General features: G+C 69.9%; 51 protein-coding genes and 1 pseudogene (1 of these 52 running past the window's edge). 47 read left to right on the top strand and 5 right to left on the bottom strand.

All coding sequences use genetic code 11. The features are described 5' to 3' along the window. Together ADL01_RS27470 and ADL01_RS27465 are read right to left on the bottom strand one after the other, a co-directional pair. Nucleotides 1–725, bottom strand: partial view of a hypothetical protein gene (locus ADL01_RS27470; protein WP_053744696.1) — the beginning only. 943 nt of this gene lie to the left of the window's left edge; the window shows 725 of its 1,668 coding nt (coding positions 1–725); the start codon lies at nt 723–725; the stop codon falls past the left edge of the window. Nucleotides 726–944: 219 nt separating this feature from the next. Beyond that, nucleotides 945–3,143, bottom strand: coding sequence for an elongation factor G-like protein EF-G2 (locus ADL01_RS27465; RefSeq protein ID WP_053744695.1), 2,199 nt, complete (start codon nt 3,141–3,143; stop codon nt 945–947). Between the two features lie 284 nt (nt 3,144–3,427). Between ADL01_RS27465 and pgsA the strand changes: the two are divergent. The 15 genes and pseudogenes from pgsA to ADL01_RS27390 all read left to right on the top strand — a co-directional run bounded on the left by pgsA (nt 3,428) and on the right by ADL01_RS27390 (nt 19,103). Further along, nucleotides 3,428–4,173: pseudogene (gene pgsA / locus ADL01_RS27460) on the top strand (phosphatidylinositol phosphate synthase). Beyond that, complete coding sequence (locus ADL01_RS27455) at nt 4,170–5,159, top strand: phosphatidylinositol mannoside acyltransferase (protein WP_053744693.1); 990 nt, start codon at nt 4,170–4,172, stop codon at nt 5,157–5,159. Before pgsA ends, ADL01_RS27455 begins: the two are co-directional and overlap by 4 nt. Next, the gene (locus tag ADL01_RS27450) at nt 5,156–6,322 is read left to right on the top strand and encodes a glycosyltransferase family 4 protein (RefSeq protein ID WP_053744692.1); all 1,167 of its coding nucleotides are present in this window, start codon (nt 5,156–5,158) and stop codon (nt 6,320–6,322) included. The genes ADL01_RS27455 and ADL01_RS27450 overlap by 4 nt, the downstream gene beginning before the upstream one ends. Nucleotides 6,323–6,395: 73 nt before the next feature. After that, nucleotides 6,396–6,941 carry a hypothetical protein gene (locus tag ADL01_RS27445; protein WP_053744691.1) on the top strand — a complete coding sequence of 182 codons (546 nt, stop codon included), beginning with the start codon at nt 6,396–6,398 and terminating at the stop codon, nt 6,939–6,941. A gap of 340 nt (nt 6,942–7,281) precedes the next feature. Continuing rightward, nucleotides 7,282–8,130 (top strand): pyridoxal 5'-phosphate synthase lyase subunit PdxS, encoded by an 849-nt coding sequence (gene pdxS, locus ADL01_RS27440; RefSeq protein WP_203689665.1) that lies wholly within the window; start codon nt 7,282–7,284, stop codon nt 8,128–8,130. A gap of 14 nt (nt 8,131–8,144) precedes the next feature. Then, a complete protein-coding gene (gene pdxT / locus ADL01_RS27435; protein ID WP_053744699.1) occupies nt 8,145–8,777 on the top strand; it encodes a pyridoxal 5'-phosphate synthase glutaminase subunit PdxT in 633 nt (210 codons plus the stop codon). 48 nt (nt 8,778–8,825) lie between these two features. Next, a complete protein-coding gene (locus ADL01_RS27430) occupies nt 8,826–9,578 on the top strand; it encodes a YebC/PmpR family DNA-binding transcriptional regulator (protein ID WP_053744689.1) in 753 nt (250 codons plus the stop codon). Nucleotides 9,579–9,730: 152 nt separating this feature from the next. Then, complete coding sequence (gene ruvC, locus ADL01_RS27425; RefSeq protein ID WP_053744688.1) at nt 9,731–10,369, top strand: crossover junction endodeoxyribonuclease RuvC; 639 nt, start codon at nt 9,731–9,733, stop codon at nt 10,367–10,369. Next, the gene (gene ruvA / locus ADL01_RS27420) at nt 10,366–10,974 is read left to right on the top strand and encodes a Holliday junction branch migration protein RuvA (protein WP_053744687.1); all 609 of its coding nucleotides are present in this window, start codon (nt 10,366–10,368) and stop codon (nt 10,972–10,974) included. The genes ruvC and ruvA overlap by 4 nt, the downstream gene beginning before the upstream one ends. Before the next feature lie 91 nt (nt 10,975–11,065). Then, nucleotides 11,066–12,139, top strand: a complete 1,074-nt coding sequence (gene ruvB, locus ADL01_RS27415; RefSeq protein WP_053744686.1) for a Holliday junction branch migration DNA helicase RuvB — start codon at nt 11,066–11,068, stop codon at nt 12,137–12,139. Between the two features lie 175 nt (nt 12,140–12,314). Further along, nucleotides 12,315–12,818, top strand: coding sequence for a preprotein translocase subunit YajC (gene yajC, locus ADL01_RS27410; protein ID WP_053744685.1), 504 nt, complete (start codon nt 12,315–12,317; stop codon nt 12,816–12,818). Nucleotides 12,819–12,963: 145 nt separating this feature from the next. Further along, nucleotides 12,964–14,727 (top strand): protein translocase subunit SecD, encoded by a 1,764-nt coding sequence (gene secD, locus ADL01_RS27405; protein ID WP_078960783.1) that lies wholly within the window; start codon nt 12,964–12,966, stop codon nt 14,725–14,727. 1 nt (nt 14,728) lies between these two features. After that, complete coding sequence (gene secF, locus ADL01_RS27400; RefSeq protein WP_053744683.1) at nt 14,729–15,835, top strand: protein translocase subunit SecF; 1,107 nt, start codon at nt 14,729–14,731, stop codon at nt 15,833–15,835. After that, the gene (locus tag ADL01_RS27395) at nt 15,832–16,371 is read left to right on the top strand and encodes an adenine phosphoribosyltransferase (protein WP_053744682.1); all 540 of its coding nucleotides are present in this window, start codon (nt 15,832–15,834) and stop codon (nt 16,369–16,371) included. The genes secF and ADL01_RS27395 overlap by 4 nt, the downstream gene beginning before the upstream one ends. 194 nt (nt 16,372–16,565) lie before the next feature. Beyond that, nucleotides 16,566–19,103, top strand: a complete 2,538-nt coding sequence (locus tag ADL01_RS27390) for a RelA/SpoT family protein (RefSeq protein ID WP_053744681.1) — start codon at nt 16,566–16,568, stop codon at nt 19,101–19,103. A 96-nt stretch (nt 19,104–19,199) separates the two neighbouring features. On the opposite strand, the gene ADL01_RS27385 is transcribed toward ADL01_RS27390, so the two are convergent. Then, on the bottom strand, nt 19,200–20,429 hold the full coding sequence (locus ADL01_RS27385) for a DUF349 domain-containing protein (RefSeq protein ID WP_053744680.1): 1,230 nt from the start codon (nt 20,427–20,429) through the stop codon (nt 19,200–19,202). Nucleotides 20,430–20,563: 134 nt separating this feature from the next. Continuing rightward, nucleotides 20,564–21,388, bottom strand: coding sequence for a peptidylprolyl isomerase (locus ADL01_RS27380; protein WP_053744679.1), 825 nt, complete (start codon nt 21,386–21,388; stop codon nt 20,564–20,566). Between the two features lie 178 nt (nt 21,389–21,566). On the opposite strand from ADL01_RS27380, the gene ADL01_RS27375 reads away from it, so the two are divergent. From ADL01_RS27375 to nusB, 18 genes are all read left to right on the top strand, one after another. Continuing rightward, entirely contained in the window at nt 21,567–22,289 is a 723-nt protein-coding gene (locus ADL01_RS27375) for an MBL fold metallo-hydrolase (protein ID WP_053744678.1), read from the top strand. Nucleotides 22,290–22,301: 12 nt separating this feature from the next. Continuing rightward, nucleotides 22,302–23,564 carry a histidine--tRNA ligase gene (gene hisS, locus ADL01_RS27370; protein WP_053744677.1) on the top strand — a complete coding sequence of 421 codons (1,263 nt, stop codon included), beginning with the start codon at nt 22,302–22,304 and terminating at the stop codon, nt 23,562–23,564. Between the two features lie 327 nt (nt 23,565–23,891). Continuing rightward, the gene (locus tag ADL01_RS27365; protein WP_053744676.1) at nt 23,892–24,551 is read left to right on the top strand and encodes a vitamin K epoxide reductase family protein; all 660 of its coding nucleotides are present in this window, start codon (nt 23,892–23,894) and stop codon (nt 24,549–24,551) included. Between the two features lie 44 nt (nt 24,552–24,595). Then, nucleotides 24,596–25,951, top strand: a complete 1,356-nt coding sequence (locus ADL01_RS27360; RefSeq protein ID WP_053744675.1) for a replication-associated recombination protein A — start codon at nt 24,596–24,598, stop codon at nt 25,949–25,951. 299 nt (nt 25,952–26,250) lie between these two features. Next, nucleotides 26,251–26,865: a 30S ribosomal protein S4 gene (gene rpsD / locus ADL01_RS27355; RefSeq protein ID WP_006381762.1), complete on the top strand. Its 615-nt coding sequence runs from the start codon at nt 26,251–26,253 to the stop codon at nt 26,863–26,865. Between the two features lie 250 nt (nt 26,866–27,115). Continuing rightward, nucleotides 27,116–27,562: a DUF948 domain-containing protein gene (locus tag ADL01_RS27350; RefSeq protein WP_053744674.1), complete on the top strand. Its 447-nt coding sequence runs from the start codon at nt 27,116–27,118 to the stop codon at nt 27,560–27,562. An 8-nt stretch (nt 27,563–27,570) separates the two neighbouring features. Next, nucleotides 27,571–27,930: a DUF6167 family protein gene (locus ADL01_RS27345; protein WP_053744673.1), complete on the top strand. Its 360-nt coding sequence runs from the start codon at nt 27,571–27,573 to the stop codon at nt 27,928–27,930. Continuing rightward, on the top strand, nt 27,930–30,602 hold the full coding sequence (alaS, locus tag ADL01_RS27340; RefSeq protein ID WP_053744672.1) for an alanine--tRNA ligase: 2,673 nt from the start codon (nt 27,930–27,932) through the stop codon (nt 30,600–30,602). The genes ADL01_RS27345 and alaS overlap by 1 nt, the downstream gene beginning before the upstream one ends. Further along, entirely contained in the window at nt 30,599–31,084 is a 486-nt protein-coding gene (gene ruvX / locus ADL01_RS27335; RefSeq protein WP_053744671.1) for a Holliday junction resolvase RuvX, read from the top strand. Before alaS ends, ruvX begins: the two co-directional genes overlap by 4 nt. A gap of 125 nt (nt 31,085–31,209) precedes the next feature. Beyond that, entirely contained in the window at nt 31,210–32,982 is a 1,773-nt protein-coding gene (mltG, locus tag ADL01_RS27330) for an endolytic transglycosylase MltG (RefSeq protein WP_053744670.1), read from the top strand. Then, entirely contained in the window at nt 32,963–33,802 is an 840-nt protein-coding gene (locus ADL01_RS27325) for a shikimate dehydrogenase (protein ID WP_053744669.1), read from the top strand. Before mltG ends, ADL01_RS27325 begins: the two co-directional genes overlap by 20 nt. 153 nt (nt 33,803–33,955) lie before the next feature. Beyond that, nucleotides 33,956–35,140, top strand: a complete 1,185-nt coding sequence (gene aroC / locus ADL01_RS27320) for a chorismate synthase (RefSeq protein ID WP_053744668.1) — start codon at nt 33,956–33,958, stop codon at nt 35,138–35,140. 29 nt (nt 35,141–35,169) lie between these two features. Next, a complete protein-coding gene (locus ADL01_RS27315) occupies nt 35,170–35,652 on the top strand; it encodes a shikimate kinase (RefSeq protein ID WP_053744698.1) in 483 nt (160 codons plus the stop codon). Continuing rightward, nucleotides 35,649–36,743 (top strand): 3-dehydroquinate synthase, encoded by a 1,095-nt coding sequence (gene aroB, locus ADL01_RS27310; RefSeq protein WP_053744667.1) that lies wholly within the window; start codon nt 35,649–35,651, stop codon nt 36,741–36,743. Before ADL01_RS27315 ends, aroB begins: the two co-directional genes overlap by 4 nt. 164 nt (nt 36,744–36,907) lie before the next feature. After that, nucleotides 36,908–37,810 carry a Pro-rich N-terminal domain-containing protein gene (locus ADL01_RS27305; protein ID WP_078960781.1) on the top strand — a complete coding sequence of 301 codons (903 nt, stop codon included), beginning with the start codon at nt 36,908–36,910 and terminating at the stop codon, nt 37,808–37,810. Nucleotides 37,811–38,149: 339 nt separating this feature from the next. Beyond that, the gene (locus ADL01_RS27300) at nt 38,150–39,256 is read left to right on the top strand and encodes a M24 family metallopeptidase (protein WP_053744665.1); all 1,107 of its coding nucleotides are present in this window, start codon (nt 38,150–38,152) and stop codon (nt 39,254–39,256) included. Nucleotides 39,257–39,315: 59 nt separating this feature from the next. Continuing rightward, complete coding sequence (gene efp, locus ADL01_RS27295) at nt 39,316–39,882, top strand: elongation factor P (RefSeq protein WP_053744664.1); 567 nt, start codon at nt 39,316–39,318, stop codon at nt 39,880–39,882. 2 nt (nt 39,883–39,884) lie between these two features. Continuing rightward, a complete protein-coding gene (gene nusB, locus ADL01_RS27290) occupies nt 39,885–40,319 on the top strand; it encodes a transcription antitermination factor NusB (protein ID WP_053744663.1) in 435 nt (144 codons plus the stop codon). A gap of 233 nt (nt 40,320–40,552) precedes the next feature. Here nusB and bldD read toward each other — a convergent pair whose 3' ends face one another. Then, complete coding sequence (gene bldD / locus ADL01_RS27285) at nt 40,553–41,053, bottom strand: transcriptional regulator BldD (protein WP_019059743.1); 501 nt, start codon at nt 41,051–41,053, stop codon at nt 40,553–40,555. Between the two features lie 265 nt (nt 41,054–41,318). On the opposite strand from bldD, the gene pyrR reads away from it, so the two are divergent. The 14 genes from pyrR to ADL01_RS27215 form a co-directional block, all read left to right on the top strand. Continuing rightward, a complete protein-coding gene (pyrR, locus tag ADL01_RS27280; RefSeq protein ID WP_053744662.1) occupies nt 41,319–41,900 on the top strand; it encodes a bifunctional pyr operon transcriptional regulator/uracil phosphoribosyltransferase PyrR in 582 nt (193 codons plus the stop codon). A gap of 89 nt (nt 41,901–41,989) precedes the next feature. Beyond that, nucleotides 41,990–42,967 carry an aspartate carbamoyltransferase catalytic subunit gene (locus tag ADL01_RS27275; RefSeq protein ID WP_053744661.1) on the top strand — a complete coding sequence of 326 codons (978 nt, stop codon included), beginning with the start codon at nt 41,990–41,992 and terminating at the stop codon, nt 42,965–42,967. 5 nt (nt 42,968–42,972) lie between these two features. Then, nucleotides 42,973–44,259, top strand: a complete 1,287-nt coding sequence (locus ADL01_RS27270) for a dihydroorotase (protein ID WP_053744660.1) — start codon at nt 42,973–42,975, stop codon at nt 44,257–44,259. Nucleotides 44,260–44,282: 23 nt separating this feature from the next. Further along, the gene (locus tag ADL01_RS27265) at nt 44,283–44,840 is read left to right on the top strand and encodes a hypothetical protein (protein ID WP_053744697.1); all 558 of its coding nucleotides are present in this window, start codon (nt 44,283–44,285) and stop codon (nt 44,838–44,840) included. Continuing rightward, nucleotides 44,837–45,979: a glutamine-hydrolyzing carbamoyl-phosphate synthase small subunit gene (gene carA, locus ADL01_RS27260; protein ID WP_053744659.1), complete on the top strand. Its 1,143-nt coding sequence runs from the start codon at nt 44,837–44,839 to the stop codon at nt 45,977–45,979. The genes ADL01_RS27265 and carA overlap by 4 nt, the downstream gene beginning before the upstream one ends. Next, complete coding sequence (carB, locus tag ADL01_RS27255) at nt 45,972–49,280, top strand: carbamoyl-phosphate synthase large subunit (RefSeq protein ID WP_053744658.1); 3,309 nt, start codon at nt 45,972–45,974, stop codon at nt 49,278–49,280. The genes carA and carB overlap by 8 nt, the downstream gene beginning before the upstream one ends. A gap of 87 nt (nt 49,281–49,367) precedes the next feature. Beyond that, nucleotides 49,368–50,474, top strand: a complete 1,107-nt coding sequence (locus ADL01_RS27250; protein ID WP_053744657.1) for a quinone-dependent dihydroorotate dehydrogenase — start codon at nt 49,368–49,370, stop codon at nt 50,472–50,474. Next, entirely contained in the window at nt 50,471–51,316 is an 846-nt protein-coding gene (gene pyrF / locus ADL01_RS27245; RefSeq protein WP_053744656.1) for an orotidine-5'-phosphate decarboxylase, read from the top strand. The genes ADL01_RS27250 and pyrF overlap by 4 nt, the downstream gene beginning before the upstream one ends. Before the next feature lie 277 nt (nt 51,317–51,593). After that, nucleotides 51,594–51,917: an integration host factor gene (locus ADL01_RS27240; RefSeq protein ID WP_003977346.1), complete on the top strand. Its 324-nt coding sequence runs from the start codon at nt 51,594–51,596 to the stop codon at nt 51,915–51,917. Between the two features lie 36 nt (nt 51,918–51,953). After that, a complete protein-coding gene (gmk, locus tag ADL01_RS27235; RefSeq protein ID WP_053744655.1) occupies nt 51,954–52,547 on the top strand; it encodes a guanylate kinase in 594 nt (197 codons plus the stop codon). A gap of 38 nt (nt 52,548–52,585) precedes the next feature. Beyond that, a complete protein-coding gene (gene rpoZ, locus ADL01_RS27230) occupies nt 52,586–52,858 on the top strand; it encodes a DNA-directed RNA polymerase subunit omega (protein ID WP_003982715.1) in 273 nt (90 codons plus the stop codon). 140 nt (nt 52,859–52,998) lie between these two features. Further along, the gene (coaBC, locus tag ADL01_RS27225) at nt 52,999–54,201 is read left to right on the top strand and encodes a bifunctional phosphopantothenoylcysteine decarboxylase/phosphopantothenate--cysteine ligase CoaBC (protein ID WP_053744654.1); all 1,203 of its coding nucleotides are present in this window, start codon (nt 52,999–53,001) and stop codon (nt 54,199–54,201) included. A 250-nt stretch (nt 54,202–54,451) separates the two neighbouring features. After that, nucleotides 54,452–55,660 carry a methionine adenosyltransferase gene (gene metK, locus ADL01_RS27220; protein WP_053744653.1) on the top strand — a complete coding sequence of 403 codons (1,209 nt, stop codon included), beginning with the start codon at nt 54,452–54,454 and terminating at the stop codon, nt 55,658–55,660. A gap of 193 nt (nt 55,661–55,853) precedes the next feature. After that, nucleotides 55,854–57,671: primosomal protein N' (locus tag ADL01_RS27215; RefSeq protein WP_199834941.1), on the top strand; the 1,818-nt coding region annotated here is incomplete at its 3' end.

Genomic DNA, 57,671 nt, shown 5'->3' with positions numbered 1-57,671 from the left:
GCGGCGGTCTCGCCGGGGCTGCCGGGGACGGCCTCGGGGATCTTGGCGCCGACGCCACCGCCGGAGAGCAGGGCGTCCCAGCGTTCGCGCAGATCCTTGGCGGTGCGTTCGCAGATCCGCTTGGCCCAGACCCAGCCGACGACCGGCAGGACCAGGCACGCGCGTGCGTACAGCGCCCAGAAGCCGGTGAACGGCATCTTGATCAGGAAGATCACGGCGAAGGCCCCGACGACGACGAGCAGGGTGGTGGCGATCGTGGAGGCCCGCTTGTCCTCGCGTTTGGCGATGTTCGCGCGGCCGATGAATACCAGCAGCCACAGCAGGAGCCCGGGGAGGAAGAGCACGCCGCACAGCACCATCACCGCGGAGAGCCAGTTGTCGCGGTCCCGCCGGATGCGATGGGCCGCGAGGGCGTGCTCGACGACGACCTGCGGCTCGGTGCCGAAGGACTGGATGAGGGGCTTGCGGCCGGCGCCCAGCATGCGGTCGATCACGGCCCGGGAGAAGGCCTCACCGAGCTTGGGGCGGAAGATCTTCGCCCATGCGCCCCGGGGCCCCTTCACCGTCGACTGGTGCCACTCGTTGTCGGCTTCGAGGATCTTCGTGACCTCGTCGTCCTCGCGGTAGGCCGCCGAGGCCAGCGCGAAGGTCGCCGCCGTCTGGCCCGCGGAGCCCGACAGGGGCACCTGCGCCCCGGGACTGAAATCGAAACCGTCGTCCGCCACTGTGCCGCCCCCTCGCCGCCGTACCCGCTTCTGCGGCCTTTCCCGACTTCCTTGCTCCGCACACCTGTTGAACAGGTCATCACGTTGATCGAGTCTCAACTTGATCAGGTGATCAGCGTATCCGCAGCCACCGACAATTGGGTGGCGGACGGCACAAGCCGTCCGCCGATGTGGAGGAGAACGTTCCGTAAAGGGCCCTTGTCGGGTACCGGTCGCCAACTACGAGGCCGCCTTTGCCTGTTCGCGGAGCTTCTCGGCGATCTGCGGCGGCATCGGTTCGTGCCGCGCGTACTTGCGGTCGAAGCGGGCGGTGCCGTGCGAGAGGGACCGCAGATCGACGGCGTACCGGTCGATCTCGATCTCGGGCACCTCGGCGCGTACGAGGGTCCGGCCGCCGCCCGCCTGCTCGGTTCCGACGACCCGGCCGCGCCGTCCGGACAGGTCGCTCATGACGGAGCCCACGTAGTCGTCGCTGACGAGAACCGTCACCTCGGCGACGGGTTCGAGGAGTTGGATCTTCGCGTCGGCGGCGGCCTCGCGCAGCGCGAGCGCCCCGGCCGTCTGGAACGCGGCGTCGGAGGAGTCGACCGAGTGGGCCTTGCCGTCGAGCAGGGTGATCCGGACGTCGATGAGCGGATAGCCGGCGGCGACTCCCTTGTCCGCCTGGGCGCGGACGCCCTTCTCCACGGACGGGATGAACTGTCGGGGCACGGCGCCGCCGACGACCTTGTCCACGAACTCGATGCCCGAGCCGCCCGGCAGCGGCTCCACCTCGATCGCGCAGATCGCGAACTGCCCGTGCCCGCCGGACTGCTTCACATGGCGTCCGCGCCCCGCCGACGGGCCGCCGAACGTCTCCCGTAGGGAGACCTTGTGCGGGACGACGTCGACCTGGACGCCGTACCGGTTGCGCAGCCGCTCCAGGGCGACGTCCGCGTGTGCCTCGCCCAGGCACCACAGGACCACCTGGTGGGTGTCGGGGTTCTGTTCGAGCCGCATGGTGGGGTCCTCGGCCACGAGCCTGGAGAGCCCCTGCGAGAGCTTGTCCTCGTCCGCCTTGCTGTGCGCCCGGATGGCGAGCGGCAACAGGGGATCGGGCATCTCCCACGGTTCCATCAGGAGCGGGTCGTCCTTCGCGGAGAGGGTGTCGCCGGTCTCCGCCCGGTTCAGCTTCGCCACACAGGCCAGGTCGCCCGCGATGCAGTGCGTGAGCGTGCGCTGCTGCTTGCCGAAGGGCGTGGTCAGGGCGCCGACGCGCTCGTCGACATCGTGGTCCTCGTGGCCGCGGTCGGTGAGGCCGTGCCCGGAGACGTGGACCGTGTCGTCGGGCCGCAGGGTGCCGGAGAAGACGCGGACGAGCGACACCCGGCCCACGTAGGGGTCACTGGCCGTCTTCACGACCTCCGCGACCAGCGGGCCGTCCGGATCGCAGTGCCTCAGCTCGCGCGGGCGGCCGTCCACCGTGGTGACCCCGGGCGCCTCGCGCTCCAGCGGTGTCGGGAAGCCCCCGGTCACCAGCTCCAGCAGCTCGACCGTGCCCAGGCCCTGCCGGGCGCCCTCGGCGGCCGGGGCGGCGGCGAGCACGGGGAAGAAGGTCCCGCGCGCTACGGCCCGTTCCAGGTCCTCGACCAGGGTCTTGACGTCGATCTCCGCGCCGCCCAGATAGCGGTCCATGAGGGTCTCGTCCTCGCTCTCCGCGATGATCCCCTCGATGAGCCGGTTGCGGGCCTCCTCGATCCCCGGGAGCTGGTCGGGAGCCGGTTCGGTCTCCTTGCGTTCCCCGGAGGAGTAGTCGAACAGCTTCTGCGACAGCAGCCCGGTCAGCCCGGTCACGGGCGCGTGCCCGTCCGGCCCCGGTGCGCCGCGCAGCGGAAGGTAGAGCGGCAGCACGGCGTCGGGGTCGTCCGCGCCGAAGACCTCCGCGCAGGTGCGCGCCATGTCGTCGAAGTCCGCGCGCGCGGACTCCAGATGCGTGACGACGATGGCCCGCGGCATGCCGACCGCCGCGCACTCCTCCCACACCATCCGGGTCGAGCCGTCCACCCCGTCCGAGGCCGAGACGACGAAAAGGGCCGCGTCCGCCGCGCGCAGACCGGCCCTGAGCTCCCCGACAAAGTCGGCGTATCCGGGAGTGTCCAGAATATTGATCTTGTATCCGCCCCATTCGACGGGGACCAGCGAGAGCTGCACGGAGCGATGCTGCCGGTGCTCGATCTCGTCGTAGTCGGAGACGGTGCCGCCGTCCTCCACGCGGCCCGCCCGGTTGACGGCCCCCGCGGTCAGCGCGAGAGCCTCCACCAGAGTGGTCTTGCCCGATCCGGAGTGGCCGACCAGCACCACATTCCGTACGGACGCGGGGTGGTCGGCCGCCGTAGCCCTGCCGGCGGCTCCGGGGTGTGCGTTCGCCTTGTCGCCCATGGTCCTGCCTCCCGTGCACGGTGAGGTCACTGTGGGCGCGGACGTGCCGAATCCGCGTGCGATGGCGGCTCCGGTGACGCCCGCGGTGCTTTCGAGCTTCGCACTGGTGTCACGGTGCGTCCATACGGCGGACGTGATCGCGCGGACGGGAGGGGTACGGGAGGATACGTGAGGGTAGGGGTCGGTGATCCGTGCCGCTGACATCCAGCTGTGACCCGGATGCCGTCAGGACGTGACACGGGGCGAGGGTGCCCGAACGTCGCACCTGCGCGCGCGTGGCTACGATGGGCCAGCCGGTGGCCACTAGGGCCGCACGGCGAAACCGACCCTCGGGAAGGCCATGCTGAACAAGTACGCGCGTGCATTCTTCACGCGTGTCCTCACACCGTTCGCCGCGTTTCTCATCCGCCGGGGCGTCAGTCCCGACACGGTCACGCTCCTCGGCACCGCCGGAGTGATCGCGGGCGCGCTGGTCTTCTATCCCAGGGGAGAGCTCTTCTGGGGCACGGTCGTCATCACGCTGTTCGTGTTCTCGGACCTCGTCGACGGCAACATGGCACGCCAGCTGGGCCGTTCCAGCCGCTGGGGCGCCTTCCTGGACTCCACCCTCGACCGGGTAGCCGACGGCGCGGTCTTCGGCGGCTTCGCGCTCTGGTACGCGGGCGGCGGCGACGACATCGTCCTGTGCGCGGTCTCGATCTTCTGTCTGACCAGCGGCCAGGTGGTCTCGTACACCAAGGCGCGCGGCGAGTCGATCGGCCTGCCCGTCGCTGTCAACGGCCTGGTGGAGCGCGCCGAGCGCCTGGTGATCTCGCTGGTCGCGGCCGGCCTCGCGGGTCTGCACAAGTTCGGGGTGCCCGGCATCCAGTACCTGCTGCCTGTCGCGCTGTGGATCGTCGCCGTCGGCAGCCTGGTCACGCTGATCCAGCGTGTGGTAACGGTCCGCCGGGAGGCCGCGGAGGCGGACGCGGCGGCCGCGAGCGAGAACACCGGCCAGAACACCGCTCAGAACAGCGAGACGGCGTCGTGAGCGACCTGCGGGGGCGACTGACGGACGGTGCGTACGCGGCGGGCTGGAGCGCCGTCAAGAGGCTTCCAGAGCCCGTCGCCGTCCGGCTCGGGCGGACCATCGCCGATCTCGCCTGGAAGCGGCGTGGCGAGCGCGTACGACGGCTCGAGTCGAACTACGCGCGCGTGGTGCCCGACGCGACACCGGAGCGGCTCGCCGAGCTGTCCCGCGCGGGCATGCGTTCGTATCTGCGCTACTGGATGGAGTCCTTCCGGCTCCCGGCGTGGAGCCCCGAGCGGGTGAGGGCGGGCTTCGAGGCGCAGGACCTGCACCACCTGACCGACGGTCTGGCCTCGGGCAGGGGCGTGATCGTCGCGCTTCCGCACCTGGGCAACTGGGACCTGGCCGGTGCCTGGGTCACCACGGCGCTGGAGACACGGTTCACGACGGTCGCCGAGCGCCTGAAGCCGGAGACGCTCTACGACCGTTTCGTCGCCTATCGCGAGGGCCTGGGCATGGAGGTCCTGCCGCACAGCGGCGGCACCGCGTTCGGCACCCTGGCGCGGCGGCTGCGGGACGGCGGCCTGGTCTGCCTGGTCGCCGACCGGGACCTGTCCGCCTCGGGCGTCGAGGTGAAGTTCTTCGGCGACGCGGCCCGGATGCCGGCCGGTCCGGCCCTGCTCGCCCAGCAGACCGGCGCGCTCCTGCTCCCCGTCACCCTGTGGTACGACGACTCACCGACCATGCGCGGACGTGTTCATCCCCCGATCGAGCTGCCCGAGACAGGTACGAAGGCCGAGAAGACGTCTGTCATGACACAGGCGCTGGCCGACGCCTTCGCCACGGGAATCGCCGACCACCCGGAGGACTGGCACATGCTTCAGCGGCTGTGGATCGCGGATCTCGACCCCGCGAAGGTTCCGGCGCAGAGCCCGGACAGAAGCCCGGACAACAGCACCGGAACCGCGAAGGACGTCGTGCGGGACCCCGGGAAGGGGACCTTGTGAAGATCGGTATCGTCTGCCCGTACTCCTGGGATGTGCCGGGCGGCGTCCAGTTCCACATCCGGGATCTGGCCGACTACTTCATCCGCCTGGGCCACGAGGTCTCCGTCCTCGCCCCCGCCGACGACGACACCCCTCTTCCGCCGTACGTCGTGTCGGCCGGCCGCGCCGTCCCGGTGCCGTACAACGGTTCGGTGGCCCGGCTGAACTTCGGCTTCCTGTCGGCGGCCCGGGTGCGACGGTGGCTGCACGACGGCGAGTTCGACGTGATCCACATCCACGAGCCGGCGTCGCCCTCGCTGGGCCTGCTGGCCTGCTGGGCGGCACAGGGCCCGATCGTGGCCACCTTCCACACCTCGAACCCGCGCTCCCGCGCCATGCTCGCCGCGTACTCGATCCTCCAGGCCGCCCTGGAGAAGATCAGCGCCCGGATCGCGGTGAGCGAGTACGCCCGGCGCACGCTGGTGGAACACCTGGGCGGCGACGCGGTCGTCATCCCGAACGGCGTTGACGTCGACTCCTTCGCCGGTGCCGAGCCGAAGCCCGAGTGGCAGGGCGCCACGATCGGCTTCATCGGCCGCATCAACGAACCCCGCAAGGGTCTGCCGGTCCTCATGAAGGCGCTTCCGAAGATCCTCGCCGCGCGTCCCGAGACCAGGCTGCTGGTCGCTGGCAAGGGCGACGAGGAGGAGGCGGTGGAGGGTCTGGCGCCGGAGCTGCGCTCGCGCGTCGAGTTCCTCGGCATGGTCAGCGACGAGGACAAGGCACGGCTGCTGCGCAGCGTGGACGTGTACATCGCCCCCAACACCGGCGGGGAGAGCTTCGGGATCATCCTGGTCGAGGCGCTGTCGGCGGGCGCGCCGGTGCTCGCCGCCGACCTCGACGCCTTCGCCCAGGTCCTGGACCACGGAACGGCGGGCGAGCTCTTCCCGAACGAGGACGCGGACGCTCTGGCCGACGCGGCCGTACGGCTCCTGGGTGACCCGGTTCGCCGCGCCGAGCTGCGGGAGCGGGGCAGCGCCCATGTGCGGCGGTTCGACTGGTCGACGGTGGGGGCGGACATCCTGTCCGTGTACGAGACGGTGACGGACGGCACGACAGCCGTCGCGGCGGACGAGCGGACGGCGACGGGACTGCGGGCGCGGCTGGGGCTGGCGCGGGACTGAACGAGGCGTCGTCCACGGGGATGGGGGACGGGGGACGAGGGAGCGGCGCCGGTGAACGGTAGCCTTGCCGCCCGTGACCGCAACCCTCATCTGGATCATCGTCGGGCTCGTCGCGATCGGCCTCTACCTGAGCTGGACCGCCGGGCGGCTCGACCGTCTGCACGCCCGCATCGACGCCACGCGCGCGGGTCTCGACGCGCAGTTGCTGCGCCGGGCTTCCGTCGCCCAGGAGTTGGCGACGTCGGGCGTCCTCGACCCGGCCGCCTCGATCGTGCTGTACGAGGCGGCACACGCCGCGCGGCAGGCCGAGGAGGAGCAGCGGGAGGTCGCCGAGAGCGAGCTGAGCCAGGCGTTGCGGGCCGTCTTCGCGGAGGCGGGGCAGGTCGAGGCGGTACGGGAGGCTCCCGGCGGGGAGGCCGCGGCGGGTGAGCTGACCGAGGCGGTGATCCGGGTGCCGATGGCGCGGCGGTTCCACAATGACGCGGTGCGGGCGGCGCGGGCGTTGCGGCGGCATCGGAAGGTGCGGTGGTTCCGGCTGGCGGGGCACGCGCCGTTTCCGCTGGCCTTCGAAATGGACGACGAGCCCCCGACGGCACTGGCGGAACGGGCGCCGACATAAGGCGGTCTTCCCGTCCCGTGCTCGGGGGCGCCGCCCCCGAACCCCCGCTCCTCAAACGCCGGACGGGCTGAAACCACTCAGCCCGTCCGGCGTTTGAGGAGCGGGGCCCCTTCGGGGCCGAAGCGGGGGTCTGGGGGCGGCAGCCCCCCGGGACGGGAAGGGGCGGCGGGGGCGAAAACGATCCACCGGCTCCCCATTGGCCCTTGCTGTGGCCTGCACCCCTCACGTTTCCTCACTACTGCAGCAACCCTCTTTCACCGAGTGAGGTCAAACCGTGTCCAGCACGCTCTCCAACTCCGCCCAGACGCCCGAAACCGGCACCGCCCGCGTGAAGCGCGGCATGGCCGAGCAGCTCAAGGGCGGTGTGATCATGGACGTGGTCAACGCCGAGCAGGCCAAGATCGCCGAGGACGCCGGCGCCGTCGCCGTCATGGCCCTGGAGCGTGTCCCGGCGGACATCCGCAAGGACGGCGGCGTGGCCCGTATGTCCGACCCGGACATGATCGAGGGCATCATCGAGGCCGTGTCCATCCCGGTCATGGCGAAGTCCCGCATCGGTCACTTCGTCGAGGCCCAGGTCCTGCAGTCCCTCGGCGTCGACTACATCGACGAGTCCGAGGTGCTCACCCCCGCCGACGAGGTCAACCACTCCGACAAGTGGGCGTTCACCACCCCCTTCGTCTGCGGTGCCACCAACCTCGGTGAAGCCCTGCGCCGTATCGCCGAGGGCGCGGCGATGATCCGCTCCAAGGGCGAGGCCGGCACCGGCAACGTCGTCGAGGCCGTCCGCCACCTGCGGCAGATCAAGAACGAGATCGCCCGCCTGCGCGGCTACGACAACAACGAGCTGTACGCCGCCGCCAAGGACCTGCGCGCTCCGTATGAGCTCGTCCAGGAGGTCGCCGAACTCGGCAAGCTGCCGGTCGTGCTGTTCTCCGCCGGCGGTGTGGCGACCCCCGCCGACGCCGCGCTCATGCGTCAGCTGGGCGCCGAGGGCGTCTTCGTCGGCTCCGGCATCTTCAAGTCGGGCGACCCCGCCAAGCGCGCCGCCGCCATCGTGAAGGCGACCACCTTCTACGACGACCCGAAGATCATCGCGGACGCTTCCCGCAACCTCGGCGAGGCCATGGTCGGCATCAACTGCGACACCCTCCCCGAAGCCGAGCGCTACGCGAACCGGGGCTGGTAGTACCCATGTCACGCATGTACGACACCCCTGTCGTAGGCGTCCTGGCCCTCCAGGGCGACGTACAGGAGCACCTGATCGCCCTGGCCGAGGCGGACGCCCTGGCCAGGCCGGTGCGGCGCGCCGAGGAACTCGCCGAGGTGGATGGCCTGATCATCCCCGGCGGCGAGTCCACCACCATCTCCAAACTGGCCGTCCTCTTCGGCGTGATGGAGCCCCTTCGCGCGCGCGTGCGCGCCGGAATGCCCGTCTACGGCACCTGCGCCGGCATGATCATGCTCGCCGACAAGATCCTCGACCCGCGCTCGGGCCAGGAGACCGTCGGCGGCATCGACATGATCGTGCGCCGCAACGCCTTCGGACGCCAGAACGAGTCCTTCGAAGCGGCGGTCGACGTGAAGGGCGTCGAGGGCGACCCCGTGGAGGGCATCTTCATCCGTGCCCCCTGGGTCGAGTCCGTGGGCGCCGAGGCCGAGGTGCTCGCCGAGCACGCCGGTCACATCGTCGCCGTACGCCAGGGCAACGCGCTCGCCACGTCGTTCCACCCGGAACTGACCGGCGACCACCGTGTGCACTCCCTGTTCGTCGACATCGTGCGGGCCGACATCGCGCGTACCGCGCGCGCGGACCGTACAGCCGAGTCCTTGTAGGATCTCTGGGGTTCGTACAGAGATGGGTTACGCGAAGGAGACAGGCAGATGTCCGGCCACTCTAAATGGGCTACGACGAAGCACAAGAAGGCCGTGATCGACGCCAAGCGCGGCAAGCTCTTCGCGAAGATGATCAAGAACATCGAGGTTGCGGCACGCACGGGCGGAGCCGACCCGTCCGGTAACCCCACGCTTTTCGACGCCATCCAGAAGGCCAAGAAGAGCTCGGTTCCGAACAAGAACATCGACTCCGCCGTCAAGCGCGGCGCCGGCCTCGAAGCCGGTGGCGCCGACTACGAGACGATCATGTACGAGGGTTACGGCCCCAACGGTGTCGCGGTGCTCATCGAGTGCCTCACCGACAACCGCAACCGCGCCGCCTCGGACGTCCGCGTCGCCATGACCCGCAACGGCGGGAACATGGCCGACCCCGGCTCCGTCTCGTACCTGTTCAACCGCAAGGGCGTCATCGTCGTTCCCAAGGGTGAGCTGACCGAGGACGACGTCCTGGGTGCCGTGCTGGAAGCCGGTGCCGAGGAGGTCAACGACCTCGGTGAGTCCTTCGAGGTCATCTCCGAGGCAACCGACCTGGTCGCGGTGCGCACCGCGCTCCAGGAAGGCGGCATCGACTACGACTCCGCCGACGCCAACTTCGTCCCGACCATGCAGGTCGAGCTGGACGAGGACGGCGCCAGGAAGATCTTCAAGCTGATCGACGCGCTGGAGGACAGCGACGACGTGCAGAACGTCTTCGCCAACTTCGACGTCAGCGACGAGGTCATGGAGAAGGTCGACGCATAGCACTGCCGCGAGAGCCCGCCCAGGGCGAGCGGTTCCGGCGGGCCGGTGGGACACGTCCTACCGGCCCGCCGCTGTTGTCAGTGGCAGCGGATAGCCTGGCGGCAGTCAAAGATCACCGTCGAGGGACCGCGACCGGACTGAGGGGTGGGCGGGTGCGCGTACTGGGAGTTGACCCGGGACTGACCCGATGCGGGGTCGGTGTCGTCGAGGGGGTCGCCGGGCGCCCGCTGACGATGATCGGCGTCGGCGTCGTACGCACACCGGCGGATGCCGAACTGGGGCTGCGCCTTGTCGCCATCGAGCAGGGCATCGAGCAGTGGCTCGACGAACATCGGCCCGAATTCGTCGCCGTGGAGCGGGTGTTCAGCCAGCACAACGTCCGTACGGTGATGGGCACGGCCCAGGCCAGTGCCGTCGCGATGCTGTGCGCGGCGCGGCGCGGGATCCCCGTCGCACTGCACACCCCCAGCGAGGTCAAGGCCGCCGTCACCGGCAGCGGACGCGCGGACAAGGCCCAGGTCGGCGCGATGGTGACCCGGCTGCTCCGGCTCGCCGCGCCGCCCAAGCCGGCCGACGCCGCCGACGCCCTCGCACTCGCGATCTGCCACATCTGGCGCGCCCCCGCCCAGACGCGCCTTCAACAGGCCGTCGCACAGAACCGGCTCCAACAGGCGGTCGCCCTCCACAAAGCGCAGGCCAACGCGCCTGTCTCGACTGCCACTTCCGTATCGACGTCCGCATCGACCTCCGTTTCGACCACAGCACCCGCCCCGAAAGGCCGCCCCGCATGATCGCCTTCGTCAGCGGCCCGGTCGCCGCCCTCGCCCCCGACTCCGCGGTGGTCGAAGTGGGTGGCATCGGCATCGCCGTCCAGTGCGCACCCAACACCCTCTCCGGCCTCCGGTTGGGACAGCAGGCCAGACTCGCCACATCCCTGGTCGTCCGCGAGGACTCCCTGACCCTGTACGGCTTCGTCGACGACGACGAGCGGCAGACCTTCGAGCTGCTCCAGACCGCGAGCGGCGTCGGCCCCCGCCTCGCCCAGGCGATGCTGGCCGTCCACTCACCCGACGCCCTGCGCCGCGCGGTGGCCACGGCGGACGAGAAGGCGCTGATCGCCGTACCCGGCATCGGCAAGAGGGGCGCCCAGAAGCTCCTGTTGGAGCTCAAGGACCGCCTCGGCGCCCCCCTCGGCACCGCCCCCGCCATCGGCTCCCCGGTCACCGCCGGCTGGCGCGACCAACTGCACGCGGCCCTGATCGGCCTCGGGTACGCGACGCGTGAGGCCGACGAGGCGGTGGCCGCCGTAACACCCCAGGCCGAGGCCGCCGAAGGCACGCCCCAGGTGGGCCAGTTGCTCAAGGCGGCTCTGCAGACCCTCAACAGAGCCCGCTGACCAGCGAAGTCGACGGAACAGGGGCGCCGCCCGCCCCCGTTCACCCACTTCGCAGGAACCACCCGACCGACCGCGACCGCGAGGCACACGCATGAACTGGGACGACACGACCGACGAGAGCACCGCCCCCGAGCGGCTCGTCGGTGCGTCCGCCGACGGTGAGGACCAGGCCGTCGAGGCCGCTCTGCGCCCCAAGGACCTGGACGAGTTCATCGGCCAGGAGAAGGTCCGCGAGCAACTCGACCTCGTCCTGCGCGCCGCACGCGCGCGTGGCGCCACCGCCGACCACGTGCTGCTCTCGGGCGCCCCGGGCCTCGGCAAGACCACCCTCTCGATGATCATCGCGGCCGAGATGGGCGCCCCCATCCGCATCACCAGCGGCCCCGCCATCCAGCACGCCGGCGACCTCGCGGCGATCCTCTCCTCCCTCCAGGAGGGCGAGGTCCTCTTCCTCGACGAGATCCACCGCATGTCCCGGCCCGCCGAGGAGATGCTGTACATGGCGATGGAGGACTTCCGCGTCGACGTGATCGTCGGTAAGGGCCCCGGCGCCACCGCCATCCCCCTCGAGCTGCCCCCGTTCACGCTGGTCGGCGCCACCACGCGCGCGGGGCTGCTGCCACCCCCGCTGCGCGACCGCTTCGGCTTCACCGCGCACATGGAGTTCTACGAACCGGCCGAGCTGCAGCGCGTCATCCACCGCTCCGCGAACCTCCTCGACGTCGAGATCGGTGCCGACGGCGCCGCCGAGATCGCCGGCCGCTCACGCGGCACCCCCCGTATCGCCAACCGCCTGCTGCGCCGCGTCCGGGACTACGCGCAGGTGAAGGCCGACGGCGTCATCACCCGCGCCATCGCGGAGGCGGCCCTCAAGGTCTACGAGGTCGACGCCCGCGGTCTCGACCGCCTCGACAGAGGTGTCCTCGAAGCGCTGCTCAAGCTCTTCGGCGGCGGACCGGTCGGGCTCTCCACGCTGGCCGTCGCGGTGGGGGAGGAGCGGGAGACCGTCGAGGAGGTCGCCGAGCCCTTCCTCGTACGGGAGGGACTCCTGGCCCGTACCCCGCGCGGACGGGTCGCGACGCCCGCCGCATGGGCGCATCTCGGCCTCACGCCACCCCGTACCGCAACGGGGGGAAGCGGACAACAGGACCTGTTCGGGGCGTGACGGTGAGGGTCCTCACAGGCTCAGGAACCGTGGCGCGATGCTGAGCGTTGTTCCTGACGTGCGGACTCGCTTAGACTCCGCCGATGCCGCCTTTGTAACTCTGTGGGCGGCGCCGACCACACCCCCATCCACCAGGCCGCTCCCCAACGCGGTAGTGCGAAGGAAATCCCGTCCCGTGAATCCTGTGACCCTCCTCCCGTTCATCGTGCTCATCGGGGCCATGTTCCTGATGACCCGCTCCGCCAAGCGCAAGCAGCAGGCCGCCGCGCAGATGCGCGACGACCTGCAGCCCGGCACCGGTGTCCGCACGATCGGCGGCATCTACGCGACGGTCAAGGAAGTCAACGAGGAGACGGTTCTCCTCGACGCGGGCCCGGGTGTGGAGCTTCTCTTCGCGAAGAACGCCATCGGCGCCGTCCTCGGCGACGACGAGTACAACCGCATCGTTCACGGCATCGAGCACGACCTGAAGACCGACGAAGCCGTCGTCCCGGACGACGCCTCCTCCCTCACCGAGACCGACGAGCCCTCCGACGACGCTTCCGCCGCTTCCGACGACAAGCCCATCGACCTCGGCAAGAAGGACGTGGCCGACAAGCCGGCCGGCGAGACCGAAGCCGCCGAGGTCAAGGCGGAAGAAGAGCCGAAGAAGACCGACGGCGAGTCCGACGCGAAGTAGCCGTGTCCGGGGGAGGAGCGCGGCGCGATCCGCTAGCTTCCCGTACCCCCGGCACGTGCGGTTCTCGCAGGGAGTCCCGACACCATGTCATGGCCGCCGGCCGCGCTGACCCGGCGCGAGGCGGCCCGAGAGGGAGTACGAGAAGGTGGCAGCACCTAAGAAGGGCCGGAGCGCAAGCTCCCAGAGCAAGCCAGGACGCTCGCTGGCCCTCATTCTGATCGCCATCGTGGCGCTCACCGGAGGCATGTTCGCCTCCGGGCACACGACTCCACGCCTGGGCATCGACCTGGCCGGTGGAACGAGCATCACGCTCACGGCGAAGAACGAGCCGGGCCAGCCGGACGCGATCAACAAGACCAACATGGCCACCGCGGTCGACATCATGAACCGCCGTGTCAACGGTCTTGGCGTCTCCGAGGCCGAGGTTCAGACCCAGGGACGCGACAACATCATTGTCAACATCCCCAAGGGCACGAACTCGGCGCAGGCCCGCAAGCAGGTCGGCACCACCGCAAAGCTCTACTTCCGGCCGGTTCTGGCCGTTGAGCCCCAGGGCGGCCCCGCGACGCCCAGCCCCAAGCCGTCCGCGAGCACGTCCGGCAGCCCTTCGCCGTCGGCCTCGAAGCCGGGCGAGAAGGCGACCTCGTCGTCCGCCTCGCCCAGCCCGTCGGCCACCGCCACCTCGCAGGGCCGCCCGGTCACCGACGCCCTCAAGGCCGACGCGACCCCGACCCCGAGCGGCAAGCCGTCCGCGCCCGCCAGCGCGTCGCCCCCGAAGAGCCCGGCCCCCGACCCGGCGACCGCGGCGCTCCAGGCGAAGTACGCGGCGCTGGACTGCACCAAGAGGGCGGTCCGCGCCGTCACCGGTGACGGCATCCAGCCCGGCCAGCCCACGGTGGCCTGCGGCAAGGACTCGAAGGGCATTTGGCAGAAGTTCATCCTCGGCCCGGCCGAGGTCGACGGCACCGAGGTCAAGAAGGCCCAGGCCGTCTTCGACACCCAGGGTGCCGCCGGCTGGCAGGTCACCATGGAGTTCACGTCCAAGGGCAGCAAGCAGTTCGGGGACGTCACCGCCCGCCTCGCCAAGAACCCGGACCCGCAGAACGAGTTCGGCATCGTCCTGGACGGGGAGGTCGTCTCCAACCCGTACGTCCGGACGGCGATCACGGGTGGCACCGCGCAGATCTCCGGCAGCTTCGGCCAGACCGAGGCGCAGGACCTGGCGAACATGCTGTCGTACGGCGCGCTCCCGCTCACCTTCCATGAGTCGAGCATCAGCACGGTGAGCCCCGCGCTCGGCGGCGAGCAGCTGCACGCGGGTCTGATCGCGGGTGCGATCGGCCTGGCCCTGGTCGTCATCTACCTGGTGGTCTACTACCGCGGCCTGTCGACCGTAGCCATCGCCTCGCTCCTCGTCTCCGCCGTCCTCACGTACGTGATCATGGCGCTGCTCGGACCGACGATCGGCTTCGCGCTGAACCTGCCCGCTGTCTGTGGTGCGATCGTCGCGATCGGTATCACCGCGGACTCGTTCATCGTGTTCTTCGAGCGCATCCGGGACGAGATCCGGGAGGGCCGTTCGCTGCAGCCCGCCGTCGCGCGCGCCTGGCCGCGCGCCCGGCGCACGATCATGGTCTCCGACTTCGTGTCCTTCCTCGCCGCCGCGGTGCTCTTCATCGTCACCGTCGGCAAGGTCCAGGGCTTCGCGTTCACCCTCGGTCTGACCACCGTGCTCGACGTGGTCGTCGTCTTCTTCTTCACCAAGCCGCTGATGACGATCCTCGCCCGCAAGAAGTTCTACGCGGAGGGCCACCGCTGGTCCGGCCTCGACCCGCAGCGCCTGGGCGCCAAACCGCCGCTCCGTCGCACCCGTCGCGCGTCCGCGCCCGTCGACACGAAGGAGGCGTGAGATGTCGAAACTCGGCACCCTCGGCGCCCGGCTCCACCGCGGCGAGATCGGCTACGACTTCGTCGGCAAGCGTTTCATCTGGTACGGCATCTCGATCCTGATCACCATCACGGCCATCCTCGGTCTGACGGTGCGCGGCCTGAACATGGGCATCGAGTTCGAGGGCGGTGCCGTCTTCACCGTCGAGAAGACCAGCGTTTCGGTGAGTCAGGCCGAGAAGTACGCGGAAGCGGCTTCCGGCCACGACGCGATCGTCCAGACGCTCGGCAAGGACGGCCTGCGCATCCAGGTCGCCACCATCGACACCAAGAAGGCGGACGAGGTCTCGGCGCAGCTCGCCAAGGACCTCGGCGTCCCCGAGAAGGACATCAACGGTGAGCTGGTCGGCCCCAGTTGGGGTGACCAGATCGCCAACAAGGCCTGGCAGGGCCTGGTGATCTTCATGATCCTGGTGGTGATCTATCTGGCGATCGCCTTCGAGTGGCGCATGGCCGTGGCCGCGCTCGTGGCACTGATCCACGACATCACCATCACGGTCGGCATCTACGCCCTCGTCGGCTTCGAAGTGACGCCAGGCACGGTGATCGGTCTGCTGACGATCCTCGGTTACTCGCTCTACGACACGGTCGTCGTCTTCGACAGCCTCAAGGAACAGACGAAGGACATCACCAAGCAGACCCGCTACACGTACAGCGAGATCGCCGACCGGTCGATCAACGGCACCCTGGTCCGCTCCATCAACACCACGGTGGTCGCGCTCCTCCCCGTCGCCGGCCTGCTGTTCATCGGTGGCGGTGTGCTCGGCGCGGGCATGCTGAACGACATCTCGCTGTCGCTGTTCGTCGGCCTCGCGGCCGGTGCGTACTCCTCGATCTTCATCGCCACGCCGCTCGTCGCCGACCTCAAGGAGCGCGAGCCGCAGATGAAGGCGCTCAAGAAGCGCGTCCTGGCCAAGCGCGCCCAGGGCGAGAGCCCGGTGTCCCAGGTCAGCGCCGAGCGGCCGTACGACGACGAGGACGACGAAGCCGCTCCGGCGGTCGTCGGCCCGCGCAACCAGCCGGCCTCTCGCAGCCGGGGTCGCGGCCGTCCCTCGGGCAAGCGCCGATGACCGGCGTCCAGGAGCTGCTGCTCAGCCGTATCCGCGATGTGGCGGACTACCCGGAGCCGGGGGTGATGTTCAAGGACATCACCCCGCTCCTGGCGGACCCGGAGGCGTTCACCGCGCTCACCGACGCCCTGGCCGAGATCGCTGTCCGCAGCGGTGCCACGAAGATCGTCGGTCTGGAGGCGCGCGGCTTCATCCTGGGCGCCCCGGTCGCGGTCCGGGCGGGCCTCGGGTTCATCCCCGTCCGCAAGGCGGGCAAGCTCCCCGGAGCCACGCTCAGCCAGGCGTACGACCTGGAGTACGGCTCCGCCGAGATCGAGGTGCACGCCGAGGACCTGAGCGCGGGCGACCGCGTCCTGGTGATCGACGACGTACTGGCCACGGGCGGCACCGCCGAGGCGTCCCTCCAGCTGATCCGGCGGGCCGGCGCGGAGGTCGCCGGTCTGGCGATCCTCATGGAGCTCGGGTTCCTCGGCGGCCGGCAGCGGCTCGAACCCGCTCTCTCGGGAGCGGTGCTGGAGGCGCTGATCACCGTCTGAGGCAACCCGCAGGGGCTGCCTGGAAGTACGCGGAGCGAACGAGGCGGGTATCGGAGGAATCCGGTGCCCGCCTCTCGTGTTTCTCCTGTACAAGGCCGTCTCAGCGGCCTGGAAGCGATGCCGGAGCCCGGGATCGCTACCATGGGGTCCCCGGAGCCTGACCGGGGGACCCGGAACGCGCACGAGGAGTCCTCTTGGCAGACGAGGCCCAGCCCCTGACCGCCGCCAAGTCCGAGCCTGGCTCGGAGCCCGCGGCGACGCCCGCGCGGACCGCGAACAGCGACGCGCAAGGGCGGGTCGAGCACGCCCAGTCCGCGCCCGCCGACCGCGCGGCCGAGCCCTCGCGGCCCAAGCCGGGCACGCCCGAGCCCGCTCCCACCCCGGCTCCCGCACCCGCGCCCGCGGTCCGCCCGGCCTCCGGCCAGCCCGCCCGCTCCGCCTCCCCCAACCGCGTACGCGCCCGGCTGGCCCGGCTCGGCGTGCAGCGCTCCAACCCGTACAACCCGGTCCTCGAGCCGTTGCTGCGCGCGGTGCGCAGCAACGACCCGAAGATCGAGACGGCGACGCTGCGCCAGATCGAGAACGCCTACCAGGTCGCCGAGCGGTGGCACCGCGGTCAGAAGCGCAAGAGCGGCGACCCGTACATCACCCACCCGCTGGCCGTCACCACCATCCTCGCCGAACTGGGTATGGACCCGGCGACCCTGATGGCGGGCCTGCTGCACGACACGGTCGAGGACACCGAGTACGGCCTCGACCAGCTCCGCCGCGACTTCGGCGACTCGGTCGCGTTGCTCGTCGACGGCGTCACCAAGCTGGACAAGGTCAAGTTCGGCGAGGCCGCGCAGGCCGAGACGGTGCGCAAGATGGTCGTCGCCATGGCCAAGGACCCGCGCGTCCTGGTCATCAAGCTCGCGGACCGGCTGCACAACATGCGCACCATGCGCTACCTCAAGCGCGAGAAGCAGGAGAAGAAGGCGCGCGAGACGCTGGAGATCTACGCGCCGCTCGCCCATCGCCTGGGCATGAACACCATCAAGTGGGAGCTGGAGGACCTCGCCTTCGCGATCCTCTACCCCAAGATGTACGACGAGATCGTCCGGCTGGTGGCCGAGCGGGCACCGAAGCGTGACGAGTACCTGGCCATAGTGACCGACGAGGTGCAGAGCGATCTGCGCGCGGCCCGCATCAAGGCCGCCGTCACCGGCCGCCCGAAGCACTACTACAGCGTCTACCAGAAGATGATCGTACGAGGCCGCGACTTCGCGGAGATCTACGACCTGGTGGGCATCCGCGTCCTCGTCGACACCGTCCGGGACTGCTACGCGGCCCTCGGCACCGTGCACGCGCGCTGGAACCCGGTCCCCGGCCGGTTCAAGGACTACATCGCGATGCCGAAGTTCAACATGTACCAGTCGCTGCACACGACGGTCATCGGGCCCAACGGCAAGCCCGTCGAACTCCAGATCCGAACGTTCGACATGCACCGCCGGGCCGAGTACGGCATCGCCGCGCACTGGAAGTACAAGCAGGAGGCCGTCGCCGGCGCCTCCAAGGTGCGTTCGGACCAGCCGAGGACCACCGGCAAGGACGACCACCTCAACGACATGGCCTGGCTGCGGCAGCTGCTCGACTGGCAGAAGGAGACCGAGGACCCCAGCGAGTTCCTGGAGTCCCTGCGCTTCGACCTGTCCCGCAACGAGGTCTTCGTCTTCACGCCCAAGGGCGACGTGATAGCGCTTCCGGCGGGCGCGACCCCGGTCGACTTCTCGTACGCGGTGCACACCGAGGTCGGCCACCGGACCATAGGGGCACGGGTCAACGGCCGCCTCGTACCGCTCGAGTCGACGCTCGACAACGGCGACCTGGTGGAGGTGTTCACCTCCAAGGCGGCCGGCGCGGGACCTTCCCGCGACTGGCTCGGCTTCGTCAAGTCGCCGCGCGCCCGCAACAAGATCCGCGCCTGGTTCTCCAAGGAGCGCCGGGACGAGGCGATCGAACAGGGCAAGGACGCCATCGCGCGCGCGATGCGCAAACAGAACCTGCCGATCCAGCGCATCCTCACCGGTGACTCCCTCGTCACCCTCGCCCACGAGATGCGCTACCCGGACATCTCGTCCCTGTACGCGGCGATCGGCGAGGGCCATGTGGCCGCGCAGAACGTCGTACAGAAGCTGGTACAGGCGCTCGGCGGCGAGGAGGCGGCCACCGAGGAGATCGACGAGTCCGTCCCGTCCGTCGGCGGCCGGGGCCGTAAGCGGCGCAGCAACAACGACCCGGGTGTGGTCGTCAAGGGTGTCGACGACGTCTGGGTGAAGCTCGCCCGCTGCTGTACACCCGTACCGGGCGACCCGATCATCGGTTTCGTCACGCGCGGTAGCGGCGTATCGGTCCACCGCAACGACTGCGTGAACATCGAGTCACTGTCCCGGGAGCCCGAGCGCATCCTCGACGTCGAGTGGGCGCCCACCCAGTCCTCGGTCTTCCTGGTCGCCATCCAGGTCGAGGCCCTGGACCGCTCCCGCCTCCTCTCGGACGTCACCCGCGTCCTGTCCGACCAGCACGTCAACATCCTGTCGGCGGCCGTCCAGACGTCGAGGGACCGGGTGGCCACCTCCCGCTTCACCTTCGAGATGGGCGACCCCAAACACCTGGGACACGTCCTGAAGGCCGTCAGGGGCGTCGAGGGCGTGTACGACGTGTACCGGGTGACCTCGGCCCGCAGGCCGTAACCACGAGCGGTACGCAGGTACGCAGAGGGGCTCCCGTACGAGATGTACGGGAGCCCCTCTGCGTAACGTCGTGCGGGAGAACCGGCGAGAAAAAGCCTAGCCGCCGAACTCCTGCAGGCCCTTGAGTGCCTGGTCGAGCAGCGCCTGGCGGCCGTCCAGCTCCTTCTGGAGCTTGTCGGCCCTGGCGTTGTTGCCCTGCGCCCGGGCGGTCTCGATCTGGCCGGCGAGCTTGTCCACGGCCGCCTGGAGCTGACCGGTCAGACCCTCGGCACGCGCGCGTGCCTCCGGGTTCGTCCGGCGCCACTCGGTCTCCTCGGACTCCTGAAGGGCCCGCTCGACCGTGTGCATCCGGCCCTCGACCTTCGGGCGGGAGTCACGCGGCACATGGCCGATGGCCTCCCAGCGCTCGTTGATCGAACGGAAAGCGGCCCGCGCCGCCTTCAGGTCCGTGATCGGCAGGAGCTTCTCGGCCTCGCCGGCCAGCTCCTCCTTGAGCTTGAGGTTCTCGGTCTGCTCCGCGTCCCGCTCGGCGAAGACCGAACTGCGCGCCGCGAAGAACACGTCCTGGGCGCCGCGGAAACGGTTCCACAGGTCGTCCTCGAACTCGCGCTGCGCACGGCCGGCGGCCTTCCAGTCCGTCATCAGCTCGCGGTAGCGAGCCGCCGTCGGACCCCAGTCGGTCGACGCCGACAGCGCCTCCGCCTCCGCGACCAGCTTCTCCTTGACCTTGCGGGCATCCTCGCGCTGCGCGTCCAGGGACGCGAAGTGCGCCTTGCGGCGCTTGGAGAACGCCGAACGGGCGTGCGAGAAGCGGTGCCACAGCTCGTCGTCCGACTTCCGGTCGAGCCGCGGCAGCCCCTTCCAGGTGTCCACCAGCGCGCGCAGCCGCTCACCGGCGGACCGCCACTGGTCGGACTGCGCCAGCTCCTCCGCCTCGACGACCAGCGCCTCCTTGGCGTGCCGCGCCTCGTCGGACTGCTTGGCCCGCTGCTGCTTGCGCTCTTCGCGGCGGGCCTCGACGGTCTCGACGAGCTTGTCCAGCCGGACCTTCAGCGCGGCCAGATCGCCGACCGCGTGGTGGGAGTCCACCTGCTCGCGGATGTGGTCGATCGCCACCTGGGCGTCCTTCGAGGACAGGTCGGTGGTCTTGACTCGCTTCTCGAGGAGGCCGATCTCGACAACCAGGCCCTCGTACTTGCGCTCGAAGTAGGCCAACGCCTCCTCGGGGGAGCCGGCCTGCCAGGAACCGACGACCTGCTCACCGTCGGCAGTACGCACGTACACGGTCCCCGTCTCGTCGACGCGGCCCCACGGGTCGCTGCTCACAGCGCCTCCTCCACATGATGCCTGCGGAGGGCTCTGCACCCCCGGGCATCGTCCACAGTTTCGTCACGGCCAACATAGGCGACCGGCAGGGATGCTGTCCGCATCCCGCGCGACCGAAGTTTCGCAGTTGACAGTCAGGATTTCGTTACGGTCGCCTTGTTGATCACAACGGTCGCATTCGGTGCGCCGTCGCCCTGTCCCGTGGCCTCACCGGCCGCGGCGATTTTCTTGAGCACCGTCATACCCGACGCGGAAATCGTGCCGAACGGTGTGTAACTGGGCGGCAGCTGACTGTCCTTGTAGACCAGGAAGAACTGGCTGCCACCGGTGTGCGCCTGGCCGGTGTTGGCCATGGCGATCGTGCCCGCCGGGTAGGTGCCGCCCTTGAGACTCTTGTCCTTCAGGTTCTCGTCCGGAATGGTGTAGCCGGGGCCGCCCATACCGGTGCCCTTCGGGTCACCGCACTGCAGCACGTAGATGCCGTTCGTGACGAGCCGGTGGCACTTGCTGTGATCGAAGTAGCCCTTGCTCGTCAGGAAGTCGAACGAGTTCACCGTGTGCGGCGCCGCGGCCGTCTTCAGGGCGATGTCGATGTCGCCGCACGTCGTCGCGAGCTTCATGTCGTACGTCGCCGACTTGTCGATGGTCATCGCCGGCTCCTTCTTCCAGCTCAGCGACTTCACCGCCCCCTCGGCAGGCTTCGCACAGGGGTCCGGCCCCTTGCTGGGCTTGGCGCTCGGAGTGACCTCGGCGCTCGCGTTGGCCTTCGACTTGCTGTCGTCGTTCTTGAAGACCCCGGTCGCGTACGACAGCACACTGCCCACGACGATCACGCCGAGGACCGACGCGATCACCGAGTTGCGCACGTTCGACTTGCGCCGCGCGGCCGTACGCCGCTGCTGCTGCCGCAAGAACTTCTCCCGGGCGAGCTGTCGCCGCCGCTGTTCCTGGGTGACCACCGGTTTCTCTCCTCATGCGTCTCGTGCGTCAACTGGGACGCTTGCGTCTTGTGTGCCGATCGCCTGCGTGTGCCCCGTACCGTATATGGGTTCGCTGAGGAAACGGCAGCGCCGGTAGGCTCTGCGGCACTGCCACCCACCCCGTACGACCACGTACGCCACAAATCGAAGGACGATCGTGCTCATTGCCGGGTTCCCGGCCGGCGCCTGGGGGACGAACTGTTATCTGGTCGCCCCCGCCGCCGGCGAGGAGTGCGTGATCATCGACCCGGGCCATCAGGCCGCCGAGGGAGTCGAGGAGACGCTGAAGAAGCATCGGCTCAAGCCCGTCGCCGTCGTCCTCACCCACGGCCACCTCGACCATGTGGCCTCGGTCGTCCCAGTGTGCGGCGCGCACGGCGTCCCGGCGTGGATCCACCCCGACGACCGCTACATGATGAGCGACCCGGAGAAGGCGCTCGGGCGTTCCATCGGGATGCCGCTGCTGGGCGAGCTGACCATCGGGGAACCGGACGACGTCAAGGAGCTGACGGACGGCGCGCGGCTGGAACTGGCGGGATTCGAGCTGAGCGTGGCGCACGCGCCGGGCCATACCAAGGGGTCCGTGACGTTCAGGATGCCCGAGACCACGGACATCCCGTCCGTGTTCTTCTCGGGCGACCTGCTCTTCGCCGGCTCCATCGGACGCACCGACCTGCCCGGCGGTGACATGGCCGAGATGCTCGAGTCGCTGGCCCGGGTGTGCCTGCCGCTCGACGACTCGACCGTGGTGCTGTCCGGCCACGGCGCCCAGACGACCATCGGCCAGGAGCGCGCCACCAACCCGTATCTGCGGCAGGTGGCGGCCGGCCTTCAAGATCGCGGCGAGGGCCCGAACTCCCCTCACCGACGAGGAATGTGACGAGAGACCCCCGTGAGCACCTTTAGGGCCCCCAAGGGCACGTACGACCTGATCCCGCCGGACAGCGCGAAGTACCTGGCGGTACGGGAAGCGATCTCCGCCCCGCTGCGAAACTCCGGCTACGGCTACATCGAGACGCCCGGCTTCGAGAACGTCGAGCTGTTCGCGCGCGGTGTCGGTGAGTCGACGGACATTGTCACCAAGGAGATGTACACGCTGCAGACCAAGGGCGGCGACATGCTGGCCCTGCGCCCCGAAGGCACGGCGTCGGTCCTGCGCGCGGCCCTGGAGGCCAACCTCCACAAGCTGGGCAACCTCCCGGTCAAGCTCTGGTACTCGGGCTCGTACTACCGCTACGAGCGCCCCCAGAAGGGCCGTTACCGTCACTTCTCGCAGGTCGGCGCCGAGGCGATCGGCGCGGAGGACCCGGCGCTGGACGCCGAGCTGATCATCCTGGCGGACCAGGCGTACCGGGAGCTGGGCCTGCGTGACTTCCGCATCCTGCTGAACTCGCTGGGCGACAAGGAGTGCCGTCCGGTCTACCGGGCCGCGCTGCAGGACTTCCTCCGGGGCCTCGACCTGGACGAGGAGACGCTGCGCCGGGCCGACATCAACCCGCTGCGGGTACTGGACGACAAGCGGGACGACGTCCAGAAGCAGCTGGTGGGGGCGCCGCTGCTGCGGGACTACCTGTGCGACGCGTGCAAGACGTACCACGAGGAAGTGCGGGCGTTGCTGGTGGCCCAGGGCGTCGCCTTCGAGGATGACGCCAAGCTGGTCCGCGGCCTGGACTACTACACGCGTACGACGTTCGAGTTCGTCCACGACGGTCTGGGGTCCCAGTCCGCGGTGGGCGGCGGTGGGCGCTACGACGGCCTGTCCGAGATGCTCGGCGGCCCCGCGCTGCCGTCGGTGGGCTGGGCGCTGGGTGTCGACCGTACGGTGCTGGCGCTTGAGGCGGAGGGCGTCGAGCTCGAACTCCCCTCCGCGACAAGCGTGTTCGCGGTGCCACTCGGCGAGGAGGCTCGCCGGGTGCTGTTCGCGAAGGTCACGGAGTTGCGCAAGGTGGGGGTCGCGGCGGACTTCTCGTACGGGGTGAAAGGCCTCAAGGCCGCTATGAAGGCGGCCAACAGGTCGGGCGCCCGCTTCGCCCTCGTCGCCGGTGAACGCGACCTTGCCGAGGGCGTCGTCCAGCTGAAGGACATGGAGTCCGGCGAGCAGACGGCGGTCGGCGTGAACGAGATCGTGGCGGAACTCGAGTCGAAGCTGGGCTGAGGCAGCTGGGCTGAGGCGGCGGGGGCGCTCTCGCCCCGCCGCCCTTGCCCGCTCCGTCAACCTGGCGGGTGCCGATTCGTCCTGCCGGACGATTCCGGCGCGTGATGAGCGCCACGCGCGTGTGCCCATGGTCGTGTCACGCCCGCGCCATCGGTTCCCATCAGCCCGGACACGTCGTACGTCCACCACGTGTTCCCTCGCGTGAGCCGCCAGGTCCTCGTGCCTCGCGCGCGCCTTCTTAATCTCCACCGAACGGTGGGCACGCGCCCGCGTGCGGCACAATGACCGTGCCCGCCAACCCTCCTCTGGAAGCAACGGAACGGCGTGATGACCAAGACGACAGTGACGAAGGACGGCGCCTCCACCGACCAGCCCGAGCCCCCCGCCGAGGCCTCGCGCTCCGTGGGCGGAAGCCGCGCCTTCGCGGTGATGCTGTTGCTCACCGGTGCGGCCGGACTGCTCGCGGCATGGGTCATCACGATCGACAAGTTCAAGCTGCTGGAAGCCAAGGTCGCGGGCACGACGTTCACGCCCGGCTGCAGTCTCAACCCCGTGGTGTCCTGCGGCAGCGTGATGGAGAGCAAGCAGGCCGCCGCCTTCGGGTTCCCGAACCCGATGCTCGGCCTCGTCGCCTACGGCATCGTCATCTGCGTCGGCGTGAGCCTGCTCACCGGGGCGCGCTTCCCGCGCTGGTACTGGCTCACCTTCAACGCGGGCACGCTCTTCGGTGTCGGATTCTGCACCTGGCTGCAGTTCCAGTCCCTGTACCGGATCAACGCGCTGTGCCTGTGGTGCTCCCTGGCCTGGGTCGCGACGATCATCATGTTCTGGTACGTGACCTCGTTCAATGTCAGGAACGGCTTCATTCCCGCGCCGAAGTGGCTCAGGACCTTCTTCGGTGAGTTCACCTGGGTGGTGCCCGTCCTGCACATCGGCATCATCGGGATGCTGATCCTGACCCGCTGGTGGGACTTCTGGACCAGGTGACAGCGCCGAAGGCATTGTCAGTGGCGTGACATAGGGTTTTCCACGTGGAGCCCGACCTGTTCACCGCAGCCGCAGAAGCACGCCAGGAGAAGGACCCGTCCAGCAGCCCCCTGGCCGTGCGGATGCGCCCCCGTGTCCTCGACGAGGTCGTGGGCCAGCAGCACCTGCTGAAGCCGGGCTCACCGCTGCGCAGGCTCGTCGGCGAGAGCGCGGGCGGACCCGCCGGACCGTCCTCCGTGATCCTCTGGGGGCCGCCCGGCACCGGCAAGACGACCCTGGCGTACGTCGTCTCCAAGGCCACCAACAAGCGCTTCGTCGAGCTGTCGGCGATCACCGCGGGCGTCAAGGAGGTCCGCGCGGTCATCGACGGGGCCCGCCGCGCGACCGGCGGTTTCGGCAAGGAGACCGTCCTCTTCCTCGACGAGATCCACCGCTTCAGCAAGGCCCAGCAGGACTCCCTGCTGCCCGCCGTCGAGAACCGCTGGGTGACCCTCATCGCGGCGACCACCGAGAACCCGTACTTCTCGGTGATCTCCCCCCTCCTCTCCCGCTCCCTCCTCCTCACCCTCGAACCCCTCACGGACGACGACCTGCGCGGCCTGCTGCGCCGCGCGCTCACCGACGAGCGGGGCCTCAAGAGCGCCGTCACCCTCCCCGAGGACACCGAGGAACACCTGCTGCGGATCGCCGGCGGAGACGCCCGCCGGGCCCTGACCGCCCTCGAGGCCGCCGCCGGGGCCGCGCTCGACAAGGGCGACGCGGACATCACCCTCCAGACCCTGGAGGAGACCGTCGACCGGGCGGCCGTGAAGTACGACCGTGACGGCGACCAGCACTACGACGTGGCCAGCGCCCTCATCAAGTCCATCCGGGGCTCCGACGTCGACGCCGCCCTTCACTACCTCGCCCGCATGATCGAGGCCGGCGAGGACCCGCGCTTCATCGCCCGCCGCCTGATGATCTCCGCCAGCGAGGACATCGGCCTCGCCGATCCGAACGCGCTGCCGATAGCCGTCGCCGCCGCGCAGGCCGTCGCCATGATCGGCTTCCCGGAGGCCGCCCTCACCCTCAGCCACGCCACCATCGCCCTCGCCCTCGCCCCCAAGTCCAACGCCGCGACGACGGCGATCGGCGCCGCCATGGAGGACGTACGCAGAGGGCACGCGGGCCCCGTGCCGATGCATCTGCGCGACGGGCACTACAAGGGCGCCGCCAAGCTCGGCCACGCGCAGGGATACGTGTACCCGCACGACCTGCCCGAAGGAATCGCCGAGCAGCAGTACGCGCCGGAGGAGCTCAAGGACCGTACGTACTACGAACCGACCCGGCACGGAGCCGAGGCCCGGTACGCGGACGCGGTCGAGTGGACCAGGAGACACCTCGGTCGAAAGCGGCCCTGAGCACCTGTAGAATCCTGCGCAGTGCTGCGTCCCGTGTCCGACTCCGGTCGGCGCCTCAGGCGGGACATCCAGCCGGATCTTCTGATCCAGGAGCGTCGCGCACCTTCGTAGGTGTCGCGGGCAGCCCACCACCACCCGGGGTTCTGGGAACGGTCGGTGGGCCGTTCGTGTGCTGCACGTATGTGCCCAGCACAGGGGAACGGCTGCCTGGCGAGTCCCTCGTGGACCTGCCGGGAATCCCCGGCTGCGGATGCGACCTCCCGTAACCCTGAGGCAGCCGAAAAGGAAAAGGAAAAGAAGTGGCGAACCAGTCCCGCCCCAAGGTCAAGAAGTCGCGTGCCCTCGGCATCGCGCTGACCCCGAAGGCCGTCAAGTACTTCGAGGCCCGTCCCTACCCGCCGGGTGAGCACGGTCGTGGCCGCAAGCAGAACTCGGACTACAAGGTCCGTCTGCTGGAGAAGCAGCGTCTGCGCGCGCAGTACGACGTGTCCGAGCGCCAGCTCGTCCGCGCCTACGAGCGTGCCGCCAAGACGCAGGGCAAGACCGGTGAGGCCCTGGTCATCGAGCTGGAGCGTCGTCTCGATGCCCTGGTTCTGCGTTCGGGCATCGCCCGCACGATCTACCAGGCCCGCCAGATGGTCGTTCACGGCCACATCGAGGTCAACGGTGGCAAGGTCGACAAGCCGTCGTTCCGTGTCCGTCCCGACGACGTCGTGATGGTCCGCGAGCGCAGCCGCAGCAAGACGCTGTTCGAGGTCGCGCGCGCCGGTGGCTTCGCCCCCGACGGTGAGACCCCGCGCTACCTGCAGGTGAACCTCGGCGCCCTGGCCTTCCGCCTGGACCGCGAGCCGAACCGCAAGGAGATCCCGGTGATCTGCGACGAGCAGCTCGTCGTCGAGTACTACGCCCGCTGATCCAGCGGTCGCGGTACTCGGTACCACCGGCTTCGCGCCTCGGCCCGTCGTTTCCCCGCCCTCAACGGCGGGGGAACGGCGGGCTTTCGCGTACGACCCGTGCGCGGCGAGCGCGGCACCGACAGGTCCCGTCCGGGTACGGGGAGTCGTCCGCGGCGCGATAGGGTCGGGGCGACTTTCGAAGTAAGCGGAACTGAAGTGACGTACCCCAGAACTTCAGTTGATCTACGAGCGCAGAGAGCGGTGCGGTGTGACCGGTGGAGAGGTTGCCGGGATCCTGGTGGCCGTCTTCTGGGCGATCCTGGTCTCCTTCCTCGCGGTGGCGCTGGTGAGGCTGGCCCAGACGCTCAGGGCGACCACCAAGCTGGTCGCGGAGGTGACGGAACAGGCCGTGCCGTTGCTGGCCGACGCCTCCCAGGCCGTGCGCTCCGCACAGACGCAGATCGACCGGGTCGACGCCATCGCCACCGACGTCCAGGAGGTCACCTCCAACGCGTCGGCGCTGTCCACCACCGTCGCCTCGACCTTCGGCGGCCCGCTCGTCAAGGTCGCCGCGTTCGGTTACGGCGTGCGCCGGGCGATGAGCCGCACCAGGGCCGACGACGCGCCCGCGCCCGCACGGGCCCGGCGCACGGTCATCGTCGGCCGCACCGTCCCGGCCCCGAAGGGTCAAAAGCGCCGCAGGCAGAAGGGCTGAACCCCGCGATGTTCCGCCGTACGTTCTGGTTCACCGCAGGTGCCGCGGCCGGTGTGTGGGCCACCACCAAGGTCAACCGCAAGCTCAGGCAGCTGACCCCCGAGCATCTGGCCGCCCAGGCCGCCAACAAGGCGATCGAGGCCGGCCACCGGGTCAAGGACTTCGCCCTCGACGTGCGGGCCGGGATGGCCCAGCGCGAGGCCGAGCTGGGCGAGGCCCTCGGCATCGCCGAATCCCCGGGCCGCGTCCTGCCCCCGCAGCGGCGGCTCGCCGCCCTCGACTGGGGCACGGAAAACCAGAAGCACGATGAGAAGCACTACGGGATGCTGGACAACACGCACCCGTACAACCGGAATGAGGACCACTGATGGAGTCGGCTGAAATTCGTCGCCGCTGGCTGAGCTTCTTCGAGGAGCGCGGCCACACCGTCGTCCCTTCGGCGTCGCTCATCGCGGACGACCCGACTCTCCTCCTGGTCAACGCGGGCATGGTCCCCTTCAAGCCGTACTTTCTCGGTGAGACGAAGCCGCCCGCCCCGCGCGCCACCAGCGTGCAGAAGTGCGTGCGTACGCCCGACATCGAAGAGGTCGGCAAGACCACCCGCCACGGCACGTTCTTCCAGATGTGCGGCAACTTCTCCTTCGGGGACTACTTCAAGGAAGGAGCCATCAAGTACGCCTGGGACCTGCTCACCAACTCCGTCGCGGACGGTGGCTACGGCCTTGACCCCGAGAAGCTCTGGATCACCGTCTATCTCGACGACGACGAGGCCGAGCAGATCTGGCGCGAGAAGATCGGCGTCCCGGCCGAGCGCATCCAGCGCCTGGGCAAGAAGGACAACTTCTGGTCCATGGGCGTGCCCGGACCCTGCGGCCCCTGCTCCGAGATCAACTACGACCGCGGCCCCGAGTTCGGCGTCGAGGGCGGCCCGGCCGTCAACGACGAGCGCTACGTGGAGATCTGGAACCTGGTCTTCATGCAGTACGAGCGTGGCGCCGGCGACGGCAAGGAGGACTTCCCGATCCTCGGGGACCTGCCGTCGCAGAACATCGACACCGGTCTCGGCCTCGAGCGTCTCGCCATGATCCTTCAGGGCGTACAGAACATGTACGAGACCGACACCCTGCGCGTCGTCATGGACAAGGCCACCGAGCTGACCGGGGTGCGCTACGGCGAGAAGCACGACTCCGACGTCTCCATGCGCGTGGTCGCCGACCACATCCGTACGTCCGTCATGCTCATCGGTGACGGCGTCACGCCCGGCAACGAGGGGCGTGGTTACGTGCTGCGCCGCATCATGCGCCGCGCCATCCGCAACATGCGCCTGATGGGCGCCTCCGGGCCGGTCGTCGCCGACCTCGTCGACGTCGTCATCAAGACGATGGGCCAGCAGTACCCGGAGCTCATCACCGACCGCAAGCGCATCGAGACCGTGGCCCTCGCCGAGGAGGCCGCCTTCCTCAAGGCCCTCAAGGGCGGCACCAACATCCTCGACACCGCCGTCACCGAGACCAAGCAGGCCGGCGGCAAGGTGCTGTCCGGCGACAAGGCGTTCCTGCTCCACGACACCTGGGGCTTCCCGATCGACCTCACCCTCGAAATGGCCGCCGAACAGGGCCTTTCCGTGGACGAGGACGGCTTCCGGCGCCTGATGAAGGACCAGCGGGACCGCGCCAAGGCCGACGCCAAGGCCAAGAAGACCGGCCACGCCGACATGGGCGCCTACCGCGAGATCGCCGACGCCGCCGGTGAGACCGAGTTCGTCGGCTACGACCGCACCGAGGGTGAGTCCACGGTCGTCGGCATCCTCGTCGACGGTGTCTCGTCCCCGGCCGCCACCGAGGGCGACGAGGTCGAGATCGTCCTCGACCGCACCCCGTTCTACGCCGAGGGCGGCGGCCAGATCGGCGACACCGGGCGCATCAGGATCGACACCGGTGCCGTGATCGAGATCCGCGACTGCCAGAAGCCGGTGCCCGGGGTGTACGTCCACAAGGGCGTCGTCCAGGTCGGCGAGGTGACGGTCGGGGCCAAGGCCCAGGCCGCCATCGACGTGCGTCGCCGCAAGGCCATCGCCCGCGCCCACTCGGCCACCCACCTCACCCACCAGGCGCTGCGCGACGCCCTCGGTCCGACGGCCGCCCAGGCCGGTTCCGAGAACCAGCCGGGCCGCTTCCGCTTCGACTTCGGTTCCCCGTCCGCCGTACCGACGGCCGTGATGACCGACGTCGAGCAGCAGATCAACGAGGTGCTCGCCCGCGACCTGGACGTGCGCGCCGAGATCCTCAGCCTCGACGAGGCGAAGAAGCAGGGCGCCATCGCCGAGTTCGGCGAGAAGTACGGCGAGCGCGTGCGCGTCGTGACGATCGGCGACTTCTCCAAGGAGCTGTGCGGCGGCACCCACGTGCACAACACCGCCCAGCTCGGCCTGGTGAAGCTGCTCGGCGAGTCGTCCATCGGCTCGGGCGTGCGGCGTATCGAGGCCCTGGTCGGCGTGGACGCCTACAACTTCCTGGCCCGGGAGCACACGGTCGTCGCCCAGCTCCAGGAACTGGTCAAGGGCCGTCCCGAGGAGCTGCCGGAGAAGATCTCCGCCATGCTCGGCAAGCTGAAGGACGCCGAGAAGGAGATCGAGAAGTTCCGCGCCGAGAAGGTTCTCCAGGCCGCCGCCGGTCTCGCCGAGGGCGCCAAGGACGTACGCGGTGTCGCTCTCGTCACCGGCCAGGTCCCGGACGGCACGAGCGCCGATGACCTGCGCAAGCTGGTGCTCGACGTGCGCGGACGCATCCAGGGCGGCCGGGCTGCCGTCGTCGCCCTCTTCACCACGGCGAACGGCAAGCCGCTGACGGTCATCGCCACCAACGAGGCCGCCCGCGAGCGCGGTCTCAAGGCGGGCGACCTGGTTCGTACGGCCGCCAAGACCCTCGGTGGCGGCGGTGGCGGCAAGCCGGACGTCGCTCAGGGCGGTGGCCAGAACCCGGCCGCCGTCGGCGAGGCCGTCGACGCCGTCGAGCGCCTTGTGGCGGAAACGGCCAAGTGAGCGGCGACGGAAACACCCTGCGCCGCGGCCGTCGACTCGCGATCGACGTCGGGGACGCCCGGATCGGGGTCGCCTCGTGCGACCCCGACGGGATCCTCGCCACTCCGGTGGAGACGGTCCCGGGCAGGGACGTTCCCGCAGCTCAGCGCAGGCTGAAGCAACTCGTCGACGAGTACGAACCCATCGAGGTCGTCGTCGGCCTCCCTCGCTCCCTCAAGGGGGGCGAGGGCCCCGCCGCAGTGAAGGTCCGGGGATTCGCCGAGCAGCTGGCCCGCCTGATCGCACCCGTCCCGGTGCGCCTGGTGGACGAGCGGATGACGACGGTGACGGCCAGTCAGGGACTGCGTGCCTCGGGCGTGAAATCGAAAAAGGGCAGATCGGTCATTGACCAGGTCGCAGCCGTGATCATCCTCCAGCAGGCCCTCGAATCCGAACGAGTGTCAGGTAAAGCCCCGGGCGAGGGCGTCGAAGTGGTCATCTGATCGCGATACGGTAACGTTCCGCGCGATTGTGGCTCTGTTCGAACAGTGGCCGCACAGTAAGAGGCGGAACGGTAGCGGCGATGTGGGGGCCGCGTGATCGGCCGCCTCGCGGCTCTAGGGGATTGATGACTGAGTATGGCCGGGGCCCGGGCTCCGAACCGTGGCATCCGGAGGACCCGTTGTACGGGGACGGCGGATGGGACGGACAGCAGGCCCAGGCCGACCAGTCCTCCTACGGCGGCCAGCCGCAGCACTACCCGCAGCAGTCGCAGCAGCCCCAGCAGCAGTACGGCGACTGGAGCGCCGACGGCCAGCAGGCCGCCTACGGCCAGGCGCAGCAGCAGTACCCGCCCCAGCAGTACCAGCAGCAGCCCCAGCATCAGCAGTACTCGCAGCAGTACGGCGAGCAGTCCCCTCAGCAGTACGCCGATCAGGGCCAGCAGCAGTACGCGAACGGCGGCTGGGATGGCGGCCAGCAGGCGCAGGTCCCGTACCCCGCCGACCCCACGGACCCGTACGCCCAGCAGACCGCCGCGTACGGCGGTGAGCAGGCCGACTACTACGGCACGCCCGACGCGTATCCGCCGCCGGAGCCGCCGGCCAGGCGACGTCCCGAGCCGCAGTCGCAGTCGCAGCCCGAGTCCGAGCCGGAACCGCAGACCGACTGGGACCCCGGTCCTGACCAGGGCGAGCACGCCTTCTTCGCCGGCGGTGACGAGGGCGACGACGAGCCCGACGGCGAGGCGGAAGGGCGTCGGGGTCGCGGTGAGCGGAAGGGCCGGGACGGCGGGAAGAGCGGTAAGAGCGGCAAGACCAAGAAGGGCCGAAACGGAACCGCCTGCCTGATCATCGTTCTGGTGTTCGGCGGCGGCATCGCCGGAGTCGGATATTTCGGGTACCAGTTCTACCAAAATCGTTTCGGCCCGGCTCCCGACTACACGGGCGACGGCACCAGCGCGACGGTGACAGTCGAGATCCCCAAGGGGGCGACCGGCTACGTCATCGCCCGGGCGTTGGAGAAGAAAGGTGTCGTCAAGAGTGTCGATGCCTTCGTGGCCGCTCAGGCGGAGAACCCCGACGGGAAGAAGATCCAGGCCGGCGTCTATGTCCTGAACAAGGAGATGTCCGGGAAGAGCGCCGTCGCGCTGATGCTCAATCCCAAGAGCCAGAACAATATGATCGTCGCTCCCGGGCAGCGCAATGTTCAGGTCTACGCGGCCATCGACGAGAAACTCGGACTTTCCAAGGGCACCACTGCGAAGGTCGCCAAGAAGGATTACAAGAGTTTCGGTCTGCCGGACTGGGCGAACGACAACGAGGAAATCAAGGACCCGCTCGAAGGTTTCCTCTACCCGACGACCTATCCTGCCGCCAAGGGAATGAAACCTGCGGCCGTCCTGAAGGAAATGGTCACGACGGCCACCGCCAAGTACGAGACCCTCGATCTCGAAGCGAAGGCCAAGAAACTCGACCTCGACAGCCCGCTTGAGGTTCTCACGGTAGCGAGCCTCGTCCAGGCCGAGGGCAAGACCAGTGACGACTACCGCAAAATGGCGGAGGTGGTCTACAACCGCCTAGATCTCGGGAACCCTCAGACCTACGGCTTCCTGCAGTTCGACTCGACCTTCAACTATGTGAAGAACCAGAGCAACATCGACATCAGCGAGTCGGAGATCAACAAGAACAAGGACCCGTACAACACGTACACCAAAAAGGGTCTGCCGCCCGGTCCGATCGGAAATCCGGGTGATGTGGCGATGAAGGCGACGCTGAATCCGACCGACGACGGCTGGTACTACTTCGTGGCGACCGACGGCGTGAGCAAGACCGAATTCGCCAAGACGCACGAGGAATTCCAGAGGCTCAAGGACAAGTTCAATGCGAGTAAGCGCAGCTGACGCCCGCCGGGCCGCAGTGCTCGGTTCCCCGATCGCCCACTCCCTCTCCCCGGTGCTGCATCGCGCCGCCTACGACGCACTGGGGCTCACAGGCTGGACGTACGGCCGTTACGAGGTCGACGAGTCGGGGCTGCCGGAATTCCTGCGAGGTCTCGGGCCCGAGTGGGCGGGGCTCTCGCTCACGATGCCCCTGAAGAGGGCGGTCATCCCGCTGCTCGACGAGATCAGTGAGACGGCCGCGTCGGTCGAGGCCGTCAACACCGTCGTGTTCGACGCGGACGGACGGCGTGTCGGTGACAACACCGACATCCCCGGGATCGTGGGCGCCCTGCGCGAGCACGGCATCGAACAGGTCGACTCCGCCGCGATCCTCGGCGCCGGCGCCACCGCCTCCTCCGCGCTCGCCGCGCTGGCCCGGGTCTGCACCGGCGAGGTCGTCGTGTACGTCCGCAGCGAGGCCCGGGGCGCCGAGATGCGGCAGTGGGGCGAACGCCTCGACATCGAGGTCCGTACGGCCGACTGGGCCGACGCGGCCGGCGCGCTGCACGCTCCGCTGGTGATCGCCACCACCCCGGCCGGAGCCACGGACGCGCTGTCCGGCGCCGTCCCGGAACGGCCCGCGACTCTCTTCGACGTGCTCTACCACCCCTGGCCGACCGATCTGGCGGCCCGCTGGTCGGCGTACGGCGGGGCGGTCGTCAGCGGACTCGACCTGCTCGTGCACCAGGCGGTGCTTCAGGTGGAGCAGATGACCGGGCGGGGCCCGGGCCCGTTGGGCGCCATGCGCAGGGCGGGCGAGAAGGCCCTGGCCGACCGCTGACGTCCGGTTATTGGACCGCCGATCAGGTATCCGGCCCGGACGTGGGAGGATCGGAAGGTGGCGGGCCAGGGCCGCGCACCCGGGCACGCCGTCGCCGTACGCGAGGAGACGCGTACGCAGGGCAGTAACCGGGCGCGAGTATGAGGAGCACCGTTGAGCAGGTTGCGCTGGCTGACCGCAGGGGAGTCCCACGGTCCCGCACTCGTCGCGACGTTGGAGGGTCTCCCCGCCGGGGTGCCGGTCACCACGGAGCTGGTGGCGGACCATCTGGCGAGGCGCCGGCTCGGCTATGGGCGCGGTGCCCGGATGAAGTTCGAGCAGGACGAGATCACCTTCCTCGGCGGTGTGCGGCACGGTCTGTCGATGGGTTCGCCGGTCGCGGTGATGGTCGGCAACACGGAGTGGCCGAAGTGGGAGCAGGTGATGGCCGCCGACCCCGTGGATCCGGAGATCCTGGCCGGGCTGGCCCGTAACGCCCCCCTGACCCGCCCCCGTCCCGGTCACGCCGACCTCGCGGGAATGCAGAAGTACGGCTTCGAGGAGGCCCGCCCGATCCTGGAGCGCGCGTCCGCGCGGGAGACGGCGGCGCGGGTGGCGCTGGGCGCGGTGGCCCGTTCGTTCCTGAAGGCCGCCGCCGGGATCGAGATCGTGTCGCACGTCGTCGAACTGGCGGCGGCGAAGGCTCCCTACGGTGTGTACCCGAAGCCCTCCGACGTCGAGAAGCTGGACGCGGACCCGGTGCGCTGCCTGGACGCCGACGCGTCGAAGGCGATGGTCGCGGAGATCGACCAGGCCCACAAGGACGGCGACACCCTCGGCGGTGTGGTCGAGGTGCTGGCGTACGGGGTGCCGGTGGGCCTGGGCTCGCACGTGCACTGGGACCGGCGCCTGGACGCCCGGCTGGCCGGCGCGCTGATGGGCATCCAGGCGATCAAGGGTGTCGAGGTCGGCGACGGCTTCGACCTCGCGCGCGTGCCGGGCTCGAAGGCGCACGACGAGATCGTGCCCACGGACGACGGCATCCGCCGTGCCACCGGGCGTTCCGGTGGCACCGAGGGCGGCCTGTCCACGGGTGAGCTGCTGCGCGTACGGGCGGCGATGAAGCCGATCGCGACCGTGCCGCGCGCCCTGCAGACCGTCGACGTGGTCACCGGCGAGGCCACGCAGGCCCACCACCAGCGCTCCGACGTGTGCGCGGTCCCGGCGGCCGGCATCGTCGCCGAGGCGATGGTGGCCCTCGTCCTGGCCGACGCGGTCGTGGAGAAGTTCGGCGGCGACAGCGTGCCCGAGACGCGCCGCAATGTGGAGTCCTACCTCGAACACCTGATCGTTCGGTGAGCGCGGTGCAGATTGTGCTCGTCGGGCCGATGGGCGTCGGCAAGTCCACCGTCGGACGGCTGCTGGCCGAACGCCTCGACTGCTCGTACCGGGACACCGACGACGACATCGTCGCCGAGCAGGGCCGCACGATCGCCGAGATCTTCGTCGACGAGGGCGAGCCGGTCTTCCGGGCCCTCGAGAAGCAGGCGGTCCAGCGGGCGCTGGCCGAGCACGACGGTGTCCTCGCCCTCGGCGGCGGGTCGATCCTCGACGAGGACACCCGCGAGCTGCTGGCCGGCCACCGGGTCGTCTATCTCTCGATGGACGTCGAGGAAGCGGTCCAGCGCACCGGTCTGAACGCCGCCCGTCCGCTGCTGGCGGTCAATCCGCGCCGGCAGTGGCGGGAACTGATGGAGGCCCGCCGCCATCTGTACACGGAGGTCGCCCTGGCCGTCGTACCCACCGATGGCCGTACGCCCGACGAGGTCACCCAAGCCGTCCTGGACGCACTGGAGTTGAAGTCAGCATGAGCAGCGAGACAGTGACGCGGATCCAGGTCGGCGGCACGGCGGGCAGCGACCCGTACGAGGTTCTGATCGGACGCCGGCTCCTGGAGGAGCTGGGCGGGCTGATCGGGCCGAAGGCGAAGCGGGTCGCGGTGATCCACCCCGAGGCGCTCGCCGAGACCGGTGAGGCGCTGCGCGCCGACCTGGCCGGCCAGGGCTTCGAGCCGGTCGCCATCCAGGTGCCGAACGCCGAGGAGGCCAAGACCGCCGAGGTGGCCGCCTATTGCTGGAAGGCGCTCGGCCAGTCCGGTTTCACCCGCACCGACGTCATCGTCGGGGTCGGCGGCGGGGCGACCACCGACCTGGCCGGTTTCGTCGCCGCGACGTGGCTGCGCGGGGTGCGCTGGGTCGCCATTCCGACGACGGTGCTGGCGATGGTGGACGCGGCGGTCGGCGGCAAGACGGGCATCAACACCGCCGAGGGCAAGAACCTCGTCGGCTCCTTCCACCCGCCCGCCGGTGTGCTCTGCGACCTGGCGGCGCTGGACTCGCTGCCGGTCAACGACTACGTCTCCGGGCTCGCGGAGATCATCAAGGCCGGTTTCATCGCCGACCCGGTGATCCTGGAGCTGATCGAGGCCGACCCGCAGGCCGCCCGCACCCCGGCCGGCCCGCACACCGCCGAGCTGATCGAGCGGTCGATCAAGGTGAAGGCGGAGGTCGTCTCCTCGGACCTGAAGGAGTCGGGCCTGCGCGAGATCCTCAACTACGGGCACACGCTGGCCCACGCCATCGAGAAGAACGAGCGCTACCAGTGGCGGCACGGCGCCGCCGTCTCCGTCGGCATGCACTTCGCGGCCGAACTGGGCCGCCTCGCGGGCCGGTTGGACGACGCGACGGCCGACCGGCACCGCACGGTGCTGGAATCCGTCGGTCTGCCGCTGCACTACCGCTACGACCAGTGGCCCAAGCTGCTGGAGACGATGAAGCTCGACAAGAAGTCGCGGGGCAACCTGCTGCGGTTCATCGTTCTGGACGGACTGGCCAAGCCGACGGTCCTGGAGGGGCCGGACCCGGCCGTCCTCCTCGCCGCGTACGGCGAAGTGGGGGAGTAGCTCCCCACTCGGGCGCTTGGCCCGATTCGCCTGTGGCGATGGGCACTTCGGGCCGTCCCGGGCCGTTCACCAAACGGCGGCCCGGGACGGTACCGTTCGGTAGCGGCGGGGTTCGTGCCCCGCCGACCAGCGCCAATCGCCTGTACGAGATGGAGTGGCACCGGATGCAGCACGCAGTGGGGTCTCCGCTGCCGCCGCCCCACCGGCCGGGGCAAGGACCGGGCGCCGACTGGTCGTCGGGCGCCCCGCACGCCGGGCAGCAACACCCGGGCGCGCACCCGGGTTCCGCACCCCCGAGCCCGCCGCCGGCCCCGCTCTACACCGGCGGAGCACCCTCCGGGCCGGGTCCGCAGGCGCCGCAGCATCCGCCCGTACCGCAGCACGCGCCCGTCCCGCAGCACGCGCCGGTGCCGCCCGCGAAGGACACCACCGGCCATGTGAGGCTGCCCCAGGGCGACTTCGTCCCGACGCCGGGTCCGCCGCCCGCCACGGGCCCCGTCGACCCGGCCTCCGCGCCCCTCGCCGTCCTGCTGATCGGCCCTGCGGGCGCCGGGAAGACCAGCGTCGCGAAGTACTGGGCGGACCATCGCCGGGTGCCCACCGCACACATCAGCCTCGACGACGTACGCGAATGGGTCCGCTCCGGCTTCGCGGACCCACAGTCGGGGTGGAACGATCATTCCGAGGCGCAGTACCGTCTCGCCCGCCGTACCTGCGGCTTCGCCGCGCGCAACTTTCTGGCCAACGGCATCTCGTGCGTCCTCGACGACGCGGTGTTTCCCGACCGTCCGGTCGTCGGTCTCGGCGGCTGGAAGCGGCATGTGGGACCCGGGCTGCTGCCGGTCGTGCTGCTGCCCGGACTGGAGATCGTGCTGGAGCGCAACGCCGAGCGCTCCGGCAACCGGCGCCTCACGGACGAGGAAGTCGCCCGCATCCATGGCCGGATGGCGGGCTGGTACGGCTCCGGCCTCCCGATCATCGACAACTCCCAGCTCGACGTCCCGGCGACGGCCCGGGTCCTGGACGACGTCCTCGCACGGTTGCTGGCCAGCCCGCCCAAGTGGTAGCCGGGCCGTGCGGCCCGGGACCGGGGCAGGGTACGCCCGGCTCGGGGCGCGTGCCCGGCGGGCAGTGAGTGGCGGTCGTGCGAGGGGGGTGGGCTGAACGAGTGGTCGCCCCCGCCGCCCTTACCCGTCCCATCCCTGGGGCTGCCGCCCCAGACCCCGCTGTCGGCCCTGAAGGGGCCTCGTCCTCAAACGCCGGACGGGCTGAGACGGCGGGGCCTGGGCTTGTGAGATGCGGCGCACGGGCGGGTGGGAAACACGACCTGGGCTGGACGGGCCCCGCACCGCCCACTCGGCCCTCTCCGACCGGCGGCAAGCCGGCCGCGCTCTTACGCTCGGGGCATGGCAGAGGTGTACGCGGCGCGCAGAGCGCGGCTTCGGGAGCGGTGTCACGCGGGCGGCAGTGCGGGAGCTCTGGTCTCCCGGGCCGCCAATGTGCGGTACCTCGCGGGCGCGGCCCCGCGGGGAGCCGTACTGCTGCTGGGAAAGCGTGAGGACCTGCTCGTGTGCGCGGGGCCCGACGACCGGTTGCCTGAGGGCAGCCGGCCGGACGAGGCGCTGCGTGTCCACGCGCTGTCCGCGCCCGGGGGTGATCCGGCTGTCGCCGCCGCGGATCTCGCCACCGCGCAGGGCGCCGAGTCCCTGGCCGTCGAGGAGCACCATCTGACCGTGGCCCGGCATCGTGCCATCGGCTCGGTGGCGCCCCGGCTGCGTCTCGCCGACCTCGGCGGCGCCGTCGAGCAGCTTCGCGTGGTCAAGGACGAGGAGGAGATCGCCTGTCTGCGGATCGCCGCCGAGATCGCCGACCAGGCGCTCGGGGAGCTGCTGGAGTCCATCCTCGTCGGGCGTACGGAGAGACATCTCGCCCTCGAACTGGAACGGCGGCTCGTTGATCACGGTGCCGACGGCCCCGCCTTCGCGACCGCCGTCGCAACCGGGCCCCATTCCGGCCGCCGGGGGCACCGGCCCACGGATCGGCGGGTGGAGGAGGGAGACTTCCTCTCTGTTTGTCTCGGCGCCGTCTACCGCGGATACCGCTGTGAAATCGGCCGCACGTTCGTGATCGGAACCTCGCCGGCCGACTGGCAGATCGAGCTCTACGACCTCGTCTTCGCAGCCCAGCGCGCTGGACGGGAGGCCCTGGTACCCGGCGCCGCCTACCGGGACGTGGACCGTGCGGCACGTCAGGTACTGGACTCCGCGGGCTACGCGGACCGCCGTTTTGAGCTCACCGGACACGGTGTGGGGCTCGAAAACGAGGAGGAGCCGCAGTTGGGCCCCGCGGCCATGGGTAAACTGGACGCTTGCGTGCCGGTCACCGTCGAACCGGGGGTCCACCTCCCGGGCCGGGGCGGTGTCCGGATCGATGACACGCTCGTCGTACGCCCTGAGGCGGACGGCGGACCCGAGCTACTTACCATCACGACCAAGGAACTGCTAGCGCTCTAGCTTCGAGCTGTCGCGTCTGCGCCGGGGTCGTCCACGTCAGTCCAGGAGATTCCGCAACCGTGGCTTCCACGAACGACCTCAAGAACGGCCTGGTGCTCAAGCTCGACGGGGGCCAGCTCTGGTCCGTCGTCGAGTTCCAGCACGTCAAGCCCGGCAAGGGCCCTGCCTTCGTGCGCACCAAGCTCAAGAACGTGCTCTCCGGCAAGGTCGTCGACAAGACGTTCAACGCCGGTGTCAAGGTCGAGACGGCCACTGTCGACAAGCGCGACATGCAGTTCTCCTACATGGACGGCGAGTACTTCGTCTTCATGGACATGGAGACGTACGACCAGCTCATGGTGGACCGCAAGGCCGTCGCCGACGCCGCCAACTTCCTGATCGAGGGCTTCACCGCCACGGTCGCGCAGCACGAGGGCGAGGTGCTCTTCGTGGAGCTGCCGGCCGCCGTCGAGCTCGTGGTCCAGGAGACCGAGCCGGGCGTCCAGGGCGACCGCTCCACGGGCGGCACCAAGCCGGCCACGCTGGAGACGGGCCACCAGATCCAGGTCCCGCTCTTCATCACCACCGGTGAGAAGATCAAGGTCGACACCCGTACGAGCGACTACCTCGGCCGGGTGAACAGCTAACCGTGGCTGCCCGCAACACGGCCCGCAAGCGTGCCTTCCAGATCCTCTTCGAGGGCGACCAGCGCGGGGCCGATGTCCAGACGGTCCTCGGGGACTGGATCCGGCTCTCCCGGGCCGACACCCGCCAGCCCCCGGTCAGCGAGTACACGATGCAGCTGGTCGAGGGCTACGCGCAGCACGCGCGGCACATCGACGAGCTGATCGCCCAGTACTCGGTCGGCTGGACGCTCGACAGGATGCCGGTCGTGGACCGCAACATCCTGCGCCTCGGTGCCTACGAGCTGATCTGGGTCGACGAGACCCCGGACGCCGTCGTCCTCGACGAGATGGTGCAGCTGGCGAAGGAGTTCTCCACGGACGAGTCCCCCTCGTTCGTGAACGGCCTCCTCGGCCGGTTCAAGGACCTGAAGCCCTCGCTGCGCCGCGAAGAGGCCTGAGCCAGGGCCGCAAGCGGATTCTGGTCGTACGAATGCCGGTGGGCCCCAGCGACAGTGCTGGGGCCCACCGGCATTCGTGTGCCCTGAGGGGCGCCTGAGGGTGGTCCGGCGGTATCCGGCGGACCCGAGGGACTCTTGAGGCCCGCAAAACGCCGCCGGGGTGGCCGGAAACCGTAAGGTTCCGGCCACCCCGGCGGCACGTTTCTGCTCGGACGGCTGAAAGCCGCCCTGCCTCAGTTCTCCTCGTGGGAGACGGCGCGGCGCGCGTCCGCGTCCAGGACGCCCCAGCTGATCAGCTGTTCGGTCAGGACCGAGGGCGACTGGTCGTAGATGACGGCGAGCGTGCGCAGGTCGTCCTGGCGGATCGACAGCACCTTGCCGTTGTAGTCGCCGCGCTGGGACTGGATCGTCGCCGCGTAGCGCTGCAGGGGGCCCGCCTTCTCGGCCGGCACGTGGGCCAGCCGCTCAAGGTCGAGGACGAGCTTCGGCGGCGGCTCGGCGGCCCCGCCCGGCGTGGTGCCCGGCAGCAGCTCCTGCACGGGAACCCCGTAGAAATCGGCCAGCTCGGCGAGTCGCTGCACGGTCACGGCACGGTCGCCGCGCTCGTACGAACCGACCACGACCGCCTTCCAGCGTCCCTGGGACTTTTCCTCGACACCGTGGAGGGAAAGGCCCTGCTGGGTGCGGATCGCCCGGAGCTTGGCCCCGAGCTGTTTGGCGTATTCGCTGGACATATAGCTCCCGGACACAGTGTCGACGTGCGGACGAGCCGCGCGGCTGGTGACTCACTGTGAGGTTACGCAGCGTTACTCTTCCCCGTCAAGCCGAATGGTCCCGCCCGTCCCTTCCGTGCCGGGCGACGTGCGGTTACGGCAGTCGGGTGACGTCCGGCGCCCATGGGGTGATCAGGTGCGTTGCGCGGGCTGGTACCGTGGATGGCGCAATTCCGACGTCCTTTAATGATCCGTCCTGTGAGGCGGAGAAGGAGGTCCGTTTCGTATGGACTCAGAGCAGGACAAGCAGCAGTACGAGGCCGACGCGCGGCCCGTTCTGGAAGCCCCCGACATCGCGCGTGTGCTGACCCGCATCTCCCACGAGATCGTCGAACGCGCCAAGGGCGCCGACGACGTGGTGCTCCTCGGCATTCCGACCCGGGGCGTCTTCCTCGCCCAGCGGCTCGCCGCCAAGCTGGCGGAGATCACCGACCGAAAGATCCCGGTCGGCTCGCTCGACATCACCATGTACCGCGACGACCTGCGCATGCACCCGCCGCGCGCGCTGGCCCGCACCGACATCCCCGGCGACGGCCTCGACGGCAGACTGGTCGTCCTCGTCGACGACGTGCTCTTCTCCGGCCGCACCATCCGCGCCGCCCTCGACGCCCTGAACGATCTCGGGCGCCCGCGCGCGGTGCAGCTCGCCGTCCTCGTCGACCGGGGGCACCGCGAACTGCCCATCCGCGCCGACTACGTCGGCAAGAACCTCCCCACGTCGCTGCGGGAGACGGTCAAGGTCCAGCTCGCCGAGGAGGACGGTCGGGACACCGTGCTGCTCGGTGTGAAGCAGACCGCCCAGCAGTAGCACGCGCGCGTGGGGCCCCGCGCCGCGCGTCTCCTCGCGATGCCCCTGCCTGCCCGGAATCTCCTGAACTTCCTTACGGAGCCTGAAAGATGCAGCGTCATCTCATCTCGGCCGCCGACCTCACCCGCGACGACGCCGTCCTGATCCTCGACACCGCCGAGGAGATGGCCCGGGTCGCCGACCGGCCGATCAAGAAACTGCCGACCCTGCGCGGCCGTACCGTCGTCAACCTCTTCTTCGAGGACTCGACCCGGACCCGGATCTCCTTCGAGGCCGCCGAGAAGCGCCTGTCCGCGGACGTCATCAACTTCACCGCCAAGGGGTCGAGCGTCTCCAAGGGCGAGTCCCTGAAGGACACTGCCCAGACCCTCGAAGCCATGGGCGTCGACGCCGTCGTCATCCGGCACGGCGCCTCGGGGGCCCCGTACCGGCTCGCCACCTCCGGCTGGATCGACGCGGCCGTCATCAACGCCGGTGACGGCACCCACCAGCACCCCACGCAGGCCCTGCTCGACGCGTTCACCATGCGCCGCCGCCTGGTCGGCCGGGACGCGGGCATCGGTCAGGACCTCGCCGGCAAGCGCATCACCCTGGTCGGCGACATCCTGCACAGCCGCGTCGCCCGCTCCAACGTCGACCTGCTGCACACCCTCGGCGCCGAGGTCACCCTCGTCGCGCCGCCGACCCTGGTGCCGGTCGGCGTCGAGCGCTGGCCCTGCGAGGTCTCGTACGACCTGGACAGCACCCTTCCGAAGTCCGACGCGGTGATGCTGCTGCGCGTGCAGCGGGAGCGTATGAACGCCGCGTTCTTCCCGACCGAGCGCGAGTACTCGCGGCGCTACGGCCTCGACGGCGACCGCATGGCGCGGATGCCGGAGCACGCCATCGTGATGCACCCCGGGCCGATGGTCCGGGGTATGGAGATCACCGCCGAGGTCGCCGACTCGGAGCGCTGCACGGCGATCGAACAGGTCACCAACGGTGTCTCCATCCGGATGGCCGTGCTCTACCTGCTGCTCGGCGGCAACGAGCCCGCCGTCGCCCACACCCGTACCGAGGAGAAGTAAGTCATATGAGCAAGATCCTTATTCGTGGTGCGCGGGTGCTCGGCGGCGAACCGCAGGACGTCCTGATCGACGGCGGGACCATCGCCGCCGTCGGCGCCGGGCTGTCCGCCGAAGGCGCCGAGGTCGTCGAGGCCGAGGGGAAGGTGCTGCTGCCGGGGCTCGTCGATCTGCACACGCATCTGCGTGAGCCGGGGCGCGAGGACTCCGAGACCGTGCTGACCGGGACCCGGGCCGCCGCGAGCGGCGGTTACACGGCCGTGTTCGCCATGGCCAACACCTTCCCGGTCGCCGACACCGCCGGTGTGGTCGAGCAGGTCTACCGGCTCGGGCAGGAGCACGGCTACTGCGACGTCCAGCCCATCGGCGCCGTCACCGTCGGCCTGGAGGGCAAGAAGCTGGCCGAGCTGGGCGCCATGCACGAGTCGGCCGCCGGTGTCACCGTCTTCTCCGACGACGGCAAGTGCGTCGACGACGCCGTGATCATGCGACGCGCCCTGGAGTACGTGAAGGCCTTCGGCGGGGTCGTCGCCCAGCACGCGCAGGAGCCGCGGCTGACCGAGGGCGCCCAGATGAACGAGGGCGTCGTCTCGGCCGAACTGGGGCTCGGAGGGTGGCCCGCCGTCGCCGAGGAGTCGGTCATCGCGCGCGATGTGCTGCTCGCGGAGCACGTCGGCTCCCGCGTCCACATCTGCCACCTGTCGACCGCCGGATCCGTCGAGATCGTCCGCTGGGCCAAGTCCCGGGGCATCGACGTCACCGCCGAGGTGACCCCGCACCACCTCCTCCTCACCGACGAGCTGGTCCGGACGTACAACCCGGTCTACAAGGTCAACCCGCCGCTGCGCACCGAGCGCGACGTGCTGGCCCTGCGCGAGGCGCTCGCCGACGGCACGATCGACATCGTCGCCACCGACCACGCCCCGCACCCGCACGAGGACAAGGACTGCGAGTGGGCCGCCGCCGCCATGGGCATGGTCGGCCTGGAGACCGCGTTGTCAGTGGTCCAGGAGACGATGGTGGACACCGGACTGCTGGACTGGGCGACCGTCGCCGACCGCATGTCCTTCGCCCCCGCGCGCATCGGGCGGGCGACGGGCCACGGCCGCCCCGTCTCGGCAGGTGAGCCCGCCAACCTCGCGCTCGTCGACACGGCATACCGTGGGTCCGTGGACCCCGCGGGCTTCGCCTCCCGCAGCCGCAACACCCCCTACGAGGGCCGTGAGCTGCCGGGCCGTGTCACGCACACGTGGCTCCGGGGCAAGGCCACGCTCGTCGACGGGAAGCTCGCGTGACATCACTGCCGCATCTGACGTACATGGCCGCCGAACAGAAGTCGGCGGAGGTGACCGACTGGGCCGCCCGGGTGGGCTGGCTCGTCGGGCTCGCCCTCTTCGTCGCGCTCATCTACTGGCTGATGCGCGAGGGCTGGAAGTGGCGCGGCACGCTCCAGGGCGACCTGCCCGAGCTGCCTGTCGCGCCGGATGAGCCGGGCGAGGCGAGACTGACTGTGCTGTCGATGAGCGGCCGCTACCACGGCTCCACCACCGCCGGGCAGTGGCTGGACCGCATCGTGGCGCACGGCCTCGGCACCCGCAGCCGGGTCGAGCTGACACTGACGGACGCGGGACTGGACGTCGTACGCCCCGGCGCGGCCGACTTCTTCGTCCCCCTGGACGCCCTGCGCGAGGCCCGGCTCGACAAGGGCATCGCGGGCAAGGTCCTCACCGAGGGCGGCCTGCTGGTCGTCACCTGGGAGCACGGCGGCAAGCTGCTCGACTCCGGGTTCCGCTCCGACCGCGCGGCCGAGCACGGCGAGTGGGTCCGGACCCTGAACCAGATGATCAACAAGACGGAAACGGAAGGCGCACGATGACGACCTCCACCCGGGGAGCCGCGAAGGTTCCCGCCGTACTCGTCCTGGAGGACGGCCGGATCTTCCGCGGCCGTGCCTACGGGGCCGTGGGGGTGACCTTCGGAGAGGCCGTCTTCTCCACCGGCATGACCGGCTACCAGGAGACCCTCACCGACCCGTCGTACCACCGCCAGGTGGTCGTCATGACCGCCCCGCACGTCGGTAACACCGGCGTCAACGACGAGGACCCCGAGTCGCAGCGCATCTGGGTCGCGGGCTACGTCGTACGGGACCCCGCGCGCGTGCCCTCCAACTGGCGCTCCCGGCGGTCCCTCGACGAGGAACTGCGCAACCAGGGCGTGGTCGGCATCTCCGGCATCGACACGCGCGCGTTGACGCGTCACCTGCGGGAGCGCGGCGCCATGCGCGTCGGCATCTTCTCCGGCAACGCGCTGCCCGACGACGGCACCATGCTCGCCGAGGTGCGTCAGGCCCCGGAGATGCAGGGCGCCGACCTGTCGGCCGAGGTCGCCACCAAGGAAACGTACGTCGTCCCGGCGATCGGTGAGAAGAAGTTCACCGTCGCCGCCGTCGACCTCGGCATCAAGGGCATGACTCCGCACCGGATGGCCGAACGCGGCATCGAGGTGCACGTGCTGCCCGCCACGGCGACCGTGGAGGACGTGTACGCCGTGAACCCCGACGGTGTGTTCTTCTCCAACGGTCCGGGCGACCCGGCCACCGCCGACCACCCTGTCTCCGTCATGCGGGCGGTCCTGGAGCGCGGTACGCCGCTGTTCGGGATCTGCTTCGGCAACCAGATCCTCGGACGGGCGCTCGGCTTCGGCACGTACAAGCTGAAGTACGGCCACCGGGGCATCAACCAGCCCGTGCAGGACCGTACGACCGGCAAGGTCGAGGTCACCGCCCACAACCACGGCTTCGCCGTGGACGCGCCGCTCGACCGGGTCTCCGAGACGCCGTTCGGACGCGCCGAGGTCTCGCACGTCTGTCTGAACGACCAGGTCGTGGAAGGGCTCCAACTGCTCGACCGGCCCGCGTTCAGCGTCCAGTACCACCCCGAAGCGGCCGCGGGCCCGCACGACGCCGCCTACCTGTTCGACCGCTTCACGTCTTTGATGGAGGGCCAGCGTGCCTAAGCGCACCGATATCCAGTCCGTCCTGGTCATCGGCTCCGGCCCGATCGTCATCGGCCAGGCCGCCGAGTTCGACTACTCCGGCACCCAGGCGTGCCGCATCCTGCGCGCCGAGGGCCTGCGCGTCATCCTGGTCAACTCCAACCCGGCGACGATCATGACCGACCCGGAGATCGCCGACGCCACCTACGTCGAGCCGATCACCCCCGAGTTCGTCGAGAAGATCATCGCCAAGGAGCGGCCCGACGCGCTCCTGCCCACCCTGGGCGGCCAGACGGCCCTGAACACCGCGATCTCCATGCACGAGCAGGGGGTGCTGGAGAAGTACGGCGTCGAGCTGATCGGCGCCAACGTCGAGGCGATCAACAAGGGCGAGGACCGCGACCTCTTCAAGGGCGTCGTCGAGGCCGTCCGCGCGAAGATCGGGCACGGCGAGTCCGCGCGTTCGGTCATCTGCCACTCCATGGACGACGTGATCGCCGGCGTCGACACGCTCGGCGGCTACCCCGTCGTCGTCCGGCCCTCCTTCACCATGGGCGGCGCCGGCTCCGGATTCGCACACGACGAGGAGGAGCTGCGCCGCATCGCCGGCCAGGGCCTGACGCTGTCCCCGACCACCGAGGTGCTCCTGGAGGAGTCCATCCTCGGCTGGAAGGAGTACGAGCTGGAGCTGATGCGCGACAAGAACGACAACGTGGTGGTCGTCTGCTCCATCGAGAACTTCGACCCCATGGGCGTGCACACCGGCGACTCGATCACCGTCGCGCCCTCGATGACCCTGACCGACCGCGAGTACCAGCGCCTGCGTGACATCGGCATCGCGATCATCCGCGAGGTCGGGGTCGACACCGGCGGCTGCAACATCCAGTTCGCGATCAACCCGGACGACGGCCGCATCATCGTCATCGAGATGAACCCGCGCGTGTCGCGTTCCTCGGCCCTCGCGTCGAAGGCGACCGGCTTCCCGATCGCCAAGATCGCCGCGAAGCTGGCCGTCGGCTACACCCTCGACGAGATCCCCAACGACATCACCGAGAAGACCCCGGCCTCCTTCGAGCCGACGCTCGACTACGTCGTCGTCAAGGCCCCGCGGTTCGCCTTCGAGAAGTTCCCGTCCGCCGACTCCACCCTCACGACGACCATGAAGTCGGTCGGCGAGGCCATGGCCATCGGACGCAACTTCACCGAGGCGCTCCAGAAGGCGCTGCGCTCGCTGGAGAAGAAGGGCAGCCAGTTCACGTTCGTCGGCGAGCCCGGTGACAAGGCGGAACTGCTGACCGAGGCCGTCCGGCCGACCGACGGGCGCATCAACACCGTCATGCAGGCCATCCGCGCGGGCGCCACCCCCGAGGAGGTCTTCGAGGCCACGAAGATCGACCCGTGGTTCGTCGACCAGCTGTTCCTGATCAAGGAGATCGCCGACGAGCTGGCCGCGGCGGAGCGGCTGAACCCCGAACTCCTGGCCGAGGCCAAGCGGCACGGCTTCTCCGACCAGCAGATCGCCGAGATCCGGGGCCTGCGCGAGGACGTCGTGCGCGAGGTGCGGCACGCGCTGGGCGTGCGCCCGGTGTACAAGACGGTCGACACCTGCGCCGCCGAGTTCGCGGCGAAGACGCCGTACTTCTACTCCTCCTACGACGAGGAGAGCGAGGTCGCGCCGCGCGAGAAGCCGGCCGTCATCATCCTCGGCTCCGGCCCCAACCGCATCGGCCAGGGCATCGAGTTCGACTATTCCTGTGTCCACGCCTCCTTCGCGCTGAGCGACGCCGGCTACGAGACCGTGATGGTCAACTGCAACCCCGAGACCGTCTCCACGGACTACGACACCTCCGACCGCCTGTACTTCGAGCCGCTGACCCTCGAGGACGTGCTGGAGATCGTCCACGCGGAGTCCCTGGCGGGCCCGATCGCGGGCGTGATCGTGCAGCTCGGCGGCCAGACCCCGCTGGGCCTCGCGCAGGCCCTCAAGGACAACGGCGTACCGGTCGTGGGCACCCCGCCCGAGGCCATCCACGCCGCCGAGGACCGGGGCGCCTTCGGCCGCGTCCTCGCGGAGGCCGGCCTCCCGGCCCCCAAGCACGGCACGGCGACCACCTTCGCCGAGGCCAAGGCCATCGCCGACGAGATCGGCTACCCGGTCCTCGTACGGCCGTCGTACGTCCTCGGCGGGCGCGGCATGGAGATCGTGTACGACGAGACCCGGCTGTCGTCCTACATCGCCGAGTCGACCGAGATCAGCCCCTCCCGGCCGGTCCTGGTCGACCGCTTCCTCGACGACGCGATCGAGATCGACGTCGACGCCCTGTACGACGGCGAGGAGCTCTACCTCGGCGGCGTCATGGAGCACATCGAGGAGGCCGGTATCCACTCCGGCGACTCGGCGTGCGCGCTGCCCCCGATCACGCTGGGCGGCTTCGACATCAAGCGGCTGCGGGCCTCGACCGAGGCCATCGCGCGCGGGGTCGGCGTCCGGGGTCTGATCAACATCCAGTTCGCGATGGCCGGCGACATCCTCTACGTCCTGGAGGCCAACCCGCGCGCGTCCCGTACGGTCCCCTTCACGTCGAAGGCGACCGCGGTGCCGTTGGCGAAGGCCGCCGCCCGGATCTCGCTCGGCGCGACCGTCGCCGAACTGCGGGCCGAGGGACTGCTGCCGGCGAACGGTGACGGCGGCGAACTGCCGCTGGACGCGCCGATCTCCGTCAAGGAGGCCGTCATGCCCTGGAACCGTTTCCGCGACACCTCCGGGCGTGGCGTCGACACCGTGCTCGGCCCGGAGATGCGGTCCACCGGCGAGGTCATGGGCATCGACTCCGTCTTCGGCACGGCGTACGCCAAGTCGCAGGCCGGGGCGTACGGCCCGCTGCCGACGAAGGGACGCGCCTTCATCTCGGTGGCCAACCGGGACAAGCGCTCGATGATCTTCCCGGCCCGCGAACTCGTCGCCCACGGCTTCGAGCTGCTCGCCACCTCCGGCACGGCCGAGGTCCTCAAGCGCAACGGCCTCAACGCGAAGATCGTCCGCAAGCAGTCCGAGGGCACGGGCCCGAACGGCGAGAAGACCATCGTCCAGCTCATCCACGACGGCGAGGTCGACCTCATCGTCAACACCCCGTACGGCACCGGGGGCCGCCTCGACGGCTACGAGATCCGTACGGCGGCCGTGGCGCGGTCCGTGCCGTGTCTGACGACCGTCCAGGCGCTCGCCGCGGCGGTCCAGGGCATCGACGCCCTCAACCGCGGTGACGTGGGCGTGCGCTCACTCCAGGAACACGCCGAACATCTGATCGCGGCGCGCGACTAGCAGCCCGAGGGGGACACCGGAAACGGTGTCCCCCTCTTCATGAAGCCTCATGGAGCCTCTTCATGAGGCCGTTGCGAGGACACCACCATGTACAAGCTTTTCTTCCGTCTGGTCTTCACCCGGATGGATCCCGAAGTGGCCCACCACCTGGCCTTCCGCTGGATCCGTCTGGCCGCCCGCGTCCCCGTGCTGCGGACGTTCGTCGCCGCCGCGCTCGCCCCCAGGTACGAGGATCTGCGCACCGAGGCCTTCGGGCTGCGGATGCACGGGCCCTTCGGGCTCGCGGCCGGCTTCGACAAGAACGCGATCGCGATCGACGGGATGTCGATGCTCGGCTTCGACCACGTAGAGATCGGTACGGTCACGGGGGAGCCGCAGCCCGGCAACCCCAAGAAGCGGCTGTTCCGCCTTGTGCCGGACCGGGCGCTCATCAACCGCATGGGATTCAACAACGAGGGTTCGCTGGCCGTGGCGGCCCGTCTGGCGAGCCGTGAGGCGGTCTTCCCGACCGTCGTCGGTGTCAACATCGGCAAGACCAAGGTCGTCCCCGAGGACGAGGCCGTCGCCGACTACGTGAAGTCGACCGAGCGGCTCGCCGCGTACGCCGACTACCTCGTCGTCAACGTCAGCTCGCCGAACACACCCGGCCTGCGCAACCTCCAGGCCACCGAGGCGCTGCGCCCGCTGCTGACCGCCGTCCGCGAGGCCGCCGACCGTACGGTGACCTCCCGCCGCGTCCCGCTGCTGGTGAAGATCGCCCCCGACCTCGCCGACGAGGACGTGGACGCCGTCGCCGACCTCGCCGTCGAACTGGGCCTGGACGGGATCATCGCCACGAACACCACCATCGCGCGCGAGGGACTCGGTCTGACCGCCGAACCCACCCTGGTGAAGGAGACCGGCGGCCTCTCCGGCGCACCCCTGAAGGCACGCTCCCTGGAGGTGCTGCGGCGCCTCTACGCGCGCGTGGGCGACCGGATCACCCTGGTGGGCGTCGGCGGCATCGAGAACGCCGAGGACGCCTGGCAGCGCATCCTGGCCGGCGCCACCCTCGTACAGGGATACAGCGCCTTCGTCTACGCGGGCCCCTTCTGGGGGCGCGGCATCCACAAGGGGCTCGCCGCCCGTCTCCGGACGAGCCCGTACGCCACCCTCGCCGACGCGGTCGGCGCCGACGTGAGGAAGCCCGTATGACCGTCCTGGAACCCTTCGGCACCCGGCTGCGCCGCGCCATGGACGAGCGCGGCCCGCTCTGCGTCGGCATCGACCCGCACGCCTCGCTGCTCCTCGACTGGGGGCTGAACGACGATGTCGCCGGCCTGGAGCGGTTCAGCCGTACCGTCGTCGAGGCGCTGGCCGGGCGGGTCGCGGTGATGAAGCCGCAGAGCGCGTTCTTCGAGCGGTTCGGGTCGCGCGGGGTCGCCGTACTGGAGAAGACGGTCCAGGAGGCGCGGGACGCCGGCACGCTCGTCGTGATGGACGCCAAACGCGGCGACATCGGCTCCACCATGGCCGCGTACGCCGCCGCCTTCCTGGAGAAGGGCGCCCCACTGTTCTCGGACGCGCTCACCGTCTCGCCGTACCTCGGCTACGGCTCGCTGCAGCCGGCGGTCGACCTCGCGCGGGAGAGCGGTGCGGGCCTGTTCGTGCTGGCGCTGACCTCCAACCCCGAGGGCGGCCAGGTGCAGCACGCCGTCCGCGAGGACGGGCTGAACGTCGGCGCGACCATGCTGGCGTACCTCGCCGCGGAGAACGCGGGGGAGCGGCCCCTGGGTTCCTTCGGCGCCGTCGTCGGAGCCACCCTCGGCGATCTCTCGTCCTACGACCTCGACATCAACGGACCCCTCCTGGCGCCCGGCGTCGGTGCTCAGGGGGCGACCCCGGCCGACCTTCGCGGGGTGTTCGGGGCGGCGCTGCGCAACGTGGTTCCGAATGTCAGCCGGGGTGTTCTGCGTCACGGTCCTGATCTCGTCGCCCTGCGGGACGCGTCGGACCGCTTCGCGGACGAGATCCGGGCCGCTGTGGCCGCTACCTGAGGATTCGCACAGATCGGCGGAGTCCTCCGATGAGTGACTTCAGGTCGCCTTGAGACTGAATACATTCTCAAATCCAGGGCAATATGACCGAAATATCCGACCTGGCAAAGGCTGACCAGGACTTTTCCGCTGTTCTCGCTGACTCTGGCGGACTTGGCCGCTAGTCTCCGACGAGAGTCAACGAGCGAGCGTGTTGTTCGTAGCTCACCAGGTGAGGGGCGATTGTGTTCCTCACCGGGTCCGTATCCGACAGTTCGACATCCGAGGTGACGTAGGCGTGGCTCTTCCGCCCCTTACCCCTGAACAGCGCGCAGCCGCGCTCGAAAAGGCCGCCGCGGCTCGCCGGGAGCGGGCCGAGGTCAAGAATCGACTCAAGCACTCCGGCGCCTCCCTTCACGAGGTCATCAAGCAGGGCCAGGAGAACGACGTCATCGGCAAGATGAAGGTCTCCGCCCTGCTCGAATCGCTTCCGGGCGTGGGCAAGGTCCGCGCCAAGCAGATCATGGAGCGACTCGGTATCTCCGAGAGTCGCCGGGTGCGTGGTCTTGGCTCCAACCAGATCGCCTCCCTGGAGCGCGAGTTCGGCAGCACCGGCTCCTGAGTCCTGGCATCCCGGGATTCCTGGAATAATCGCCGTATGGCTGCAACATTCCGGGGGACAACCCCCGAGCCCCCGGACGTACGTCCACGGCTGACCGTGCTCTCCGGCCCCTCGGGCGTCGGCAAGAGCACGGTCGTCGTCCATATGCGCAAGGAACACCCCGAGGTCTGGCTCTCGGTGTCGGCGACGACCCGCAAGCCGCGCCCCGGTGAACAGCACGGCGTCCACTACTTCTTCGTCACCGACGAGGAGATGGACAAGCTGATCGCCAACGGCGAGCTCCTCGAGTGGGCCGAATTCGCCGGCAACCGCTACGGCACGCCGCGTGCGGCTGTGCTGGAGCGGCTGGAGTCCGGTGAGCCGGTCCTCCTGGAGATCGATCTCCAGGGCGCCCGGCAGGTCCGGGAGTCCATGTCGGACGCCCTGCTGGTGTTCCTGGCTCCTCCCTCCTGGGAGGAGCTGGTGCGCAGACTGACCGGGCGGGGCACCGAACCGCCCGAGGTGATCGAGCGCCGGCTGGAGGCAGCCAAGATCGAACTGGCCGCCGAGCCGGAGTTCGACGAGACCCTGGTCAACACCTCCGTCGAGGATGTGGCGCGCGAGCTGCTAGCCTTGATGGAAGTTGTGTGATCGTTCTCGATCCCATCCCACCTTTCGGAAGGCAGAGCGTGTCCTCTTCCATCACCGCGCCCGAGGGCATCATCAACCCTCCGATCGACGAGCTCCTCGAAGCCACCGACTCGAAGTACAGCCTGGTGATCTACGCGGCCAAGCGTGCCCGCCAGATCAACGCGTACTACTCGCAGCTCGGCGAGGGCCTCCTTGAGTACGTCGGTCCGCTCGTGGACACCCATGTCCACGAGAAGCCGCTCTCGATCGCGCTGCGTGAGATCAACGCGGGTCTGCTGACGTCCGAGGCCGTTGAGGGCCCCGCGCAGTAGTATTTTCAAGTTTCGGTTGTTTTATCCACAGGCCCGACAGCCCGACTGTCGGGCCTGTGGTGTGTCATAGACGCGTACCGAGTCGGATCGAGTCAGATCGAGTCGGATGTCGAGTCGCGTATCGAGTCAGGGGAGGCCCGGTGGGCAAGCCGAAGGTCGTACTGGGGGTCAGTGGCGGCATCGCCGCGTACAAGGCCTGCGAGCTGCTGCGGAGACTGACGGAGTCGGGCCATGACGTCCGTGTGGTCCCCACCGACTCGGCCCTGCACTTCGTCGGCGCCGCGACCTGGTCCGCGCTCTCCGGCCACGCTGTCTCCACGGAGGTCTGGGACGACGTCCACGAGGTCCCGCACGTCCGCATCGGCCAACAGGCGGACCTGGTGGTCGTGGCTCCGGCGACGGCCGACATGCTCGCCAAAGCGGCCCACGGCCTCGCCGACGACCTGCTCACCAACACCCTCCTCACCGCCCGGTGTCCGGTCGTCTTCGCCCCCGCCATGCACACGGAGATGTGGGAGCACCCGGCCACCCAGGAGAACGTGGCGACACTGCGCCGCCGCGGCGCCCTCGTCATCGAACCCGCCGTCGGCCGCCTCACCGGCGTCGACACGGGCAAGGGGCGCCTGCCCGACCCGGCCGAGATCTTCGAGGTCTGCCGTCGGGTGCTCGCCCGCGGCGTGACGGCACCCGACCTGGTCGGTCGGCACGTCGTCGTCAGCGCCGGCGGCACCCGTGAACCGCTCGACCCGGTCCGTTTCCTCGGCAACCGCTCCTCCGGCAAGCAGGGATACGCGCTCGCCCGTACGGCCGCCGCTCGGGGCGCCCGGGTCACCCTGATCGCCGCGAACACCGGCCTGCCGGCCCCGGCGGGAGTCGAAGTCGTGCCCGTGGGGACAGCGGTCCAACTGCGCGAAGCCGTACTGAAGGCAGCCGCGGACGCCGACGCCGTGGTGATGGCCGCGGCGGTCGCGGACTTCCGCCCGGCGGCCTACGCGGCCGGAAAGATCAAGAAGAAGGACGGCGAGGACCCGGAACCCGTGGTCCTGATTCGGAATCCAGACATTCTCGCGGAGATCTCGGCCGATCGTGCCCGAGTGGGTCAAGTGGTCGTCGGTTTCGCCGCCGAGACGGACGACGTCCTCGCCAACGGCCGTACGAAGCTGCGGCGCAAGGGGTGTGACCTGCTGATTGTCAACGAGGTGGGAGAGCGCCTGACCTTCGGTTCCGAGGAGAACGAGGCCGTCGTGCTGGGCGCCGACGGCAGTGAGACCCCGGTGCCGCACGGGCCCAAGGAGGCACTGGCCGAGATCGTGTGGGATCTGGTTGCCGACCGCCTCGAATGACTGATTCCGCCGTACCGGCAGGTACCTGACACCTCTCCCACCTCGTGCTTTCGGGGCGTGGTGGCCCTGGCGTACACCCCTCGTGATTGGGCAGAATGCCCGTGCCGCAGGTCACGGTGCTTCCGAGAGGCGAGACGGAGGGGCCGATGAACGAGGGAGACCGATAAACTGTTCTCGGACGACGCCGGGCGCAGCTCCCGACCCGTCCACCAATGATCAGCCAGCAGCCGCTGCAACCCCAGGGAGCGTTGTGTCCCGTCGCCTTTTCACTTCGGAGTCCGTGACCGAAGGTCACCCCGACAAGATCGCTGACCAGATCAGCGACACGATTCTCGACGCGCTTCTGCGTGAAGACCCCACGTCCCGAGTCGCCGTCGAGACGCTGATCACCACCGGCCTGGTCCATGTGGCCGGCGAGGTCACCACCAAGGCTTACGCGCCCATCCCGCAACTGGTGCGCGACAAGATCCTGGAGATCGGCTACGACTCCTCGAAGAAGGGCTTCGACGGCGCCTCCTGCGGCGTGTCGGTGTCGATCGGTTCGCAGTCCCCGGACATCGCCCAGGGCGTGGACACGGCGTACGAGCAGCGTGTCGAGGGCGATCAGGACGAACTCGACAAGCAGGGCGCCGGCGACCAGGGCCTGATGTTCGGCTACGCGACGGACGAGACGCCGACGCTGATGCCGCTTCCGATCCACCTCGCGCACCGGCTCTCGAGCCGCCTGTCCGAGGTCCGCAAGAACGGGACGATCCCGTACCTGCGCCCCGACGGCAAGACCCAGGTCACCATCGAGTACGACGGCGACAAGGCGGTCCGCCTGGACACGGTCGTCGTCTCCTCGCAGCACGCGAGCGACATCGACCTGGACTCCCTCCTCGCCCCCGACATCCGCGAGTTCGTGGTCGAGGTCGAGCTGAAGGCACTCCTCGAAGACGGCATCAAGCTGGACACCGAGGGCTACCGCCTCCTGGTCAACCCCACCGGCCGCTTCGAGATCGGCGGCCCGATGGGCGACGCCGGTCTGACCGGCCGCAAGATCATCATCGACACGTACGGCGGCATGGCCCGCCACGGCGGCGGCGCCTTCTCGGGCAAGGACCCGTCCAAGGTCGACCGTTCGGCGGCGTACGCGATGCGCTGGGTTGCGAAGAACGTCGTCGCCGCGGGCCTCGCCTCGCGCTGCGAGGTCCAGGTCGCGTACGCGATCGGCAAGGCCGAGCCGGTGGGCCTGTTCGTGGAGACCTTCGGCACGGCCAAGGTCGACGCCGAGAAGATCGAGGCCGCGATCGCGACGGTCTTCGACCTCCGTCCGGCCGCGATCATCCGTGACCTCGACCTGCTCCGCCCGATCTACGCCCAGACGGCGGCGTACGGTCACTTCGGCCGCGAGCTGCCCGACTTCACGTGGGAGCGGACGGACCGGGTGGACGCGCTGCGCGCGGCCGTGGGTCTGTAGGACCGCAAGCGGACTGTTTGCTTGGTCGAAGCCCGGCGCCCTGTGGGTGCGCCGGGCTTCGGCATGTCGGGAATCGGCTTGGCCGAGGGGCGACGGCGCGTGTTCTTACCGTGTGGGTCTCCCACTGCCGGCCTGATCCTCGGAGTTCGGGCGCCGCTCGTTGATGTCAGTGGCGTTTGGTAAGAATGCAGGCGTGAGCAGCGAGAACGGGCAGGGAAACGGCGGGGCCCGGGGGGCCGACGGGGTGGCGCCGCCCGAGCAGCTTGCGCTGATCCGGGAGAGTGTGCGCCAGGCCAAGGCGCCACGGGCCAAGCCGCGGACCTGGCGAGGGGCCGCACTGGCCGGGGAGCTGCCCGTCGCGCGTGTACTGGTCGACAAGGGTGTGCTGCATCTCGACCGGTACTTCGACTATGCGGTGCCCGAGGAACTGGACGCCGACGCGCAGCCCGGGGTGCGGGTGCGGGTCAGGTTCGGGGCCGGGCGGCATCGGGTGCGGGACGGGCGCCGTGAGGGCGGGGGGCTCATCGACGGGTTCCTTGTCGAGCGCCTCGCCGAATCCGACTACTCCGGGCCGCTGGCCGCGCTGGCACAGGTCGTCTCGCCCGAGGTGGTGCTGAGCGAGGAGTTGCTGTCGCTGGCCCGAGCCATTGCCGACCGGTACGCCGGGAGCCTCGCCGATGTGCTGCAACTGGCCGTACCGCCCCGCAACGCCCGGGCAGAGAAGGCGGCCTCCCCGGCGGCCCTGCCCGTGGCCGGGGCGCCGGAGGTGGGGTCCTGGGGACGGTACGAGCAAGGGGGCGCGTTTCTCGAGGCGCTCGCCTCCGGGAGTGCGCCGCGCGCGGTGTGGAACGCCTTGCCCGGGCCGGAGTGGAGTGAGGAACTGGCGCGGGCCGTCGGTGCGACGCTCGCCTCGGGCCGCGGGGCGCTCGTCGTCCTGCCGGACGGGCGCGCCGTAGCGCGGGTCGACGCCGCCCTGACCTCCGTGCTGGGGGAGGGACGGCACGCCGTGCTCACCGCCGACGCCGGGCCCGAGAAACGGTACCGGGAGTGGCTCGCCGTGCGCCGGGGTGCCGTACGGGCCGTCATCGGGACCCGGGCCGCCATGTTCGCGCCCGTCCGGGACCTGGGGCTCGTCGCGCTCTGGGACGACGGGGACGACAGCCACAGTGAGCCGCACGCCCCGCAGCCGCATGCGCGCGAAGTGCTGCTGTTGCGGGCGGCGCAGGACAAGTGCGCGTTTCTGTTGGGGGGTTGGAGCTGCACGGTGGAGGGGGCGCAACTCGTCGAGAGCGGGTGGGCCCGGCCGCTGGTCGCCGGCCGGGAACAGGTACGGGCGGCCGCCCCGCTCGTACGGACCGTGGGGGACGGCGATCTCGCCCGGGACGAGGCCGCCCGGGCCGCCCGCCTCCCGAGCCTCGCCTGGCAGGCGGTGCGGGACGGGCTGAAGCACGGGCCGGTACTGGTCCAGGTACCCCGGCGCGGATACGTACCGCGACTGGCCTGCGCCCGATGCCGGGAACCGGCTCGGTGCCGGCACTGCGCCGGACCGATGGAGGCGCGGGACGCAGGGGCGCCGTGGTGCGCGTGGTGCGGGCGCGAGGAGACCGGCTGGCACTGCCAGGAGTGCGGCGGGTTCCGGCTGCGGGCGCAGGTCGTGGGCGCGCGGCGGACGGCCGAGGAGCTGGGGCGGGCTTTTCCGGCCGTGCCGGTGCGGACCTCCGGGCGCGAACATGTGCTGGACACGGTGCCCGGGACGCCCGCGCTCGTCGTCAGCACGCCCGGGGCCGAGCCCGTCGCCGAGGGCGGCTATGCGGCGGCCCTGCTGCTCGACGGCTGGGCCATGCTCGGGCGCCCCGACCTGCGGGCCGGGGAGGACGCGCTGCGGCGCTGGATGGCGGCTGCGGCGCTGGTCCGGGGACCGCGGGGAAGCGGCGCCGCGCTGGCCCCCGCCCTGAAGGCGGAGCAGGCCGCACGGATGGCTCGGGCGGGTCGGGGCCGCGAAGAGACCGTG

This window comes from Streptomyces sp. NRRL WC-3618 (assembly GCF_001280005.1).
Classification (GTDB): domain Bacteria; phylum Actinomycetota; class Actinomycetes; order Streptomycetales; family Streptomycetaceae; genus Streptomyces.
This window is presented reverse-complemented; position numbering and strand designations above follow the sequence as displayed.

Bases quoted from the DNA above. Each gene is read 5' to 3' on its own strand.
- ADL01_RS27365 (WP_053744676.1), top strand. From the start codon at position 23,892: ATGACCAAGACGACAGTGACGAAGGACGGCGCCTCCACCGACCAGCCC.
- carA (WP_053744659.1), top strand. From the start codon at position 44,837: ATGACGACCTCCACCCGGGGAGCCGCGAAGGTTCCCGCCGTACTCGTC.
- mltG (WP_053744670.1), top strand. From the start codon at position 31,210: ATGACTGAGTATGGCCGGGGCCCGGGCTCCGAACCGTGGCATCCGGAG.
- ADL01_RS27275 (WP_053744661.1), top strand. From the start codon at position 41,990: ATGCAGCGTCATCTCATCTCGGCCGCCGACCTCACCCGCGACGACGCC.
- pdxT (WP_053744699.1), top strand. From the start codon at position 8,145: ATGTACGACACCCCTGTCGTAGGCGTCCTGGCCCTCCAGGGCGACGTA.
- ruvA (WP_053744687.1), top strand. From the start codon at position 10,366: ATGATCGCCTTCGTCAGCGGCCCGGTCGCCGCCCTCGCCCCCGACTCC.
- ADL01_RS27465 (WP_053744695.1), bottom strand. From the start codon at position 3,143: ATGGGCGACAAGGCGAACGCACACCCCGGAGCCGCCGGCAGGGCTACG.
- secF (WP_053744683.1), top strand. From the start codon at position 14,729: ATGTCGAAACTCGGCACCCTCGGCGCCCGGCTCCACCGCGGCGAGATC.
- pdxS (WP_203689665.1), top strand. From the start codon at position 7,282: ATGGCCGAGCAGCTCAAGGGCGGTGTGATCATGGACGTGGTCAACGCC.
- ADL01_RS27345 (WP_053744673.1), top strand. From the start codon at position 27,571: ATGTTCCGCCGTACGTTCTGGTTCACCGCAGGTGCCGCGGCCGGTGTG.
- gmk (WP_053744655.1), top strand. From the start codon at position 51,954: ATGGCTGCAACATTCCGGGGGACAACCCCCGAGCCCCCGGACGTACGT.
- ADL01_RS27300 (WP_053744665.1), top strand. From the start codon at position 38,150: ATGGCAGAGGTGTACGCGGCGCGCAGAGCGCGGCTTCGGGAGCGGTGT.
- bldD (WP_019059743.1), bottom strand. From the start codon at position 41,053: ATGTCCAGCGAATACGCCAAACAGCTCGGGGCCAAGCTCCGGGCGATC.
- ADL01_RS27395 (WP_053744682.1), top strand. From the start codon at position 15,832: ATGACCGGCGTCCAGGAGCTGCTGCTCAGCCGTATCCGCGATGTGGCG.
- ADL01_RS27250 (WP_053744657.1), top strand. From the start codon at position 49,368: ATGTACAAGCTTTTCTTCCGTCTGGTCTTCACCCGGATGGATCCCGAA.
- pyrR (WP_053744662.1), top strand. From the start codon at position 41,319: ATGGACTCAGAGCAGGACAAGCAGCAGTACGAGGCCGACGCGCGGCCC.
- pyrF (WP_053744656.1), top strand. From the start codon at position 50,471: ATGACCGTCCTGGAACCCTTCGGCACCCGGCTGCGCCGCGCCATGGAC.
- ADL01_RS27315 (WP_053744698.1), top strand. From the start codon at position 35,170: ATGGGCGTCGGCAAGTCCACCGTCGGACGGCTGCTGGCCGAACGCCTC.
- alaS (WP_053744672.1), top strand. From the start codon at position 27,930: ATGGAGTCGGCTGAAATTCGTCGCCGCTGGCTGAGCTTCTTCGAGGAG.
- ADL01_RS27325 (WP_053744669.1), top strand. From the start codon at position 32,963: ATGCGAGTAAGCGCAGCTGACGCCCGCCGGGCCGCAGTGCTCGGTTCC.
- ADL01_RS27430 (WP_053744689.1), top strand. From the start codon at position 8,826: ATGTCCGGCCACTCTAAATGGGCTACGACGAAGCACAAGAAGGCCGTG.
- ADL01_RS27265 (WP_053744697.1), top strand. From the start codon at position 44,283: ATGGCCGCCGAACAGAAGTCGGCGGAGGTGACCGACTGGGCCGCCCGG.
- ruvB (WP_053744686.1), top strand. From the start codon at position 11,066: ATGAACTGGGACGACACGACCGACGAGAGCACCGCCCCCGAGCGGCTC.
- ADL01_RS27305 (WP_078960781.1), top strand. From the start codon at position 36,908: ATGCAGCACGCAGTGGGGTCTCCGCTGCCGCCGCCCCACCGGCCGGGG.
- ADL01_RS27270 (WP_053744660.1), top strand. From the start codon at position 42,973: ATGAGCAAGATCCTTATTCGTGGTGCGCGGGTGCTCGGCGGCGAACCG.
- aroB (WP_053744667.1), top strand. From the start codon at position 35,649: ATGAGCAGCGAGACAGTGACGCGGATCCAGGTCGGCGGCACGGCGGGC.